Annotated in this window: 31 protein-coding genes and 1 pseudogene; 17 read left to right on the top strand and 15 right to left on the bottom strand. The window is 72.7% G+C overall.

The window, feature by feature from the left end; all coding sequences use genetic code 11:
- Positions 1-46 precede the first annotated feature (46 nt).
- Positions 47-2,419, bottom strand: a complete 2,373-nt coding sequence (locus E1292_RS26010) for a beta-xylosidase/alpha-l-arabinosidase (protein WP_132597828.1) — start codon at positions 2,417-2,419, stop codon at positions 47-49.
- Positions 2,420-2,666: 247 nt separating this feature from the next.
- Between E1292_RS26010 and E1292_RS26005 the strand changes: the two genes are divergently transcribed.
- On the top strand, positions 2,667-3,905 hold the full coding sequence (locus E1292_RS26005; protein ID WP_220447065.1) for an endo-1,4-beta-xylanase: 1,239 nt from the start codon (positions 2,667-2,669) through the stop codon (positions 3,903-3,905).
- 60 nt (positions 3,906-3,965) lie between these two features.
- Here the strand turns inward: E1292_RS26005 and E1292_RS26000 are convergent, their stop codons facing one another.
- The 3 genes from E1292_RS26000 to E1292_RS51355 form a co-directional block, all read right to left on the bottom strand.
- The gene (locus tag E1292_RS26000) at positions 3,966-4,736 is read right to left on the bottom strand and encodes a SigB/SigF/SigG family RNA polymerase sigma factor (protein ID WP_132597827.1); all 771 of its coding nucleotides are present in this window, start codon (positions 4,734-4,736) and stop codon (positions 3,966-3,968) included.
- Between the two features lie 180 nt (positions 4,737-4,916).
- On the bottom strand, positions 4,917-6,542 hold the full coding sequence (locus tag E1292_RS25995; RefSeq protein ID WP_132597826.1) for a heparinase II/III family protein: 1,626 nt from the start codon (positions 6,540-6,542) through the stop codon (positions 4,917-4,919).
- A gap of 100 nt (positions 6,543-6,642) precedes the next feature.
- A complete protein-coding gene (locus E1292_RS51355) occupies positions 6,643-6,789 on the bottom strand; it encodes a hypothetical protein (protein WP_165974741.1) in 147 nt (48 codons plus the stop codon).
- A gap of 357 nt (positions 6,790-7,146) precedes the next feature.
- On the opposite strand from E1292_RS51355, the gene E1292_RS25990 reads away from it, so the two are divergent.
- The 10 genes from E1292_RS25990 to E1292_RS25945 all read left to right on the top strand — a co-directional run bounded on the left by E1292_RS25990 (position 7,147) and on the right by E1292_RS25945 (position 19,918).
- Positions 7,147-8,430, top strand: a complete 1,284-nt coding sequence (locus E1292_RS25990) for an ABC transporter substrate-binding protein (RefSeq protein WP_132597825.1) — start codon at positions 7,147-7,149, stop codon at positions 8,428-8,430.
- Entirely contained in the window at positions 8,427-9,410 is a 984-nt protein-coding gene (locus E1292_RS25985) for a carbohydrate ABC transporter permease (RefSeq protein ID WP_132597824.1), read from the top strand. The genes E1292_RS25990 and E1292_RS25985 overlap by 4 nt, the downstream gene beginning before the upstream one ends.
- Positions 9,407-10,228: a carbohydrate ABC transporter permease gene (locus tag E1292_RS25980; protein ID WP_132597823.1), complete on the top strand. Its 822-nt coding sequence runs from the start codon at positions 9,407-9,409 to the stop codon at positions 10,226-10,228. Before E1292_RS25985 ends, E1292_RS25980 begins: the two co-directional genes overlap by 4 nt.
- A 29-nt stretch (positions 10,229-10,257) precedes the next feature.
- Positions 10,258-11,679: an RICIN domain-containing protein gene (locus E1292_RS25975; RefSeq protein ID WP_132597822.1), complete on the top strand. Its 1,422-nt coding sequence runs from the start codon at positions 10,258-10,260 to the stop codon at positions 11,677-11,679.
- A gap of 66 nt (positions 11,680-11,745) precedes the next feature.
- The gene (locus E1292_RS25970; protein WP_246090335.1) at positions 11,746-12,738 is read left to right on the top strand and encodes a hypothetical protein; all 993 of its coding nucleotides are present in this window, start codon (positions 11,746-11,748) and stop codon (positions 12,736-12,738) included.
- Between the two features lie 54 nt (positions 12,739-12,792).
- Positions 12,793-13,737 (top strand): cucumopine synthase-related protein, encoded by a 945-nt coding sequence (locus E1292_RS25965; RefSeq protein WP_132516095.1) that lies wholly within the window; start codon positions 12,793-12,795, stop codon positions 13,735-13,737.
- On the top strand, positions 13,734-14,828 hold the full coding sequence (locus tag E1292_RS25960) for an NAD(P)/FAD-dependent oxidoreductase (protein WP_165974740.1): 1,095 nt from the start codon (positions 13,734-13,736) through the stop codon (positions 14,826-14,828). The genes E1292_RS25965 and E1292_RS25960 overlap by 4 nt, the downstream gene beginning before the upstream one ends.
- Before the next feature lie 3 nt (positions 14,829-14,831).
- A complete protein-coding gene (locus E1292_RS25955; protein ID WP_132597819.1) occupies positions 14,832-16,052 on the top strand; it encodes a cytochrome P450 family protein in 1,221 nt (406 codons plus the stop codon).
- Positions 16,053-16,368: 316 nt separating this feature from the next.
- Positions 16,369-17,565, top strand: coding sequence for a mannose-6-phosphate isomerase, class I (gene manA / locus E1292_RS25950; protein WP_246090334.1), 1,197 nt, complete (start codon positions 16,369-16,371; stop codon positions 17,563-17,565).
- Positions 17,566-17,629: 64 nt separating this feature from the next.
- Positions 17,630-19,918 (top strand): ATP-binding protein, encoded by a 2,289-nt coding sequence (locus E1292_RS25945; RefSeq protein WP_132597818.1) that lies wholly within the window; start codon positions 17,630-17,632, stop codon positions 19,916-19,918.
- Between the two features lie 31 nt (positions 19,919-19,949).
- Here the strand turns inward: E1292_RS25945 and E1292_RS25940 are convergent, their stop codons facing one another.
- Together E1292_RS25940 and E1292_RS55460 are read right to left on the bottom strand one after the other, a co-directional pair.
- Positions 19,950-21,245 (bottom strand): alpha/beta hydrolase, encoded by a 1,296-nt coding sequence (locus E1292_RS25940; protein ID WP_132597817.1) that lies wholly within the window; start codon positions 21,243-21,245, stop codon positions 19,950-19,952.
- 87 nt (positions 21,246-21,332) lie between these two features.
- Positions 21,333-22,910: an FAD-dependent oxidoreductase gene (locus E1292_RS55460; protein ID WP_132597816.1), complete on the bottom strand. Its 1,578-nt coding sequence runs from the start codon at positions 22,908-22,910 to the stop codon at positions 21,333-21,335.
- A gap of 90 nt (positions 22,911-23,000) precedes the next feature.
- On the opposite strand from E1292_RS55460, the gene E1292_RS25930 reads away from it, so the two are divergent.
- Positions 23,001-23,582, top strand: coding sequence for a helix-turn-helix domain-containing protein (locus tag E1292_RS25930; RefSeq protein WP_132597815.1), 582 nt, complete (start codon positions 23,001-23,003; stop codon positions 23,580-23,582).
- 46 nt (positions 23,583-23,628) lie between these two features.
- Here the strand turns inward: E1292_RS25930 and E1292_RS25925 are convergent, their stop codons facing one another.
- Complete coding sequence (locus tag E1292_RS25925; protein ID WP_132597814.1) at positions 23,629-25,116, bottom strand: DUF11 domain-containing protein; 1,488 nt, start codon at positions 25,114-25,116, stop codon at positions 23,629-23,631.
- A gap of 233 nt (positions 25,117-25,349) precedes the next feature.
- Positions 25,350-25,985, bottom strand: coding sequence for an Rv1733c family protein (locus tag E1292_RS25920; protein ID WP_132597813.1), 636 nt, complete (start codon positions 25,983-25,985; stop codon positions 25,350-25,352).
- Between the two features lie 417 nt (positions 25,986-26,402).
- Here E1292_RS25920 and E1292_RS25915 point away from each other — a divergent pair, with 417 nt between their 5' ends.
- Both E1292_RS25915 and E1292_RS25910 read left to right on the top strand, forming a co-directional pair.
- Positions 26,403-27,470, top strand: coding sequence for a TIGR04222 domain-containing membrane protein (locus tag E1292_RS25915; RefSeq protein ID WP_132597812.1), 1,068 nt, complete (start codon positions 26,403-26,405; stop codon positions 27,468-27,470).
- A gap of 81 nt (positions 27,471-27,551) precedes the next feature.
- Positions 27,552-28,469, top strand: coding sequence for a TIGR03620 family F420-dependent LLM class oxidoreductase (locus E1292_RS25910; RefSeq protein WP_132597811.1), 918 nt, complete (start codon positions 27,552-27,554; stop codon positions 28,467-28,469).
- 247 nt (positions 28,470-28,716) lie between these two features.
- On the opposite strand, the gene E1292_RS25905 is transcribed toward E1292_RS25910, so the two are convergent.
- From E1292_RS25905 to E1292_RS25880, 6 genes and pseudogenes are all read right to left on the bottom strand, one after another.
- Complete coding sequence (locus E1292_RS25905) at positions 28,717-29,586, bottom strand: LLM class F420-dependent oxidoreductase (RefSeq protein ID WP_132597810.1); 870 nt, start codon at positions 29,584-29,586, stop codon at positions 28,717-28,719.
- Between the two features lie 129 nt (positions 29,587-29,715).
- Positions 29,716-33,555, bottom strand: a complete 3,840-nt coding sequence (locus E1292_RS25900; RefSeq protein ID WP_132597809.1) for a S8 family serine peptidase — start codon at positions 33,553-33,555, stop codon at positions 29,716-29,718.
- Positions 33,556-33,685: 130 nt separating this feature from the next.
- On the bottom strand, positions 33,686-34,573 hold the full coding sequence (locus E1292_RS25895; RefSeq protein WP_132597808.1) for an ABC transporter permease: 888 nt from the start codon (positions 34,571-34,573) through the stop codon (positions 33,686-33,688).
- A gap of 85 nt (positions 34,574-34,658) precedes the next feature.
- Positions 34,659-35,246, bottom strand: a complete 588-nt coding sequence (locus tag E1292_RS25890) for a TetR family transcriptional regulator (RefSeq protein WP_132597807.1) — start codon at positions 35,244-35,246, stop codon at positions 34,659-34,661.
- Positions 35,247-35,280: 34 nt separating this feature from the next.
- Complete coding sequence (locus tag E1292_RS25885) at positions 35,281-36,189, bottom strand: LysR family transcriptional regulator (RefSeq protein ID WP_132597806.1); 909 nt, start codon at positions 36,187-36,189, stop codon at positions 35,281-35,283.
- 11 nt (positions 36,190-36,200) lie between these two features.
- Positions 36,201-37,070, bottom strand: a pseudogene (locus E1292_RS25880) (oxidoreductase).
- 110 nt (positions 37,071-37,180) lie between these two features.
- Between E1292_RS25880 and E1292_RS25875 the strand changes: the two are divergent.
- Positions 37,181-37,558: a MerR family transcriptional regulator gene (locus E1292_RS25875; RefSeq protein WP_165974739.1), complete on the top strand. Its 378-nt coding sequence runs from the start codon at positions 37,181-37,183 to the stop codon at positions 37,556-37,558.
- 45 nt (positions 37,559-37,603) lie between these two features.
- Here E1292_RS25875 and E1292_RS25870 read toward each other — a convergent pair whose 3' ends face one another.
- Positions 37,604-38,434, bottom strand: a complete 831-nt coding sequence (locus tag E1292_RS25870) for a hypothetical protein (RefSeq protein ID WP_220447064.1) — start codon at positions 38,432-38,434, stop codon at positions 37,604-37,606.
- Between the two features lie 145 nt (positions 38,435-38,579).
- Here E1292_RS25870 and E1292_RS25860 point away from each other — a divergent pair, with 145 nt between their 5' ends.
- Positions 38,580-39,332 (top strand): HAD-IA family hydrolase, encoded by a 753-nt coding sequence (locus tag E1292_RS25860; protein WP_132597804.1) that lies wholly within the window; start codon positions 38,580-38,582, stop codon positions 39,330-39,332.
- Positions 39,329-41,859, top strand: a 2,531-nt coding sequence (locus tag E1292_RS25855) for a helix-turn-helix domain-containing protein (RefSeq protein ID WP_132597803.1), incomplete at its 3' end; no start/stop codon positions are given. The genes E1292_RS25860 and E1292_RS25855, both read left to right, overlap by 4 nt.

Here is a 41,859-nt window from a genome sequence, read left to right as displayed (position 1 = left end):
GTCTCGCTGGTGTCCGGTGGCGGGTTCATGGTCGTGGGGGTGCTGCTCATCCTCTTTCCTCCGGTGCGATGCGCTCGATCCGCGCCCGTGGCCGCATCCGTCGCTCGTGGCCGGTCTCGCGCACGTCGCCGGTCAGGCGCAGCGGCACGGCCGCGACCACGTCGGCGCTCGACCGGGCGAAGCGCAGCTCGACCTCGCCCGGCTCGACGATGCGCCGGCCGCGCACGCCGGTGAACGAGGTGACGTCCGCCGGCACGTCGAACGTCACGCGGGCGGCCTCGCCCGGCTCCAGCGGCACGCGGGCGTGGCCGACCAGGCGGACCACCGGCCGCGTGGTCTGCGCGACCGGATCGTGCAGGTAGAGCTGGACGACCTCGGTGCCGGCCCGCGGCCCGGCGTTGCGGACGGTGACCGCGACGCTCACCTCGCCGTCGACCGGCCAGGCGGCCGGCTCGCCGGGCCCGCCGGGCTCCGTCACGTCGCTCCACTCGAACGTGGTGTAGCCCAGCCCGTGGCCGAACGGGAAGGCGGGGGTGGGGTCGACGGACGACACCTGCGAGCGCCGGCCCAGCCACGGCGACAGGTAGGTGGCCGGCAGGCCGCCCGCGTCGCGCGGCACGCTGACGGGCAGCCGCCCCGACGGGTTCACCGCGCCGGTGAGGACCTCGGCCAGCGCCTGGCCGCCGCGCTGGCCGGGGAAGAAGGCGTACACGATGGCGGCGGCGCCGTCCACCTCCTCCCCCAGCGCGTACGGCCGCCCGGCCAGCAGCACGAGGACCACGGGGGTGCCGGTGGCGAGCACGGCCCTGACGAGCTCGGACTGGACACCCGGCAGGCGCAGGTCGGTGGCGTCGCAGCCCTCGCCGGAGGTGCCGCGGCCGAACAGCCCGGCCCGGTCGCCGACGGCCAGCACGCACACGTCGCTCGCGGCGGCCGCGGCGGCCGCGGCCTCGATGCCGGAGGTGTCGTCGCCGGTGATGTCGCAGCCGGGCGCGTAGGCGAGACCGGGGATCAGCGCGCCGAGCGCCTCGCGCAGCGAGGGGATCTCCAGCCCGAGCCCGTGCTCGGGGTGGGCGCCCACGTGCGCGGGGAAGGCGTAGCAGCCGAGCATCGCCATCGGGTCGTCGGCGACCGGCCCCACGAGGGCCACCCGCCGGCCGGGCGCCAGCGGCAGGATTCCCCCGGCGTTGCGCAGCAGCACGGCCGACTCGCGGGCCAGCCGCAGGGCGATGTCCTGGCTCTCGGGGTCGTCGAGGCGGAGCCGGTCGGCGCCGTCGGGCAGGCACTGCCAGCCCTCGTCGAGCAGGCCGAGCTCGGCCTTCTGGGTCAGCACCCTGCGCAGCGCGCGGTCGACGAGCTTCTCGTCGACCGCGCCCGCCCTCACCGCCTCGATCAGCGGCTCGCCGAACGTGTCGACGGTGGGCAGTTCGACGTCGATGCCGGCGCGCAGGGCGAGCCCGGCCGCCTCGGCGGCGTCGGCGGCCACGCCGTGCAGTTTCTGCAGGAACCGGATCGCGAAGTAGTCGGCGACGACCGTGCCGGTGAAGCCCCACTCGTCGCGCAGCAGCCCGGTCAGCAGGCCGTCGTCGGCCGCCACGGGAACGCCGTCGATCTCGGCGTACGAGTTCATCACCGACCGGGCGCCGCCCAGGCGCAGCGCCATCTCGAACGGCGGCAGGACGACGTCGGCCAGTTCCCTGCGGCCCATCGGCACGGGGGCGAGGTTGCGCCCGCCGCGCGAGGCGGAGTAGCCGGCGAAGTGCTTGAGCGTGGCGACGACACCGGCGCCCTCCACTCCGCGCACGTAGGCCGCGCCGATCGTGCCGACCAGGTAGGGGTCCTCGCTGATCGTCTCCTCGGTGCGGCCCCAGCGGTAGTCGCGGGTCACGTCGAGCACCGGGGCCAGGCCCTGGTGCACGCCGGCGGCCCGCAGGGAGCGGCCGATCCGCCCGGCCATCTCCTCGATCAGCCCGGGGTCGAACGTGGCGCCCCAGCTGAGCGGCGCCGGGTAGACGGTCGCCTGCCAGGCGGCGAACCCGGTCAGGCACTCCTCGTGCACCTGGGCCGGGATGCCGAACCGGCTCGTCGCCACGATCTCGGCCTGGGAGGCGGCCAGCGACCGGGCGCCGGCGGCGGGGTCGACGGGCGCGGTGCCGTACGGCCTGGTCAGCTGGCCGAGCCCGTGGCGGATGACGGTGCTCCACTCGGCGCCGCCCGCCATCTCGGTCTGGTGCGGGGCGACGCCCTCCCCCGAGGCGTCGGCGCCGACCCACACCCCGACCAGCTGGGCGACCTTCTCCTCCAGCGTCATGAGCGGGATGAGGGCCTCGGCTCGCTCACCGGGGGACAGCCCTGGGTCCCGCCATCGGGTGCTGTCGTCCGGCGTGGGGCTCGTGTCGATCGGTCCGTGGCCCGTCATGCCATCCCTTCGGGCTTCTAACGGCAACATCCCACGCGCATTGCGGTATGTGAAGCCGAAACTTTCAAGGAAAACTGCTTAATATTGCGGCAACATAAGGGGCCTCGCGGAAAACTGTCAAGAGCGTCTCCAACTGCTATGTTGCAGATCTGGTCGGCGTACGACGCTCGAGCTCACCGGCTTTGCGGGTCGTTGTGCGGCAATAACTTTCCCGAAACTTTCGGAGCGATGTGAGGGTGTCGTGGCATTGACGAATCTTGACGCCTCGATCAGGAAGAACCGTACTGCGGACGCCGCGATCACCGTCACCCTCGACGGCGATCCGCTGCCGGATCGGGATGTGGTCGTCGCCCAGCGCGAGCACCGGTTCCTGTTCGGGTGCACCGGGTTCGACCTCGTCCCCCTCGCGAACGGCGAGCTCACCGGCGAGCTCACCGCCAGGGCCGAGCGCCTGGCCGAGCACTGGCTCGGGCTGTTCAACTTCGTCACGCTGCCCTTCTACTGGGGGCAGTTCGAGGAGGAGCGCGGGCAGCCACGGAAGGAGCGGCTGCGGAACGCGGCGGCGTGGTTCCGCGAGCGGGGACGCCCGGTCAAGGGCCATCCGCTGGTGTGGCACACGGTGACGGCCGACTGGCTGACGGATCTGCCGAACGAGGAGATCGCCCGCGCGCAGGTGGACCGGATCCGGCGCGAGGTGGGCGATTTTTCAGGACTTATCGATATGTGGGATGTCATCAACGAGGTCGTCATCATGCCGATCTTCGACAAGTACGACAACGGCATCACGCGCCTGTGCCGGGAGATGGGACGCATCCCGATGGTCAGGATGGTCTTCGACGCCGCCCGCGAGGCCAACCCGCACGCCACGCTGCTGCTCAACGACTTCGACATGTCGGCGGCGTACGAATGCCTGATCGAGGGCCTGCTCGAGGCCGGCATCCGCATCGACGGCCTGGGCCTGCAGAGCCACATGCACCAGGGGTACTGGGGCGAGGAGAGGACACTCGCCGTCCTCGACCGTTTCTCGCGCTACGGTCTGCCCCTCCACTTCACCGAGACCACCATCCTGTCCGGCGAGCTCATGCCCGAGCACATCGTCGACCTGAACGACTACCAGGTGGCGGCCTGGCCGAGCACCCCCGAGGGCGAGGAGCGCCAGGCCGACGAGATCGTCCGCCACTACCGCACGCTGCTGTCCCATCCGGCGGTGGAGGCGATGACGTACTGGGGGATGACCGACGGCGGCTGGCTCGGCGCACCCGGCGGGTTCGTCCGCGCCGACGGGTGTCCGAAGCCGTCGTACGACGCGGCACGCTCGCTCATCAAGGGCGACTGGTGGTTCCCGCCCACCACCTTGCGCACCGACGCTGAGGGGCGGGTGCGCTTCACCGGGTTCCTCGGCGCGTACGAGGTGTCGGCGGCCGGCCGCACGGCCGCCTTCCACCTGGACGCTCCCGGCGAGACCCGCGCCACCGCCGCCATGTGACCTCACCCCCGGCGCGGACGGCGCGGTCCGGGCGGAACGGCGGCGGGGGTGGCCGGCCGATCAGTCCTGCAGGGCGGTGCGCAGCTTGGTGAGCACGGCGCGCAGGATGCGGGAGACGTGCATCTGCGAGATGCCGAACTCCGTGGCGATCTCGGACTGGGTCATGTTGCCGTAGAACCGCATCAGCAGGATGTTGCGCTCCCGGTCAGGGAGGGCGTCGATGAGCGGCTTGATCGCGTGCTTGCCGAGCAGGTTGTCGAGCGAGTCGTCCTGCGCGGGCAGGAAGTCTCCCAGATCGGCCGCGTCGTCCTCGCCGCCGACCGGAGCGTCCAGCGACAGGGTGCTGTACGCGGCGGACGCGTCGAGGGCGAGCAGCACGTCCTCCTCCGAGATGCCCATCTTGCCGGCCAGCTCGGCGACCGTGGGGGCGCGGCCGAGGGTCTGGGTGAGCTCGCTGGTCACCTTGTTGAGCTCCAGGCGGCGCTCCTGGTAGACCCGTGGCACCCGGATGGCCCAGGTGCGGTCGCGGAAGTGCCGCTTCACCTCGCCGACCATCGTGATCATCGCGTAGCCGCGGAAGTCGTGCCCCAGGGTGGGGTCGAATCCGTTGATGGCCTTCATCAGGCCCACGTACGCGGCCTGGCGCAGGTCCTCCATCGGCTCGCCGCGGTAGCGGTAGCGGCGGGTGACCTCGCCCACCAGAGCGTCGTACATGGCCACGACCCGCTCACGGATCCGTACCTTGCGCAGCTCAGGCGTCTCGGGCCGGTTCATCTCGGTGAGCAGCTGCTCGGCGGTCATCTCTTCGAGTGCGATCTCCAGGACGGCCATCTGATGCTCCAAAGGTCGTTCATGGCAGCCCCCGCAACGCAAAAAAGCCCAGGCAGAGGCACGCCACACATAATGCGTGAGTCGAAGCCCTCTGCTGGACTTCTGGATCAGAGTATTCCCCATTCGCGGGCATTAATCAACATAGAGAGTTACAGATTCGCTCCTCTGCTTCAGCGACCGTCAACGCACGGTGAAGACGAAGGTATGCGGGCCGGACGGGACGGCGGCGGTCAGGCGTACGCGGTGCACGGTCTCCGGCACGCCGTCGTGGCCGCGTACCTCCAGCTCCTCCGCCCGGGCCCGCCACGGGGACGGGATCTCCAGCACGACCGGCCCCCAGCCGACGGAGTCGCGGCCCAGCTCGGGGCGCAGGCGGGAGACGAACAGCTCCGCCACCGGGCAGTCGCCTCCCGCGAAGGCGAAGGTGTCGGTGAGCTCCAGCCGCGCGGGCCGCCAGGCGAAGGCGCGGGTGAAGCGGGTGAGCCGGGGCGCGTCGTAGGCGGCCGTCAGGTCCAGCGTCCATTCCACGGTGTCGTGGCCGGCCGCGTACCGGACGGTCTCGGCGCGGCGGTCACGGCCGGGGCGTTGCGCGGCGCCGTCGATCAGCGGGATCGAGTGCCACTCCGCCGAGGCCTGCGGCACCGCGTAGCGGCCCGCGCCGAAGTAGTCGCGGGTGTACTCCGGGGCGCCCAGGTCGTCCAGCACCGTCCTGCCGTGGGCGTGGAGGATGAAGTGGCCCAGATCGAGATGGTTGTGCGGCTCGTCGTTGTGGCCGCCCTTGGCGGCGAACGCCGTGCCGTTCGCCCTGGCGACCACGATCGCGGCGTCCGGCAGGCGGTCGTGCGGCGCCGGCGGGGTGCGCGGCGTCCGCGCCGTCCACCACAGGGTGCGGCTCAGATGGGCCCAGCGGTAGCAGTGGTCGTCGTGGAACGACGGCTCCCGCCCCTGCGGCACGGGCACGCCCAGGCGTTCCGCCAGGCGGTCCAGCAGGCCGGCCGGGTAGGCGCCCATGCCGGAGGAGTCGGCGAAGGCCGGGCGCGCGCCGCCGCCGAGGTCGACCCTGGCGGGGTAGGCCGCCATCTCGCGTACGTGGGGATCGTCCAGCAGGTCCTTGCCCGTGCGCTCGCGCAGCGCCTCGGCGAAGTAGACGAAATAGCCGAAACCATAGGACCAGTAGTCGGGGCCCTCCAGGCAGGCGCCGTCCGGGCCCACGCCCGCCAGGAACGACTCCAGGGCCCGCTCCAGACGGGGCAGGAGGGCCGGCAGGCGCTCGGAGTCCAGCGCCAGCGCCGCCATCCCGGCCGCGCCCGCGCAGACGGCCGCCCAGTTGTGCCCGGCCGACTCCCACCACAGGGCAGGCGCGCCTTCCTGGAGAGGGCGCAGGACCCGGCGCTCCACCTCCTCGCGCACCCGGGCCAGCACCCGGGGGTCGAGGTGCTCGCCGAGCAGGCCCGCCGCCTCCGCCAGGGCATGGCCGGTCTCGGCGGCGAACAGGTCGACGAACGCGTTGACCGGGCGGTCTCTCGGCTCGTGGGCCGGCAGCACCCAGGTGTACTCGTCGCACACCGACCACAGCAGGTCGTCGAGCGCCGGGTCGGGGCGGTCGTCCAGGTGCGCGGCCAGCATGAGGGCGGCCAGGCGGCGACGGCGCTCGAAGTAGACGCCCTCGTAGGCCTGGCGGTCGCCGGTGTCCGCGTAGCGGCGCCACAGGGCGAAGGTCAGCGCGGGCAGGGGTTCCGTACGCGCCCTGGCGGCCTCCTCCCGCGCCTGCCGTACCAGCAGGTCCCGGCCTCCGTCCCGGCTCATCGGCCCCTCCCCTGCCGCCCGCCGTTCGCCGTGGGGAATCCCGCACGGCCCGCCCCCGCACCATACGCGTCCGCGGGAGACCGGCGACAGCGGGCGGGCCTCAGGCGATGCGGTGCAGGGCGGCGGGGCGGCGGCGCCCCGGCCAGGGCGGCTGCGCACGCGGGAGCCGCAGGATCGACAGCTCGCGCCGGGGTCGCCGCCGGTGGTGCAGATCAGCGACAGTGGTGACCCGGCCGGAGGTGCTCACGTGGCCTCCCGGTGACGGCGGCGCGGACGGGCGCGCGCCGCCAGCACCACCAGCGCCCAGCCTGTACGGGCGGCCGCGCCACCCGCTCCCGGGCCGGTGCACGCGGAGGCGGCCCGATCGGCGGCCGGCGATCCCATGGCGGACCTCCGGTGGGTAACCGGTTACTTGGCTGACGCCCAGGACGCTAAGAGATCTGTCACGGTCCGTCAAGGCCGACTCCAGCAGCTTTGTAACGAACAGTTAACAGCGCATTGACGCCACCCATCGGACGCGTCTAACGTCCGCCTCACGACGTCAGCAGTAACCGGTTACCCCACATCGGCACCGATCTCACTCCCCCCACGAGAGGTGGCCCCGATGGACAGACCACTCACCCGCCGCGGACTGCTCAAAGGGTCCGTGCTCTTCGTCGCCGGCGCCGCCGTCTCCGCGTGCGGCGGCGACCCGCTGGCCAAGACCAAGACCCCGCCCGCCACCGGCAACGCCAAGATCACCCTCAACCACTGGTACCACGAGTACGGCGAGGAAGGCACGCAGCAGGCGGCCCTGCGCTACGCCGCCGACTTCACCAAGGCCAACCCGGACATCGCGGTCAAGGTGTCCTGGATCCCCGGCGACTACGCCACCAAGTGGACGGCCGCCGTCCTGACCCCGGACGGCCCCGACGTCTACGAGGTCAACGACGTCAGCCCCAACATGGTCAAGGCCGAGCAGGTCACGCCGCTCGACGACGTGCTCGGCGCGGAGAAGTCCGACTTCGACCCCAAGGTGCTGGAGCCGTACACGTGGGGCGGCAAGGTCTACGCCGTGCCCATGGTCGTGGACCCGATGCTGGTGTTCTACCGCAAGTCGCTGTTCCAGAAGGCCGGCGTGGCCGTGCCGACGAGCTTCGCCGAGTTCGCCGCGGCGGCCAGGAAGCTCACCACGGGCAGGCAGAAGGGCCTGTTCGTCGGCAACGACGGCATCGGCGACCTGGGGATGCTGGTGCCCTGGTCGAACGGCAACCTGCTGGTCGACGACCGCGAGATCACCTATGACGACCCGAAGGTGGTCGAGGCGCTCACCGCGCTCAAGGGCCTGCACGACAGCAAGGTCACCCTGCAGGGCTACTCGACCGACTGGTGGGACCCCAGCGCGCTGATCACCGGGGCGGCGGCCATGCAGTGGGTCGGCATGTGGGCCGTCCCCGGCATGACCGCCGAGCTGGGCGACGACTTCGCCGCCTTCCCGCTGCCGGCCTTCGGCCCCGGCGGCCGTCAGGTGGTCAACATGGGCGGCTGGGTGCAGGTCGTCAACGGCAAGAGCGCCAACCTGGAGGCGGCCACGAAGTACGTGCGCTGGTTGTGGGTGGAGAACACCGCCGCGCAGACCGACTGGAACCTCGGCTACGGCTTCCACATCCCGCCCCGCACCAGCGCCGCGAACGCGGCGGACAAGCTCCGGACCGGGCCGGCCCAGGCGGTGATGGAGGCCGCGAACACGCACGGCGTCAAACAGCCGGCCCTGTGGACCCCCGAGGTGGAACAGCCCTACACCGACGCCGTCACCGCCATCGTCAAGAAGGACGCCGACCCGGCCAGGACCCTGGCGGAGGCGGCCAAGCGGTCCCAGGACATCCTGGACAAGGTGCCCACGCTATGACGACCACGGCCGCGCCCGCCCGCCCCCGCGCCGGCGGGCCGCACCGCGCCCCCGCGCGGTGGGCCTCCCGGTGGCCGGCCTGGCGCGCGTTCGTGCTGCTCACGCTGCCGATGGTGGCCGGGCTTCTGCTGTTCAAGTACGTGGCCATCGGCTGGGGCCTGCTGCTCAGCTTCAACGACGCGCGCGGCACGATCAGCCTCGGCTCGTGGAACGGGCTGGAGAACTACCGGCGGCTGCTCGGCGACCCCGCCTTCACCAGGTCGCTGGTCACCATCCTCGTGTTCACGGTGTTCATCGTCCCGGTGACGTTCGCGCTGGCGCTGGGCCTGGCGGTGCTGGTGAACCGGCTGCGCGGGGGCCGGGCGTTCTTCAGGACCACGTTCTTCATCCCGGCGGCCGTCTCGTACGTGGTCGGCGCGCTCGTGTGGAAGATGAGCCTGTTCAGCGGCACGCCGTCGGGTGTGGCCAACAGCCTGGCGTACCTGCTCGGCTACGAGGACTCGATCGGCTGGGTGGCGACCGTGGACCCGCCGCTGTACTGGATCGTGCTGGTCACGGTGCGGTTGTGGCTGCAGACGGGCTTCTACATGATCCTGTTCCTGGCCGGGATCCAGCAGATCCCCGCCCAGCTGTACGAGGCGGCGCGGGTGGACGGCGCGCACACCGAATGGCAGCTGTTCCGGCACATCACCTGGCCGATGTTGCGCAACACGTCGGTCGCGGTGACGCTCCTGCTGATCATCAACGCGTTCCAGGCGTTCGACGAGTTCTACAACATCCTGGCCTCCAACCTGTCGGGGCTGGGCGGCGCGGACGGCAGGACACCGCTGATCTACCTGTTCCAGACGGCGCTCGGCGAGCAGAACTACGGCGCCGGATCCGCGGGGGCGTTCGTCGTCACCGCGCTGATCGTGGTGTTCACGCTGCTGCAGGGCCGTTTCGCCGGGTTCGGCAGGACCGCCGAGGAGGAGGGGCGATGAGGAAACGGCATCCGGGCTCCTACGCGGCGGCGATCGTCTTCGCGGTGCCGTTCCTGCTGCCGTTCTACCTGCTGATCCGCAACGCGCTCATGACCAGGCGGGAGCTGGGCTCGCTCGACTGGCACTGGTGGCCTGAGGAGATCAGCTTCCAGGGCTTCGCCGACGCCTTCGGCAACGAGGCGGTGCCGCTGGCACACGCCCTGTGGAACTCGGCGCTCATCGCGACGATCTCCGCGCCGCTGTCGACGCTGCTGGCGTCGATGGCCGGGTACGCGCTGGCCCGCATCCCCGTGGCGGCGTCCAGGCCGGTGTTCTTCTTCATCATCGCCACGATGATGGTGCCGGGCGCGGCCACGTTCATCCCGACGTTCGTCGTGGTCGGCTCGATGGGCGGGGTCAACACCATGTGGGGGCTGATCGTCCCCGGCCTGTTCAGCGCGTTCGCCGTGCTGCTGTTCCGCGGCTTCTACCTGCGGTTCCCGCGCGAGCTGGAGGACGCGGGCCGGGTGGACGGCCTGGGCTTCCTCGGCCTGTACGCGCGGCTGGCGCTGCCGAACTCCGGCGCCCTGTTCGCCTCGCTCGGCATCCTGTCCTTCATCGAACACTGGAACGCCTTCCTGTGGCCGCTGGTCATCGGCCAGGACCCGGATTACTGGACCGTGCAGGTGGCGCTGTCCACCAACCTCAACCAGCAGGCGGTCAACCTGCCCGCGCTGTTCGCCGGCGCGCTCGTGGCCATCCTGCCCCTGGTCGCCCTCTTCCTCATCGCCCAGCGGTGGATCGTCAGGGGCGTCCTGCTCACCGGCATCAAGGGCTGAACGCCCCCTCCGAGAGGAGTCCGTACGTCATGTCCCGCGTCCTCACCCTCCTGGCCGGGCTCTGCCTGGTCCTGGCGCTGTTACCCACCGGCCCCGCAGCGGCGGCGCCCATCACCGTGCCGGTCGGCGCCCAGTTCACCGACGCCTCCGGCAACCCGCTGCACGCCCACGGCGGCGGGGTGGTCAAGGTCGGCTCGTACTACTACTGGTTCGGCGAGAACCGCAACGCCGACGGCACCTTCCGCTACGTCTCCGCCTACCGCTCGGCCGACCTGCGCACCTGGGAGTTCCGCAACCACGTGCTCACCCAGTCCAGCGCCGCCGAGTTGCAGGTCGCCAACATCGAACGGCCGAAGGTCGTCTACAACGCCGCCACCGGCAGGTTCGTCATGTGGATGCACAAGGAGAACGGCCGCGACTACGGCGAGGCGCGGGCGGCCGTGGCCGTGTCGGACACCGTCGACGGGGACTACACCTACCTGCGCAGCTTCCGGCCCCTCGGTCACATGTCGCGCGACATCACCGCGTTCGTGGACACCGACGGCGCCGGCTACATGATCTCGGCCGCCGACGAGAACTACGACCTGCACGTCTACCGGTTGAGCGCCGACTACACCGACGTCGCCTCGCTGGTGCGCATGTGGGACGGCGACCACCGGGAGGCGCCGGCCATGTTCAAGCGCGACGGCGTGTACTTCCTGCTCACCTCGGGCGCGACCGGCTGGCAGCCCAACCAGGCCAAGTACGCCACCGCCACCAGCATCGGCGGCTCGTGGAGCGGCTGGCAGAACGCCGGCGACGCGCTCACGTTCGGCTCCCAGCCGGCGTTCGTGCTGCCGGTGCAGGGCGGCTCGGGCACCTCCTACCTGTATCTCGGCGACCGGTGGGCGGGCGCCTGGGGCGGCCCGGTCAACGACTCGCGCTACGTGTGGCTGCCGATCCAGTTCCCCACCAGCACCTCGATGAGCCTGTCCTACGCCAGGCAGCTCACCGTCGACGCCGCCGCCGGCACGATCACCGCGTCCGGCTCCGGCTACGACCGGCTGGCGGTGCGGCATTCGGGCAAGTGCGCCGACGTGCGCAACGGCTCCGGCGCCAACCTGGCCCCCGTCATCCAGTACACCTGCGGCACCGGCCACAACCAGCAGTGGCGCATCCAGTCGATCAGCGGCGGCTACGTCCAGGTGATCGCCCGCCACTCCGGCAAGTGCCTCGACGTCGACGGCGTCAGCACCGCCGACGGAGCCGCCCTCCAGCAGTACGGTTGCGGCTCGGGCGCCAACCAGCAGTGGTCGGTGCAGGACGCGGGCGGCGGCTACGTGCGGCTGGTGGCCAGGCATTCGGGCAAGTGCGCCGACCTGCCCAGCTCGTCGCAGGACAACGACGTGCAGTTCAAGCAGTATCCCTGCAACGGCGGGCAGAACCAGCAGTTCACCAGGACGCCCCTCTAGAGTGCGCCGCGGTCCCGCCCGAAATCGCCTCGCGGGCGGGACGCGGCCTTGGTTACATTTGCGTACGTGTCGGAGCCTCTCGAAGTGACGTGCGACGAGTCCGGCGCGGAGGGCGAGAAGCTCGTCGGCGGCAACACCGACATCTTCACCCACGCCGCCATCCTGATGAGCCGGCGGGCGGCGGAAGAGTGCATCGGCGAGCTGCGCGAGCGGGCGCCCACCCCGGCCAGCCAGTACGCGGCCTGCCACGTCCTGCGCGACAAGCACCGGGGCACGCTCAGGTGGCTGCTCGGCCCGTCGGGGCCGCTGCTCGGCCGCGCCCACGTGTTCCTGACCGAGAAACCCTTCCTCGCCGTGCGCAAGATCGTCGCCCTGCTGGACGCCGGCCACTCGCCGGGCGTCGGCCTGGCCCTGGACCCGCGCTCCTCCGCCAGGGCGGTCACCCTCTACCGCGAGGGCCCGCGCGCGTTCGGGCCCGCACGGTGGACGGCCTTCCTCGACTCCTTCAACTACCTGCTGCGCGCCAAGAACGGCCAGGGCGTCACCATGTCCGTCGACGACGCCTTCCTCCTGGTCGACGAGCTGCGCGGCCCCGGGCCCGCGGGCGAGATCGTGGAGCTGCTGTGGCAGGCCAGGCCGCGGGTGGCCGCCTTCAGGGAGCGGCTGCTGGAGGCCCCGCACGTCTTCCCCACCCTCGACCCGCTCATCCCGGCCATCGTGCGGGCCGTGGAGTTCTGGGGCCGGGGCGGCGAGCCCGTCTCGATCGTGCACGACCGGCAGACCACGCTCACCGACGAGCGCATCGCCCGCCTGCGGGCGCTCCTCGACGGCCGGCTGGCCGGGCTGCGGCTGGCCGAGTCGTTCCTCGACGCCCGGATCCAGGTCGCCGACGTCATCGCGGGCGTGGCCCGCAGGATCGCCGTCGACGAGCTGGCGGGGCGGGGCGATCCGGGGTTCATCGCGCTGCTGCGGCCGTACGTGGACGAGCGCTCGGTCTGGGGTGACGCCCGGACCGGGGCGCTGCTGGGGCAGCACCCAGATGCGGTCATGTCCGGGTAAATACCCTGACCACGCCCTGTATCGCCACAAAATGCGACGATACAGTGACGTACTGTGAACGAGACTAAGCGTGTGGAAATAACCTGGCCCAGCCTCGGCATCACCGTGGCGGCCCAACTCGACGAGCGCAACCCCGCCCTGGCCCAATGCCTGTGGGACGCGCTCCCCTACCGCAGCCTGCAAGGACACGCCCTGGTCGCGGGATACCACCTCTACCACGTGGCCCCGGTCCACTCGCTGCTGCACGCCCCCGCGGAATACCGCGTGGACCGCCGCACCGTGCCCGACGGCACCCTGTTCTGCTCGCGCCTGCAGCACCTGGGCATCAAGTACGGCGAACTCACCGAGCCCATGACCGCCACCCCCGTCGGCCAGGTCGCGGAAGAGGACCTCGACGCCCTCATCCAGGCCGGCCGCGACGTCTGGAACGCCGTCTACACCACCAAGGAACCCGTCATCGCCGAAGTGCGCCGCGCCGGCGAGGACGGCGGCCACGTCCTGCCCCGGCTGCCCATCGGCGACCCGCAGCTCAACGAACTCGTCAAGGACGTCCACGCCGAGACCCAGCGCATCTGGCTCGACCCGCCCCGCGAGCTCGTCGACCTGCACGAGGGGCGCATCCCCTCCGGCGCCGGCAGCTACGAGACGGTCCTGACCACCCTCCTGTTCGTCAACGGCGAAACTCGCCCGCTCGGCTACAGCTGCTACGGCGGCCTCGTCCGCGCCGCCCTCGACGGCATGCCCATGCCGTGGCTGCGCCAGATGACCCGCCAGCTCGCCGCCACACCCGCCGAGTTCCTCGGCTACTGCGGCCTCGACACCCTGTGGGACTTCACCCAGCGCCTCCTGTCGGGCCTGGAACGCCTCGACAGCCACGAGGACTTCATCTCCGTCATGGCCCACATGGCGCTCTACTGCAACTGCCTGGGCGGGTGGAACCTGCACCTGTTCCCCTGGCAGGCCGGCGAGAGCCTGCGCGCCGTGCGGGAGCCGGTGTGAACGGCGGCTCCCGGGTGGTGGTGGTCGGCGGCGGCGTCATCGGCCTGTCGATCGCCTACCACCTGGCCGAAGCCGGCGTCGACGTCACCCTGCTCGAACGCGGCACGCTGGGCTCCGGCGCCTCCCGCGCCACCGCCGACGTCGTCCGCTCCTACTTCGCCGGCAACCCGGTCAGCTCCGCGCTGGCCGTACGGAGCCTGCAGGCCTACCAGGCCTTCCCGGACCGGCCCGGCACCGACCTGCCCCTGCGCCAGGTCGGCTACCTCATCCTGTTCACCGAGCCCGAGCAGTTGTCCGCCTTCCAGGCCGACCTGCCCGCCCAGCACGCCGCCGGCGTCGACGTCCGCCTCATCACCGTCGAGGAGGCGCGCGAGCTCAACCCGCTCGTCGGCGACGACACGCCGCTGCTGGCCGCCGCCTACTCGCCGCAGGCCTACATCTCCGACACCACGGCCATCGTCACCGCCTACGCGCAGGCGGCCGAGAAGGCCGGCGCCGTACTGCGTACCGGCTGCCCGGTCACCGGCATCGACGCGCAGGCCGGCCGCATACGCACGGCCAGCGGCGAGATCGGCGCCGACGCGATCATCTGCGCCGCCGGCGCCTGGTCGGCCTCGCTCGTCCGCTGCGCGGGCGTCGACCTGCCGCTCACCGAGCCGATCGAGCAGGAGCTGCTCACCACCGACCCGCTGCCGCCCGGCACGCCCGACGTCCCGGTCACCCTGCACGCCGCCACCGGCCTGCTCATCAGGGTCCGCGACGGCCGCATGCTGATCGGCATGGGCTACCCGGGGGCGGACCGGGAGGCCTGGCGGCGCGACGTGGCCGGCCGGGTCGCCGAGGTCTACCCGAGCCTCGCGGAGCTCGCGCTGCACACCGCCGTCACCGGCCTGCGCGACGCCAGCCCCGACCGCACCGCCTTCATCGGCCACCAGCCGGGCCCTCCGGCGTTCCTGTACGCCACCGGCTTCTCCGGCCACGGCCTGTGCAACGCGCCCGCCGCCGGCGAGCTGGTCCGCGACCTCTACCTCGACCAGGACCCCGGCTTCGACGTGACCGCGCTGGCGGTCAGCCCACGACGAACGGGATGACCCATGACAGACGACAACCGCTTCATCCTCGACCCGGCCACCGGCGACCTGCACGGTGACGACGACCGGCTGCGCGAGGCCGGACCGCTCGTCCCGGTGACCGCCGAAGGCGTGCACACCTGGGCCGCCACCCGCTACTCCACGCTGCTGGCCGTGCTGACCCACCCGGACCTGTCCAGGGAACTGCGCTACTGGAAGGACCGCGACAGCGCCCCGCCGGGCACGGCCATCACCCGCATCGTCACCGACACCTCGATGCTCAACGCGGAAGGCGACGAACACCGCAGGCTGCGCGCCCCGCTGACCGCCGCGTTCACGCCCCGCCGGCTGAAGGGGCTGCGCCCGAGGATCGAGCAGCTCACCGCCGGGCTCATCGACCGGCTCGCCGCGATGCCGCCCGGCCGGCCGGTCGACATGCGCAAGGAGTTCGCCTACCCGCTGCCCCGCGACGTCATCTCCGACATGATCGGCATCCCGGCCGCGCACCAGGAGAGACTGCACGAGCTCACCGACGCCGTCGCGCAGGTCGGCGGCAGCCTCGACGACACACCCGACCTGCGCCAGGCCCTGCACGTGCTGCTCGGCCAGATCATCGACGAGCGCCGCGACAGCCCCGGCGAGGACCTCATCACCGACCTGATCACGCTGCGCGAGCAGGACGGCGGCCGGCTCTCCAACGACGAGCTGTTCGCGACGATCGAGCTGCTGTTCATCGCCGGCCACGTCACCACGGTCAACCTCATCACCAACGCCATCGGCGCCCTGCTCCACGTGCCCGACCAGGTCGAGCTGCTGCGCGCGGGCAAATGCCCCTACAGCGCGGCCGTCGAGGAGACCCTGCGCTGGGACTCGCCGATCGCCTACTTCCCCATGCGCTACGCCCTGCGCGACGTCGAGATCGACGGCGTACGCGTGCGCGCAGGGGAGCCCGTGCTGGCCTGCTTCGCCTCCGCCGGGCGCGACCCCGACCAGTACGGCGAGGACGCGCACCTGTTCGACCTCACCGACCCGCCGGCCACCCACCTGTCCTTCGGACACGGCCCGCACTTCTGCCTCGGCGCGCCACTGGCCCGCCTCGAGGCCGAGGTGGCGCTGTCCGCGCTCTTCGACGCGTTCCCGGAGATCACGCCCGCCGTACCGGCCGAGGAGCTGCGCCCGCTGGACACCCTGCTCGGCAACAGCACCCGCACCATGCCCGTCCTGCTGGGCCCGCGCGCGCAGTGACCTGCCCGCGCACCCGGCGCTCCGCGCGCACTGACCCGCCCCCGGAGCCGGCGCTCCGCGCGCACGGTGACCGCCGCGGAGCCGGCGCTCCGCGGCGCACGTCGGCCCGGCGTGCCGCCGTCGATCAGGTCGTGCGCCCTGCGGGCCCGCCGGCCCGTCAGGCGGCCCCGCCGCCTCGGCCTCGATCGACGCGCGGGTCGGCCGCCCCCGACGAGGAGGGAGCGTGCCCGCGCCGGTCTCCCGCAACACGGCACCTGAGTACTGACGCCCACCGATCGCGTTCTACGCTCCATGAACGACGATTGGAGCCGACGCCGTGCCACAGACCGACCTGCCACCGACCGACGCGCCCATGCGCCTGGCCACCACCATCCGCCCCTACGACTGGGGCTCGGTCACCGCCCTGCCCGAGTTGTTCGAGACGGAGCCCACCGGCCGGCCGCAGGCCGAACTCTGGATGGGCGCCCACCCCGGCGCCCCCTCGACCGTCGACGGCGTCCCCCTCAACGACCTCATCGCCCGCGACCCCGCCGCCACCCTCGGCGAGCGCTCCACCGCCCGGTTCGGGCCCGCGCTCCCCTACCTGCTGAAAGTCCTCGCCATCGAGCGGCCGCTCTCCCTCCAGGTCCACCCCACCACCGCGCAGGCCGAAGCCGGCTTCGCCGACGAGAACGCCCGCGGCATCCCCCTCGACGACGCCACCCGCACCTACAAGGACGCCTCGCACAAACCCGAGATGGTCTGCGCCATCACCCCCTTCCACGGCCTGTGCGGGTTCCGCGACCCCGCCGCCACCGCCGACCTGCTCGACCGCCTGCGCCTGCCGGACCTGCGGCCCTGGATCGGCACGCTCCGCTCCGGCGAGCCGGAGACCGCCCTGCGCACGGTGTTCGCCCAGATGCTCGACGACGCGTCCCGGCCGCTGCGCGCCCAGGTCGAGCGCGCCCTGCTGGACCTCGGGCCCGGCGACGACGACCTCGCCCCCTACGCCGGCATCGCCCGCGCATGCCCCGGCGACCCAGGCATCGTGGCCGCCCTCCTCCTCCACCACGTCGACCTGCTCCCCGGCCAGGCGCTCTACCTCGGCGCCGGGGTGCCCCACGCCTACCTCGGCGGCATCGGCGTGGAGATCATGGCCAACTCCGACAACGTGCTGCGCTGCGGCCTCACCACCAAGCACGTCGACGTCCCCGAACTCATGCGCGTCGTCGGCTTCACGCCGGCCGGCCCGCACGTCGTCCACCCCGGGCACGACGCCGCCGGCGAGCACCACTACCGGCCGCCCGCCCCCGAGTTCGCGCTCACCCGCTACGAGCTGACCGGCCAGGCCGCCCACACCCTGCCCTGCGGCGTACCGCGGATCGTGCTCTGCCTCGACGGCGAGACCCACCTCGGCGACGGCCTCACGTTGCGGCCCGGACAGTCGGCCTTCGTGCCGGCCGCCGCTCCGCCGGTGCGGCTTTCCGGCAAGGGCACTGTGTACGGCGCCGAACCCGGCGCCTTTACAGTGTAGATTCCTCGCGCGGAGCTCGGCACGGGCGACCGAACCGGCTTGACCTGGCACGTTACTGTAAGACATGGTCACGAAACGGCCCGAGGGCAACCTGCCGCTCGAACTGACCAGCTTTGTCGGCCGCCGCCACGAGCTCGCCCGGGCTCGGCGGCTCATGACCCAGACCCGCATGCTGACGCTGACCGGCCCCGGCGGTGTGGGCAAGACGAGGCTCGCGCTGCGCATAGCGGCCGACGCGCACCGGGCCTTCCGTGACGGCGTGTGGCTGGTCGACGTCGCTCCCCTGAACGACGGCGAGTCACTCGCGCCCGCCGTCCTCGACGCCCTGGGATTCCGCGACGAATCGCCGCGGCGGCCCGACTCCGGTCTGGTGGAACTGCTGGAGTCCAGGCAACTGCTCCTGCTGCTGGACAACTGCGAGCACATGCCCCTGGCGGTGGCCGTACTGGCCGGCAAGCTGCTGGGCGCGGCCCCTGAGCTACGGATACTCGCGACCAGCCGCGAGACCCTCGGCGTGGAGGGCGAGTGCGTGTTCACGGTGCCGCCGCTCGCCCTGCCCGAGCGCGGCGAGTCCCCGGCCCTCAACGAGGCGGTGACCCTGTTCGCCGAGCGGGCGGCGGCCGTCCAGCCGGACTTCACCCTCGGGGACGACAGCGAGCCGGTGGCCGAGCTGTGCCGGCGGCTGGACGGCGTTCCGCTGGCCATCGAGCTCGCCGCGGCGCGGCTGCGCGTGCTGCCCGTGACCCAGATTCTCACCCGGATGGACGACCGGTTCCGGCTCCTGGCGGACCGGCGGCAGACCACCGTCCCCCGGCACCGTACGCTGCGCGCGGCGATCGACTGGAGCTACGACCTGTGCGACCCCGCCGAGCGCACCCTGTGGGCCCGGCTGTCGGTGTTCCCCGGCGAGTTCGGCCTGGAAGCCGCCGAGCAGATCTGCTCCGGCGACGGGATCGCCGCGGACGAGGTGTTCGACCTGCTCGTCGGGCTGCTCGACAAGTCGATCCTGGCGCGCGCCGAGCGCACCGGGCGCGCCCGGTACCGCTTCCTCGACAACATCCGGGAGTACGGCCATGCCATCCTGGCGAACTCCGGCGAGGAGCCGGCGCTGCGCCGGCGGCACCGCGACCACTATCTGGGCCTGGCGCGGCGGGCACGGCACGAGTGGTTCGGCCCTGACCAGGCGGAGTGGGTCACCAGGCTCCAGCACGAGAAGGACGGCATCAGGACGGCGCTGGAGTTCAGCCTCGACGAGCCCGGCGAAGCGCACGCGGCGCTGGAGATCGTCAGCTCGCTGTGGCACTTCTGGCTCTTCGCCGCGGGCTCGTTCGGCGAGGGCCGCCGCCTTCTGTCCCGGGCCCTGGAATCGGCCCCCGAGGCCACCCCGGTCCGCGCCGACGCCCTGTGGGTGGCCGCCTGGTTCGCGCTCAGGCAGGGCGACGTGGACACGGCCATGCCCCTGCTCGGCGAGTGCCGCGACCTCGCGCGGCGGCTGGACCATCCGGCCGCTCTGACGAGCGTCGCCCATTTCTCGGGGCTGGCCGCCCACCTGAGGGGCGACCACCGGGAGGCGCTCGCGCTCCTGCTGGAGGCGCGCGAGCGCTACCTGGCCTGCGGTGACCAGGCGGGGGTGTGGATGACCCTGTTTCACCTGGTCATCGTCCACTCGGCGCTGGGCGACGGTGACCAGGCCGCGGCCGCGGCGGCCGAGTGCCTGGCGATGTGCGAGGGCCGCAGCGCCTACCTGTCCCGGTCCAACGCGCTGTGGGTGGCCGGCCTGGCGCAGTGGTTCCAGGGAGCGCAGGACCGGGCGGCGGCGCTGGTCAAGAAGGGGCTCGACGTCATGCGCCGCCACGACGACCGGTGGGGCGTCGCCGAGAGCCTGGAGGTGCTGGCCTGGATCGAGGCGGCACACGGCCAGGAGGAGCGGGCGGCCACCCTGTTCGGCGCCGCCGGCGTGGCGTGGCGGTCGGTCGGCACGGCGACGCCCGGGCTGCGGCCCTTCACCGACTTCCACAACATCTGCCAGACGCGGGTGCGCGGCGTCCTGGGCGGGGGCGCGTACACGAGCGCCTTCCAGCGGGGCGCCGGCCTGTCCCTCGACCAGGCCGTCGACTACGCGCTCGACGTCGACCGGAGCTCCTCGGCCGAACGCCCGCAGCCCTCCGTCCTCACTCCCCGCGAGCAGGAGGTCGCCGAGCTGGTCGCCCAGGGGCTGAGCAACAAGGAGATCGCCGCCAGGCTGGTCATCGCGCAGCGCACCGCCGAAGGGCACGTCGAGCACATCATGACCAAGCTGTCCCTCTCCTCCCGGGTGCAGGTCGCGACGTGGTTCACCCATCACTGCCGCTAGGACGACGGCTCTCCGGGACACCCGGCCGTGCTCAGGCGTTGGGGCAGCGGGCCGGGGCGGTGCCGTAGGCGTACTGGAGGAAGTCGACCAGGATGCCGGGCCACGAGCCCCAGTCGTGGCCGCCGGTGCCGTAGCAGTAGCGGTGGCGCACTCCCAGGCCGGTCAGGCTGGTGTGGAAGGCGCTGGCGTGCGAGCCGAGAATGGCCTCGTTGACGGCCCTGGCCTCGGTGTTCTCCGGCGAGGTGGTGCTGTAGCCGCATTCGGGCGGCGCGGGGTCGTCGCCGTCGCCGAGCACGTACCGGCCGGAGGAGTCGCGGGGCAGGGTCTTGCAGCCGCCCGCGTAGAGGCCGAGCCTGCCGCTGTACGGGGCGTATCCGCCCTGCGTGGCGAGCACGGCCGGGTTGGCCGACGGCCAGTCGTGGACCGTCTGCCCGTCCGGCCCGGCGGCGGTGGTGTGCGGCCCGAACAGGGTGTCCAGCCGGTAGAGCAGCTGCTCCTGCTGGTCGAGGACGATGACGCCGTCCCTGTACTTGTTCACCCGGTATTTGCCCAGGTCGAGAGGCGTGATCGCGGCTCCCGACTGCCACATCGAGTCGGACACCGTGCGCTGGGCCGGCTTGGCCCGCAGGTCGATGCCGGGAGAGAAGGCGCCGATGACCGAGAAGACGCCGGGGTGCGCGGCGGCGTACCGCAGCGTGCCGTAGCCGCCCATCGACAGGCCCGCCAGCCCGCGGCCCGAGCGGTCGGCGATCGTGGGGAAGTTGGCGTCGATCCACGGAATGAGCTGGGAAATATGGTACGTCTCCCACTTCGGCGCGAAATATCCGTCGGTGCGGCCGGCCCAGTCCGCGTACCAGCCCGTCATGCCGCCCGTGGGCATCACCACGATGCCGTCGAACGGGCGGTCCGGCACCGAGGCGATCAGCGACACCAGATCGGCCTTCGTGGTCCACTCGTCGTAGTTGTCGCCGCCGCCGTTGAGCAGGTAGAGCGAGCGGTAGCGGGTGCCGCCGCCGGGGTCGTAGTCCGGGGGCAGGTAGATCCGCACGGTGATCTCGCGGGCGAGCGGGGAGATCTCGGGCGTCCCGCCGGCCGGCTGGAAGATCGCCGTCGAGGTCATGGCGACGTCGCGCAGCTCGGACCCGTCGGGCTGCGGGCTCCGGTCCACGCGTACGCAGGTGATGCCGTGGCCGTCGGGGTGGGGCAGGCTCGCCGCGCACGCGCCGGCGTGAGCCGGGACCGCGCCGGCGTGAGCCGGGACCGCCGGCGCCACGAGCGCCGCGACCGTCAGGACCAGCGCGGCCATGACCCGGGACGACCGTCGCATGGGACACCACCTCCGCACGAAACGGCCGCGGGGAAGGGGGCCGCGTGATCAGAAGATCAGGGATCAGCGGCCCCGTCAACGACGGCCCTAGGGAAGGCGGCGGATCTTCAGCACGTTGTCGGTGCGGGTGCCCGGCCGGCCTTCGGGGTCGTGCTGGCTGCGCTCGTACTCCTCGCTGCGCAGCACCTCCCACTCACCCTCCGGCAGGTCGAGCGCGTCGAGCACGTCCTGCGTCGTCGGGAAGTGCACGTGGGGCATCGGGTTGCGCTCCCAGCTCGGCCACCCGCCGTGCCCGAGGACGAGCAGCACCCCGCCGGGCGCGACGGCCGCCGCCGCGGAGCGCAGGATCTTCTCGCGCGGCAGCTCGCCTTTCGAGTGCAGGAACGAGGCCGAGACCAGGTCGTAGTGCCCGTCGGGGAACGTGCTGCCCAGGTCGTGCCGCTGCCAGTCGATGCGCTCGGCCACCTCCGCGGCCTTGGCGTGCTCGGCGGCCCGGTCGAGCGCGACGCGGGAGATGTCGGTGGCGGTCACCCGCCAGCCGCGCTCCGCGAGCCAGATCGCGTCGGCGCCCTCGCCGCACCCCAGGTCGAGCGCGCGGCCCGGCTCCAGGTCCGTGGCCTCGCGCACGAGCATGACGTTGGGCCTCCCGCTCCAGATCTGCGGGCGCTCGGTGTAGAAGGCGTCCCAGTACTCCTCCGGGGAGACCTGGCCGCCCGCGTGCGCCCGGCGGACGGCGACGGCCTGGCGGGTCTCCTCGGCGATCAGGTCGGCGTTGATGGCCGCGCCCGCGCGCACGCCCGCCGCCGCCGAGCCGATGACCTGTTCGACCAGGTTCGTCACGTTCCCCGCCACCCACACGCCGGGCACGCTGGTCGCGCCCGCCGGGTCGGCGGGGACGTAGGTGCCGATCACGTGCCCGGCCATCTCCTGCTCGGCCGTCTCCAGCCCCAGCCCGGCGAGCAGGCCGGAGCGCGCGGTCAACCGGGTGGCGACGGCGAGGGCGCGGCGCGGCACGACCGTGCCGTTCACCCGCACGCCGCTGAGCCGGCCGCCGGTCAGCTGCAGCCCGGTGACATGTCCTTCCACCACCTTGACGTCCCTGGCGACGAGCTGCTCGACCTCCTCCTCGCCGAACTCGGGCGCGGTGTGGCGGAAGAGGGTCACGTCGTCGCTCCACTGCCGCCACAGCAGGGCCTGGTGCACGGCGAGCGGGCCGGTGGCCACCACGCCGATCGCCTGGTCGCGTACCTCCCAGCCGTGGCAGTACGGGCAGTGCAGCACGTCGCGGCCCCACAGCTCGGCCAGCCCCGGCACGTCGGGCAACTCGTCGACCAGGCCGGTGGTCACCAGCAGCCGGGCGGCCTCGACCTGCGACCCGTCCGCGAGCACGAGCCGGAACCCCTCGCCGGTAGGCTCGGCGGTCTCGACGGTGCCCGTGACGATCTCGCCTCCGTACCGCGCCACCTCCTCGCGGCCCGCCGCCAGCAGCTCGTGCGGCGGCGTGCCCTCGCGCCCCAGGTAGACGTGCACACCGTCGGCGGGCGCGTTGCGCGGCTGCCCCGCGTCGATCACCAGCACCCCGCGCCGCGCCCTGGCCAGCGTGAGGGCGCCGCTCAGGCCGGCGGCGCCGCCTCCGACGACGACCACGTCATATCTCGTGTCCATTGCCGCTCCTCTTGTCCATGTGGTGCGGCCACTGTCCGCAAAAGGGCGTGGATTTGACAAATATCATTGCCGAAATGGCAAGGTGGATCCATGGAACTCGACGAAGTGCTCCAGGCGGTGGGGCCGCGGCTGCGGGCCTTGCGGCAGGAGCGCGGCGTGACGCTGGCGCAGTTGTCCGCGAGCACGGGCATCTCCGTCAGCACGCTGTCGCGCCTGGAGGCCGGGCAGCGCAAGCCGACGCTGGAGCTGCTGCTCCTGCTGGCCACGGCTCACCAGGTGCAACTCGACGAGCTGATCGACGCGCCCGTCACCGGCGACCCGCGGGTGCACATGCGGCCGGTCAAGCTCAGAGGTGGCAGGACCTACATCCCGCTGACCCGCCGGCCGGGCGGGTTGCAGGCGTTCAAGCAGATCTACCCGCCGCACTGGCCGAACGCCGACCTGGAGCAGCAGGTCCATGAGGGTTATGAATGGCTGTACGTCCTGTCGGGGCGGCTGCGCCTGCTGCTCGGACGGCACGACGTGATCCTCACCCCGGGCGAGGCGGCCGAGTTCGACACGCGGACGCCGCACGCCTTCGCCAACCCGGACTCCGAGCCCGCCGAGGTGCTGGCCCTGTTCGGCCCGCAGGGCGAGCGCATGCACGTCAGAGCCAAGCCCGCCCCCAAGTGAGGGCGGGCCGGTTCCGGAGCCGCCGGGCGGCGGCGCTCGCGTGCGGTCAGCGGAGGACGCGGATCCTGAAATGCGCGACGGTGCCGCGCGGGTCCGGGTTGAGGTGGGTGCGCTCGACGGCCGCACGGAACCGGTACCTGCCGGGGGCGACGTCGTCGGCCGCGATCCGCAGGCCGAGCTCCATCGTCTGCCCCGGGTAGATGGTGTCGAGCGTGCAGGTCACCTCGCCGCTCGTCCCCTCGCACCCGGTCTCGGTGTCGGGCACCAGGCGGAACCCGCGCGGCAGCCAGACGCTGACGGGCACGCCCGCCGCTCCGCTCAGCCCGTGCATGGCGACCGTCAGGGTGGCCGTGGTGCTCTCGCCCTGCTCGATCGTCCCGTCCGCCACGTCCGCGCTGATCGACAGCTGGTCGTAGACGCCGTCCGGGTCGGCCGCCTTGACGATGGCGCCGTAGGAGTCGATGCCCAGCGCCGTGGCGGTGGTGCTGCCGTTGTCGCCGTGGTGCGACCGGCCGGTGGAGGTCACGCCGACGAGGCCGCTGCCAGGGGCGCGCAACATCCACGGGCCGCCGTTGTCGCCGTCGACCAGCTGGCAGTTGTGGGTGGTCAGCCCGCCGAACCGCACGTCGTGGCGGCGCGGCTCGTACGGGCGGGCCGGGCGGGTGCGGCCCTGGCACCACATCTGGTCCTTGCCCTGGTAGGCGCGGTCCTTATGCACGGCGGGGTAGCCGATCGTGTTGACCTTGAAGCCGCCTCCCTGGTTGCGCAGCACGGTGTAGCCGCCCACCCGGTCCTGCAACGTCTGGTCGGTGTAGACGTTCTCCACCTCCACCAGCGCGACGTCGTACGGGGAGTTGGCGTCCCCGCCCTCCTGGCCGGTGTAGGCGCTCGGCTTCCACGCGCGCACCGCCCCCCACCGGCTGTACGGCTCCCGCTCTCCCCGCCCGTCGTAGGCCGGCACGAACAGCAGGTGGCGATGCCAGCCGTGGTGCCCCGGATCCTGGCGGTACTCCCCTCCGTCGTGGTCGCCCGGCTCGCCGTACACGCACTGCGCGGCGGTGACGATCAGCGACTCGTCGCGCGAGCGCACCACGGCAGCGGTGCAGGACCTGAGCTTGTCGTGGGCGTCGACGAAGAACAGCCGGCCGGCGGCGCGGGTGTGCGGGAGCTTGCTGTAGGGACGCCGGACCCGGCCGTAGCCGTTGGCGTCACCGCCGGGCGTCAGCCGCTGGGACGACGGGATGCCGGTGACCCGCGCCGCGCCCTCGCCGTGGTGCGGAGTCAGCTCGGTCTCCGGCAGAGGCGCGCCGAGCGCGGCCGCCATGCGGGCGGACGTCCAGAAGTCGCTCGACTCGTGGGCGTCCATCTCCGGCGACCTGTCCGCGCCGTGCGGCCACCGCGGGCGCGTGTCCGCCGGCTTCCCCGCCGCGGGCGCAGCGGCCCGAGCGGCCCCCGACGCGGCGGCCACCGGCGCCATGAGGCCGGCCATGGCCAAGGCGGCGGCCGTCGTGATCGGGATGGTCCGTGATCTCATCTGTCCCCCTGAACAGGCGATGACTGAAAATGACGGGGAAACTGTAAGTCATCGACTGCTACCCTCCGTGCATGTTGCCGGGTGCGAACCACACCCGCGCCGGTTACGGGGGTTGCGCGCTACCGGGCGTGTCGGAACCTGACTGCCATAGCCGGAAATATCACCACGCGCACCGACCACGCGGGATCAGCCGCGACGGACCCTCGATGCCACTCCGGACGGCGGGGATGCGCCTATGACCGGCGGCGCCGCCGTTCGTCGACCAGCGACCAGGCGTCCTCCCACGCGCGATACCGGCCGCGGTCCACCAGCCACCGGAAGCCCGCCAGCGCCGTCAGCACCGCCGCCACCGCGGCCAGCATGACGAGCATCCCCGTCACCACGCCGGTGACGTGGATCTCCACCGCGGTCGGGGGCGGGAGCGTCGGCCGGCCGGTCTCGTCGACCCAGAGCCGCACCTTGGTGCCCGCCTTGGCCAGGGCGGGCGCGCGTACCTGGCCGGTGTGCTCCTGCCCAGAGGGCATCGTCCACCGCGCCTCGGCCGGGCCGCCCCGGGGCACCGACCCGAACGACGTCGGGCTGACGGGCACGTCCGCCAGCAGCGTCGCGTCCACCTGCAACCGCCCGCCGGCGCCCGCGCCGGCCGCGTTCTGGTACGTCTGCCGCCCGGCCGCCACCGCGGGCCACACGCTGAGCAGCAACAGCAGCACGGCGATCAGCAGCGCGAGACTTTCCAGGCGGTCGGACCGGCGGCGCAGCGGATTGCGGTCGAACCGGTATCTCCGCACTTGTCGCATCACCGAGTCGCGCATCACGAACACCCCCTGACGGCCCTCTCCGGGTGGCGCCATCATGTCCGGCAGAGGCATGGGTCCCTCATAGGTCCCTGCCCGCCCGGGCTCCGCCGTATCAGGATATTTCCTGGTGAAACCCCCTATGGACGCGCGCCGCCCATAGCCCGTCCATAGCCCGTCCATAGCCCGTCCATAGGCCGTCCATAGGCCGTCCGTGGACCGTCCCTGGGCCCCCGGCGCGCCGCCCGCGCGCCGTCCGTAGGCCGCCCGCGGGCCAAGCGTTGCACGCGTTGCACGCGTTGCACGCCGAGACGGTCGCGGCCGGGCCGCACGGTGATCAACCGGTCGCGGGCCCCGCTCGCCGCACCTCCGCTCATTCTGCCTTCTGCTCATTCTGCCAACCCGCCGGGGAACCGCCGGCCCGGCGGGGAACGTCTTTCAAGCACAGGGGGCCGCCTGCGTTTCATCATTTCTCTGCTCAAAGGGAGACACATGGACGGGGTTTCCTACGCGATCGCCATCTCGCTGGTCGCACTCATCGCCCTGGCCGCGACGCGCACGCAACTGGCGCTGTCCGCCGCCCGATCCCGGGCGTCGGCCGCCACAGGTTCTCCACTCGACCTCTACCAGGCGGCCTATCTCGCGGGCGGGCCGCGCCGGGTGATCAATACGGCGCTGGTGTCGCTGGTCGCCCAGGGTGGGGTGCGGGTGTCCAGCGAGGGGGTCGTCACGCCGGTGCAGGGGTTCCGGCCGAACAAGCGGGTCCGCATCGAGCGAGCGGTCTACGGGCAGGTCAAGGCCGGCGTGGGCGGATCCACCGCGGCCGAGGTACGCCACGGCGTCGGCGACGCGGAAGCGATGCGATGGTTGTCCACGCCCCTGTCGCGTCGGGGCTACCTGATGCCGCCGGCCGACAGGGTGCGGGCGCGGCGCCGTACCGGCCTGCTGGTCGTCCTCGCCGCGCTGGCGGTGCTCGCGGCCGCCGTGGGAGCGGCCCTGCACGGTCCCGGGGGCGCGGTCGTGATCGCTGCCGTGGCCGCCGTGGCCGGGCTCGTCTGCTCCTACCTGCTCCGCCGCCGGCTCGCCGACCCGCTCACCAAGGCCGGACGGGCGGCGCTGGAGCGGGCGGACGTCCGGGGCCTCGCGGACGGCAAGTGGCAGAGCTCCGACGACATCAGCGGGGTGGCGTTGCACGGGTTGACGAAGCTGCCCGACCGGCGGCTCGCCGACACGCTGCGCCGCGACACCCGGGCCAGGACCCGCTCGCGCGCCGCGTGCTGCGCTCCAGGGCACTGCGGATCGTACGGCAGGACGGCCATCCCGCTGCACGACACCGCCGTCGGCTCCGGCGGAGGGTCGTGCGGTGGCGGCTTCTTCGACTTCGGCAACCTCTTCGGCTCCGACCGCGCCGGCTCGCACTCGGGCGGCGGCCACGGCGGAGGCGACTTCAGCGGCGGAGACAGCAGCAGCGGCGGTGGAGACAGCGGAGGCGACGCGGGCCCAGGACGACGCGGGCCCGAAGCGGTGGGGGCGTGTGACAAAGACGACGGCAAGTCATGAAGCGGGCCTTGCGCTACGCCGACGTTGCGCCACATATCGTGGTGGCCTGAGTGGCAGGTGACGACCGAGGTGGTGACTGCGATGCCGGAGGCGAGCATCGACGTGGCGGCGCTGAAGCGGCGCATGGGGCGGGTGGGCGTCTGGAACGCCACGCTGACCGGGGAGTACGCCGCGGTCGAGCGGGACGCGGCGGGCGAGATCGAGAGCCTGGGATTCGGGACGTTGTGGTTCGGTGAGACCCCGGCGGGCAAGGAGTCGCTGGTCCACGCGGCGCTGCTGCTCGACGCGACCCAGAGCATGATGATCGCCACCGGGATCGCCAGCATCTGGGCCCGCGACGCCACCGCCGCCGCGAACGGCGCGAACGCGCTCGCCGAGGCGTACGGCGGGCGGTTCGTGCTCGGCCTGGGCGTGAGCCACGCGCCCGCCGTGGAGATGCGCGGCCATGACTACAGCAGGCCGGTGTCGGCGATGCGCGACTACCTCGACGCCATGGACGCGACGAAATATGGCGGCCCGCTGCCCGCGCCGGCGCCGCGACTGCTGGCGGCGCTCCGGCCCCGGATGCTGGAGCTGTCCGCCCAGCGTACGCAGGGGGCGCACCCCTATTTCGTCCCCGTGGAGCACACCAGCCGCGCCCGCGCCGTCCTCGGTCCCGATCCCGTGCTGGCGCCGGAGCAGACGGTCGTGCTCGACACCGATCCGGCACGGGCGCGGCAGACCGCCCGCCGTTTCATGTCGCTCTACCTCAGCCTGCCGAACTACGTGAACAACCTGCTCGACCTGGGCTGGAGTGAGGACGACGTCGCCGGTGGCGGCAGCGACGCGCTGGTCGACGCCATCGTGGCCTGGGGCGACCCGGAGAAGATCATCGAGAGGGTGCGCGACCACCTCGACGCCGGCGCCGACCACGTCTGCGTCCAGCCGCTCGCCGCCACGCCCGACGACCTGCTGGAGCACCTGCGCGTCCTGGTCGGCGCCGGCCTCGCCTCGATCTGACCCGGTCCGGCGCCGTCCGCCCACCCTGTTCCCGGACCCGCCACTCGCGCGGCCCGGGAGCGGCTCGCCCCTACCGGACCCGCCCCACGCTCGGCCCGGGAGCGGCTCGCCCCTACCGGACCCGCCCCACGCTCGGCCCGGGGGCGGCTCGCCCCTACCGGACCCGCCCCACGCTCGGCCCGGGGGCGGCTTGTCCCGACCGGGCCCGCCCGGCACGCGGCCCCGGGCACCGCGTGCCCGGCCCGGCTCAACTCTCGCGCAGTCCGAGCGTGACGGACGCGGTCGCCAGGGCGCCGATGTGCTCGTCGACGGACCTCAGTCCCGCTTTCATGGTGTTGACGGCCAGATGCGTGGCGCCGGCCTCCCGCCACCGGGCGGCCAGCGCGCCCAGTTCGTCGGCGTCGCCCTTCCAGCTGACCCGCCCCTCCATGCCGATGCCGGAGGGGTCACGTCCGGCCTGCGAGGCGGCCTCCTCGACGACGGCCCTCGCCTCGTCCAGCTCAGGGCCGGGAGACATCTGCGGGAACCACCCGTCGGCCAGCCGGCCGGCGCGGCGGTAGGCCGGCGGCGACTGCGCGCCGAACCAGACGGGGATCGGCCTGGTCACCGGCAGCGGCGCGAGGCCCGCTCCGGTCACCCGGTCGAAGTCACCCTCGAACGTGACCGACTCCTCGGTCCACAACCGGCGCATCAGCACGACCTGCTCCTCCATGCGCCTGCCCCGGGTGGTGAAGTCCTGGCCGAGGGCTTCGTACTCGACCTGGTTCCAGCCCAGCCCCACGCCCAGCCGGAAGCGGCCGCCGGTGAGCAGGTCGACCTCCGCCGCCTGCTTGGCCGCCAGGACCGTCTGGCGCTGCGGCAGGATGACGATGCCGGTGACCAGTTCCAGCGTGGTCAGCGCGGCCAGGTAACCGAACAGGACCATGGGCTCGTGGAACGTGCTCCGCACGTCGTAGGGTCCTTCCCAGCCCTGGTGGACCGCCGGGTCGGCGCCGACCACGTGATCGAAGGCCATCACGTGCCGGAATCCGAGCTCCTCGGCCGCCTGCCCGTAGGCGCGCACCGCGCCCACGTCCGCGCCGATCTCGTTCTGCGGAAAGACGACACCGATTCGCATATATGGCTCCCGTTCGACATCCGACGTCTGCGAACCATCATCGCGTGCCCGGCGCCGCTCCCGCGTCCGACGCTCCGCCCACCGGCCGGCGCCGCCCACGGTAATCCCGGGAGGCGCCGGCCGCGCGGCTCACTTCAGCGCGTACGCCCGCTCGATGGTCTGCGTGACCGTGGCTCCCGTCTTGTTCGACGCGGTGACCCGCAGGGAGACGTACCCGCTGGTGGCGCGGAGCGGCGGATGCACCACCAGCGCCTGGTAGCGGTCCTGGCCCCGTTTCCCGGTGAGCGCCGGCAGCCAGGTGGCGCCGTCGTCGACCGAGTACTCGGCCTTGAGCCGCTTGACCGCGTGCTGCTCCGGGAGCGATCCGTGCGGGCCGGCCCCGATCTCGAACGTGAACGGCAGGCCGGCCCGCGCCCGGTTCAGCAGGTCGAGCGGGAGGTCGTAGCTGAGCAGGATCGCCGGCTGGACGGCGCACGACGGCCCGTACGAGCAGGTCGGCCCGTCAGGCGTGCCGGACGGCGGCGAGGAGGCGAACGACCACTCGGTGGTCACCTCCGGCGACAGTGTTCGCTTGGTGGTGTCGACGCTCTGCAGCCGGTACTCCGCGCTCCCCTCGGGGACGGTGAAGGAGCGGGGCGCGCGCCCCTGCACCGGGATCTCCCGGTCGCCCGCGAACAACCGTGGCGCGGACTTGACCTCGGCCGTGCTCAGGTTGGTGAGGTGGCGCGGGTCGGAGTCCGACCACCGGTCGAGCGGCACGAACCGGTCGCCGTCGCGGCACATCACGCACGGCACGCCGGCCGGGTAGCCCTTGGGCTGCTCGGCGGCGCCCGGCGCCAGGGGCGCCTTGAACCAGTGCTCGCTCTGCCGGCGGTCGTGCCGGGTGAAGCGGTCGCTGGAGTGCAGGCGCAGGCTCTGGTTGGTGATCTCGCGGCTCCAGGTGACCTTGTCGTCGACCGGGCCGAAGTACTCGGTGCGGGCCAGCGGCATGGTGAGAGGCTGCCCGTACGTGATCTCGCCAGGTTCCTCGCCCGTGGTGGACGACCCGAACTCCCGGCCGGAGGTGCCCGGCTGGTCGGCGTGATACTGGGCGTCGATCCGCACGAGGTCCCGCGTGTCCACCTTGGGGGCCCTGCCGGGGATCCGGCCGCGCTCGTCGTAGCGCAGGCGGTACACCGGTCCCCCGTCGTCCGGCTCCAGGCGCATGGAGACGGGCCGCGCGTCCAAGGCGGCGCGCAGCGCGCGGCCCTGTTCGGCGCTCAGCCCCAGCCCCAGGAACTGCCCGGTGGAGTAGGGCGCCCTGGCCCTGCCTCCGTCGACGTCGAGGTAGCCGGCGAAGCCGGCGGCGCCGCGCGCGGCGGCGAGCCTGGCGGCCTGGTCCATCGCGCCGACCGCGCCGCGGTACGACGCGTCGCCGTCCCCGACCGGCACCCCGGCCAGGACCAGCTTGCCCGCCACGTCGACGCCCTGGAAGTCCGCCTCCCTGCCCTGTCCCACGGACACGACGGGGAGGGTGCGGTCCTCGGTCAGGGCGGCGTGCATGTCGGCGACGTCGTAGACGGGGTCGAGCCGGAGCCGGCCCGCGGTCGCGGAGGTCAGCGCGGCGGGGTCGAGCCGCCAACCGTGGGAGAGCCGCAGCTCGCCGGCCTGGACCTTGCCGACGGGCGTGACGTAGAGGTCCTGGCCGGGGCCGGTGCCCGCGTACACGGCAACGGGGTTGTTGCGGTCGGTGAACGTGCGGACGTACCAGACCCTTCCGTCGCCTTCCGTCCTCTCCCCGGTGACCGGCTTGATCGGCGTGGTGTCGCGGGCGTCCAGAGTGACCGTCCTGTCGCCGTCGAGCGTGACGGTCCCGATGACCATGCTGGTACGGTTGGCGGTCGTCGCGTCGTGGATCACGGTGACCACCTCGTAGTCACCCGCGGGCAGCGGCACCTGCCTGTTGCCCCGGGCGTCGGTGCGGGCGGTGTAGTAACCGGCCGGGTAGAACGGGTCCTCGGGGCTGACCTCGCGTTTCATCGGGATGTAGTAGACGAGCGGCTCGGTGCCCTCGCGGCCGCTGCCGAACTCCTTGATGCCGTAGGAGTTGATCAGCGAGACGGTCAGCTGGTGGGTGGGCGGGCCGGTGTAGTAGCTGAACGGCGTGACCAGTTCGGCGCCGCCGCCGCTCGCGGTGATCCAGCCGCCGTACGCGCCGATCTCCCCCTTGGCGGGATCGACGGTGACGTCGACGGTGGCGGAGCCGTTCGCGGGCACGGTGACGCTCCCGGCGCTGAGGCTCACCGCCCCTTCGGGCGCGGGCCTGCCGCTCCAGCCGCGGGTCGCGGGCGCGACGGCCAGGGTGACGTCCTCGCTCCCGGTGTTGCGGTACGTGACCTGCCGCGTCGCGGGCTCGCCGTCGAGCACGCGGAAGTCGACGGCCCACGTCGCGAACACCTGCTGGGTGACCGCGCGGGCCACGTCGACCCGGCCGCTGCCCTGCTCGAACCAGTTGTGGCCGCCGTCGCGCGCGGCGGTGGAGGTCAGCGCGTCGCGCAGCTCGTCGGCGTCCCAGCCGGGGTGCTGCTGGGCCAGGATCGCCGCGGCGCCGGCCACGTGCGGGGTGGCCATGGAGGTGCCGGAGCCGGCGGTGTAACGCTCGTTGCCCGGGTACGGTTCGCCGGACGAGGCGGAGGAGAGGGCGGCCACGATGCCGTCGCCGGGGGCGACGATGTTCGGCTTGACGGCCGCGTCGTACAACCGGGGTCCCTTGCTGGAGAAGCCGCTCAGCGACGTGCCGGTGTCCTTGTCCACCGAGCCGACGGCGACGGCCTCGTCCGCGGCGGCGGGGATGTCCACCGTGAGCGTCTGCCCGGCGTTGCCGGCGGCGGCGACGAACAGCGTGCCGTGCGCCTTGGTGAGCTCGTTGACGGCCTGGCTCATCGGGTCGGTGCCGTCGCCGCAGCAGCTGCCCAGGCTCATGTTGACCACGTCGGCGCCCTGCTCGGCGGCCCATTCCATGCCGGCGATGGCCCACGACCAGTCGCCCCTGCCGTCGTCGCCGAGCACCTTGCCGATCAGCAGGGAGGCGCCGGGCGCGACGCCCTTGTACGTCCCTCCCGAGGCGCTGCCGGAGCCCGCGATGGTGGAGGCGACGTGGGTGCCGTGGCCCTTCTTGTCGGTGATGTTCGGGGACGTGGAGAAGTTCTCGCTGGCGGCGATCTTCCCGGCGACGTCGGGGTGCTCGGCGTCGATGCCCGTGTCGAGCACGGCGACCTTGGTCCCGGTGCCGTCGTAGCCCTTCTCCCAGCCGGCGGGCGCGCCGATGAGCGGCACGCTCTTGTCGAGCGACGCCGTGACCTGCCGGTCCAGCCAGATCTTGGCGATGCCGCCCGCCGTCCTCTCGAGCGCGGGCCGCTCGCCGAGGAAACCGTTCCAGAACCGGCCCGCGTCGGCCGGCTGCACGGTGAGCGCGGCGCCGTCGATGCTGGGCAGCGGGCGCACGTCCGCGGCGCCGGCCAGGGTGCCCGCGGTCGCGGACAGCGCGGACGCGGCGGGCTCGCCCCGGTAGGTGACCAGCAGCGGGATGCGGTCGGTACGGCCTTCGCGGGCCAGCGTGACGACGTCGAACAGCGTCTCGTCCAGGGTTCCCGCCGAGACCAGCGGCGCGGCGTCGGACGGCAGGACCAGCCGGCCGCCGTTCCTGCCCGGGAGGGTCGCGAAGGTGACCGGTGTGCCGTCGGGGCGCGGGGCCTCCTGGATGGAGATCTTGGGGATGCCGTCCTTGACCGGCGTGTACGTGACGACGTCGCCGGTGATCAGCGTGATGGTCACGGGCGCGCCGGCTTCGGCGGCGACCTGGACGGCCGTGGCGGGGCCCGCGGTGGTGGTCTGGCCGGGAGGGGTGGCGTGGCCGGGGCTCGCGCCGAGGGCGAGGACGAGTGCGGCGCCGGCTAAGAGCGCCGGGAGCCTGAGGTGCCGGTGGTGCAAGGGATTTCTCTCCTCAGCTACCGGTGGGAACGCTCCCACGCTGGAAGATCGGGTTCGCCTCCCTTGTACCAGCCCCACCAGGGCCCTCAGCCGGCCCGGGCCAATTTTGGGTATACCGAATCGGCCCGGGTCAGCCCCGCCCGTACCTGTCCTCGGCCCGCCAGAAGTACCGGCCTCCGATCACCAGCGCCGCCACCGCCCAGGACACGCACGCGGCCCACACCATCACCGGCGGCGTGTGACCGGCCATGAGGATGTCCCGCATCCACTCGATGTAGGAGGCCGCCGGGTTCAGGTACATCGCGGTGGCCACCCACTCCGGCAGCCCCGCGCTGCCGACCACCTTGTCGTGGATGGCGAAGAACACCCCGGACGCGTACAACCACGTGCGCATGACGAACGGCAGCAGCTGGTTGAGGTCGCGCAGCGAGGCGCCCAGCCGGGCCAGGATCAGCCCGGCCCCGACGTTGAACAGGGTCTGCAGGCCCAGCACGACCGGGATCATCAGCCAGTGCCAGGTGGGGGGCTCGCCGGTGGCGACCACGATGGGCAGCAACACGCCCATGGAGACGGCCAGCTGCCGCAGCTCCTGGATCGTGTACGCCAGCGGCAGCGCGGCGCGGGGGAAGTGCAGGGCGCGGATCAGCGACAGGTTGCCGGAGATCGACTTGGCGCCCGCGGTGGCGGCCCGCTGCGTGTACGTGAAGACGAACATGCCGGTCAGCAGGAAGGCCGGGTAGTTGTCGACGTTCCTGCTGCCGCCCAGGATGAGCCCGAACATCACGTAGTAGATCGCGGCGTTCAGCAGCGGGGTGATGACCTGCCAGAGCTGCCCCAGAGCCGAGCCGGAATATCTCGAGACGTTCCTGGAGGCGGCGTAGGTGAGGACGAAGTGGCGCCGCTCCCACAGCAGGCGCAGGTAGACGGGGAACGGCGGCCGCGCGACGGCGGGACGCAGGCCATGTCTCCTGGCGAGCGCCTCCAGCGACTCCTTCGGACCGTTCTCCACGTGGCTCATGACTACCTCGATGACCGGTGGCCGTTCACCCCGATCATCCCCTGACGCACGGGGCGTCGGTCCAGCCTGTTCGCGGAGGGTCGGTTCATCCGTTCCTGTACGGGCGCAGCGTCTCGTCGAGCGCGTCGCGCATCGCGTCGGCGAGGGCGCCCTCGCCGGTCAGCGCCCACAGGATGAGCACGCCGTTGTAGGTCACCTGCACCGCGTGGGCCAGCCGCGCGACGTCCGTCTCGCCCTCAAGCTCCCCCGCCGCCACCGCCTCGGCCAGCAGCGCGGCCATCTCGTCGCGCGTACGGCGGGCGTGCTCGGCGGCGTGGGCGCGGAAGCCGGGGTCGGTCAGGTCGAGTTGCAGGAAGCCGAGGCTGTTGGCCAGCTCTTCCGGGGTGGCCACGCTTTCCGACAGGCCGACCACGGCGGCCCGCAGCGCCTCCAGCCGCGAGCCGTGCTCCTCCCTGGCGCGCAGGAACGGCTGCGCCACGCTCTCCTTGGCCTGCTCGGCCAGCGCGAGGAGCAGGCCGCGCTTCGAGCCGAACCGCTGCACCAGGGTGGCCGGGGACAGCCCGGCCTCCTGGGCGACCACGGCCAGGGTGAGGCTCTGCGGCCCGTGCCTGCCGATCGCGCGGGCGGCGGCTCGGAGGATCGCCTCGTCGCTGGTCGTACGGGGCCTGCCCATGATGCCTCCGCTGGTCAGTGAACGGTCATTCAGGTTATCCGCCGAGGTCGGGCAGGTGGTGGCGGGCGTGCTCGACGAACGCCCGGCCCGCCGGGCTCCTCGGCCCGCTCGCCCGCCAGACCAGCCCCATCCTGGCGCGCATGGGAGGCCCGGTCAGGGCCAGCACGCGCAGCTCGGACTCGACGCCCGCGACCGCCGACTCGGGCAGGATCGCCATGCCGAGCCCGCGCGCGGCCAGCCGGCCGAGCACGAGCGGCTCGCCGGCCTCGAACGCCACGTGCGGCGCGAACCCCGCCCGCGCGCAGGCGTCCTCCAGCGTCGCCCGCAGCCCGGTGCCCGGGGGCAGGCTGATCAGCGGCCGTCCTTCCAGCCCCGCCACCGCGATCGAGGTCCCGCTGGGAGCCTCGTTGTCGCGGCGTACGGCGGCCACGAGCGGCTGGTCCACCACGACCTGCACCTCCACGTCCGGCGGCAGCCCGGCGCCCAGGCCGAGCAGCCCGAGGTCGAGCAGCCCGAGGTCGAGCCGGCCGCCGAGGACGCCGTCGAGCAGCGTCACCGGGTCGTTGAACACGAGCGAGATCTCCACCGACGGGTATCGCTCGTGGAAGTCGGCGAGCATCCCGGGCAGCCCGAGCACCGAGGGGGCGGACACGCTGCCCATCACGACGTGGCCGCTCAGCAATCCGGTGAGCTCGTCCACGGCCTGGCGCATCCCGCCGGCCGCCGCCAGCGCGGCCCGCGCGTACGGCAGCACCGCCTCGCCCACCGCCGTCAGCCGCACGGTGCGGCCGGACCGGTCGAACAGCGGCTCGCCGAGCTCGCGTTCGAGCTGGCGGATCTGCGCGCTCACGCCCGGCTGGGCGACGTGCAGCCGGGCCGCCGCCCTGGTGAAGCCGGCCTCCTCGGCGACCGCCACGAAGTATTCGAGCTGCCGCAGTTCCATAACGACGCATGCTAGCAGCAGCCCGATCCATCATCACGGCTTCTGGATCTGCACGCCGGTCCGGGCCGGCCTCGGGCGGTGTACCGGTACGCCGGGTAGGTCAGGTAGCCCGCGTCACCGCCCTGGTAGTACGTCGCCTCGTCGACGGGAGCGATCGGCAGGCCGGTGCGCAGCCGCTCGACCAGGTCGGGGGTTGGCGAGGAAGCCGCGGCCGAAGCTGATGAGCTCGGCGCCCAGCCCCAGCCAGTGGTCGGCCTCGGCCCGTCCGGTCTGCTTCGGGCCCATCGGCGGCACCGGGTTCATGATGAGGGTGCCCGGCCACGCGCGGCGCAGCCCGATCAGCACGTCTTCGCCGGCGGTGGCCTCGAGGCGGACGTAGGCCAGGTCGAGGCGGGCCAGCTCGGCCAGCAGCGCGCTGTACAGCTCCGGGACATCGGTCTCCGCCACGCCCCAGAACGTCGCGCCCGGGGAGAGGCGGATCCCGGTCCTGGCCCCGCCGACGGCTTCGGCGGTCGCGGACGCCGCTTCGACGGCGAACCGGATCCGGTTGGTCACCGAGCCTCCGAGACCCGTCCGCCGTGCATGAGCTGGGCGAAGATCCGCCCGCCGCCGGCGTGCACGGCCGCGGTCGCCGGGCGCCACGCGGCAACCTGCTCATCGGTGTGCAGTCCCGGCGTGCCCGGGTTGGACTGTCCGATCAGGCTCGGCTGCACGCCCTCGGAGATGATCAGCCCGGCCGTCGCACGCTGAGCGTAGTACGCCGCCATCGACGGCGTCGCGAGACCGCCGGCGCCGGCCCGGCTTCGCGTCATCGGGGCCATCACCAGGCGGTTGGGCAGTGTCAGGTCACCGAGCCGATAGCTGTCGAAAAGGGTCGTCACGTCGTCCTCCATAGTCGTCGATCACGGATCGCGGGTACGACGAGTAGGCTAAAAGCTCACATGGATGTCAGAGGCAAGCGTTGTGCCGGAGATCACACGGGGAGGACGATGTGCGCATCGGCGAACTCGCGTCACGGACGGGGGTCAGCGTCCGGTCGCTGCGTTACTACGAGGAGCAGGGGCTGCTCGCCAGCACCCGCAGCGCGAGCGGGCAACGGCACTACACGGACGACGAGGTCGAGCGGGTCACGTTCATCCAGCGCCTGTACGCCGCGGGTCTGTCCAGCCGCACCATCGCCGAAGTGCTCCCGTGCGTCGACGCGCCCGGCGAGGACAACTCCGACGCCGCCCTGGAGCGGATGGCGCGGGAGCGCGACCGGCTCTCCGCGCACATCGCCGACCTCGTCCGCACCCGCGACGCACTCGACGAGCTGATGGCGGCGAACCGCGCGTATCGCGCGGAGCTGCGGGCATCACTGGCCGGCTGAGCCGGGCTCCCCCGTAGGGCTGGTTCCGGTGTGCCTTGGAGGCTTTCAGGACGTGACGCTGACGCCCGTCACCGCGAAGCGTTCGACCGTCGCCACGTGACCGCCCGTGGAGACCACGACGGTGAGGGTCTTCCCCGGCCGGGCCGTGAAGTCGACCGTGGCCGACCAGGGTGCTTTCCGGCCCCCGGCGGGCACGCAGCACCGCTCGCCCAGCGGGGCGTCCGAGCCCGGCCGGCGCACGTGGACGGTGATGCTCTCGTCCACGCCCGAGATGCGCCCACCCACGGTGAGCGGCGAGCTCACTTCGGCGCCGTACGCCGGCTTCGTCAGCGTGAACGAGGTGTCGTCGGTGCCGACGACCTCCCACGGGGCGTCCTCGCCCGGCCCGTACCGCATGAGGTGCACGACGGCGGCGACCGCCGGCCGGTCGCCCTCCTGGCTGCGGTAGCCGACGTGCACGCGCGCGTGCGCGCCTTCCTGCTCGGTCTTGACGGCCCGGTCGATCTCGGTGAAGCCGAGATAGTCGCGGGTGAAGGCGAGCGCGGTGCGGGCGGCGTCGAGGTGCCATGCCTGGTCGCCGTCCTCTCCCTGGGTGTCCCGCCAGCGCGCCGCCTCCTCCTGGGTGGAGAACGGCCACAGCGGCTGGTAGCGGCCGGCGATGAGGGACTCGCCCGGTGCGGGCGTGCCGGCGTCCGGAGTGGCCGAGGCGGACGGGCTGGGCGGGCCGGTGGGCCCGGCCGAGGTCGAGGACGCGGTCGAAGGCGCGGTCGAGGGCGGCGCGGTGGCCGTCACCTCGGGGTCCGTCCCGCCGCCGCAGCCGGCGACGGCGACCCCGAGCGCCGCCAGCAGGGGCGGCAGCACGCGGATCACCTTCATGCGGACCTCCTGCGACAACGCTCACGGTGGCGAACCCAACGTATCGCCGATGGTTCGGGCCCGCATGAAGCCCGCGCGGCCGCCACCCCGGAAGCCGGGTCGTACGGTCAGGGCTGACAGGCCCGTACGCGGGTAGCGTCCTGACATGTCCACCTTCGACCTCAGCAAACTCCGCGCGGTGGTCTTCGACACCGACGGCGTGGTCACCGACACGGCCCGGGTGCACGCGGCCGCGTGGAAGCACGTGTTCGACGCCTTCCTGCGGGGTCGGGGGGCGGAGCCGTTCGACATCCGCGCCGACTACCTGGCGTACGTGGACGGCCGACCGCGGCTCGACGGGGTGCGCACGTTCCTGGCCTCGCGCGGCGTCTCGCTGCCGGAAGGCGGCCCTCGCGACGAGACGGGGGCGCCGACCGTCCACGGGCTCGGGCTGGCCAAGGACGCGTTGTTCCAGGAGCAGATCGACAAGCACGGTGTGGCCGCGTTCCCTTCGACCGTCGCGCTGCTGCACGAGTTGCGGCGCCGCGGGGCCCGTACGGCGGTGGTCTCGGCCAGCAGGCACTGCCGCGCGGTGGTGGCGTCCGCGGGCCTGCTGCACCTGTTCGACGCGGTGGTCGACGGCATCGACGCGGCCGAGCTGGGATTGCCGGGCAAGCCGGATCCCGCGCTGTTCCTGGAGGCGGCCCACCGCCTGCACGTGCCCGGGGCCGAGGTGGCGATCGTGGAGGACGCGTTGCCGGGGGTCGAGGCCGGCCGCAGGGGCGGGTTCGGGCTGATCGTCGCGGTGGACAGGAGCGGCACCCAGGAGGCGGCGATGCGCGCGGCCGGAGCCGACGCGGTGATGGCCGACCTGGCCGACGCGAGCGTGACCGGGCGGGTGCCCGTGGGACGGCGATGAACGCCTGGACGCTCGTCTACGAGGGTTTCGACCCCGCCGGCGAGGGGTTGCGCGAGGCGCTGTGCACGCTCGGCAACGGCCGGTTCGCGACGCGGGGGGCCACTCCCGACGGGCGGCCGCGCACCCCGGGCACGTACCTGGCGGGCTGCTACGACCGGCTCGACTCGGTGGTGGCCGGCCGTACGGTGACGAACGAGGACATCGTCAACCTGCCCGACTGGCTGCCGCTGACGTTCGCCACGCCGGGGTCCGGCTGGTTCCGGCCCGAGGACGCCGACCTGCTGCGCTACCGGCATGAGCTGAACCTGCGGCACGGCGTGCTGACGCGGGAGCTGCGCTGGCGCGACGGCGCGGGCCGGGTCACCCACGTACGCCAGCGCCGCCTGGTGTCCATGGCCGACTGCGCCCTGGCCGCGCTGGAGACCACGTTCACCGCGGAGAACTGGTCGGGGCCGATGCGGGTGTGCTGCACGCTGGAGGGCCGGGTGACGAACTGCGGCGTGGCCCGCTACCGCGACCTGCGCGGCGACCATCTCACCGGGCACGAGACGGGCGCGGACGACGGCCTGGCCTGGCTGACGGCGACCACGCGCAACGCTCACGTCATGGTGGCGCTGGCCACCAGGACCGACGGGGACGCGCCGGCCGCGCGGCCCACGCTGGGCGGCGACCACATCACCTCCGACCACGTGCTCGACCTGGCCGAGGGCGAGCCGGCCCGGCTCACGAAGATCGTGGCGCTGACGAGCTCGCGCGACCCCGCCGGCCACGACCCGCGCTCGTCGGCGCTGCGTCACGTGCGCCGCGCGCCGCGCTTCGACGAGCTGCTGGCCCGCCACGCGTCGGCGTGGGAGTGCCTGTGGCGGCGGGCCCGGCTCGACGTGGACGGCCCTGAGCTGTCGCAGCTCGTCCACCTTTACGTCTTCCACCTGCTCCAGACGCTCTCCCCGCACACCGCCGACCTCGACGCCGGGGTGCCCGCCCGGGGCCTGCACGGCGAGGCGTACCGGGGGCACGTGTTCTGGGACGAGCTGTTCGTGGAGCCGTGGCTGAACCTGCGCTTTCCCGAAATCTCGCTCGGCCTGCTGCGCTACCGCTGGCGGCGCCTGCCCGAGGCCAGGGACGCGGCCGCGGAGGCCGGGTACGAAGGCGCGATGTTCCCGTGGCAGAGCGGCAGCGACGGCCGTGAGGAGACGCAGACGCTGCACCTCAATCCCGCCTCCGGCCGCTGGCTGCCGGACAACTCCCACCGCCAGCGGCACGTCGGCCTGGCCATCGCCTACAACGTGTGGCACCACTATCTGGCCACCGGCTCGATGCCGCCGTGGTGCGCCGAGCTGATGCTCGACATCGCCAGGTTCTTCGCCTCGCTGGCCGAGCTCCGCGACGGCCGCTACGAGATCCGCGGCGTCATGGGCCCCGACGAGTATCACGACGGCTATCCGGGCTCCGACGAACCCGGCCTGGCGAACAACGCCTACACCAACATCATGACCGTGTGGCTGATGACGCGCGCCCGCGAGACCGCCGTGCTGGCGCCGCACCTGGCGCCGCCGGCCGCCGAACTGGCCCTCTGGGACGACGTCAGCCGCCGCATGCGGGTCGACTTCCACCAGGGCGTCATCAGCCAGTTCACGGGGTACGGCGACCTGCTGGAGCTCGACTGGGACCGCTATCGCGGCGTGCGCCGCCTGGACCGGGCGCTGGAGGCCGACGGCGACGACGTCAACCGCTACCAGGCCTCCAAGCAGGCCGACACCCTCATGCTCTGCTACCTGCTGGGCGACGAGGAGCTGACCGGCATCCTGGAACGGCTCGGCTACACGCCCGACCCCGGCCTGATCTCCAGGACGATCTCCTACTACCTGCGCCGCACCAGCCACGGCTCCACGCTCAGCGCCGTCGTGCACGCCTGGATCCTGGCCCGCCGCAGCCGGGAACGGTCCTGGGACTTCTTCATCGAGGCCCTCACCGGCGACGTCAGTGACGTGCAGGGCGGCACGACCGCGGAGGGCATCCACCTGGGAGCCATGGGCGGCACGCTCGACCTGCTGCAGAGCTGCTACCTGGGCCTGGAGCTCGAACGGGGCGGGCGGCTGCGGCTGGATCCGCTGGTGCCCGACCGGCTCGGCCTGGTGTGCATGCCGCTGCGTTACCACGGGCGCCAGATCTTCGTCGACGCCGACCATCGCGAGGCGCGCATCAACGGCACCGTGCGCCGCACCTATACGCGAGGAGAAGTGATCATGACAGGGACCGGCGATTTCGGACGCCGCATCATTCACCACCGCGAACGTCTCGGCTTGACCCGGGAACAGGTGGCCGACAAGGCAGATATGTCGCCTGGTTACGTGAAATATCTGGAAGAGAACGCCGACACGCCCGACACCGGCGCCCTCTACCGCCTGGCGGACGCCCTGCAGACCACGGTCGAGGACCTGCTCGGCGGCGGTCAGGACCGCCCGCCCGGGCGCGGCCCCGCCATGGCCCATCCCACCCTGGAGGCGCTGGACCGGGACGAGTGCCT

Origin of the sequence: Nonomuraea deserti, assembly GCF_004348685.1 — a bacterium.
GTDB classification, from domain to species: domain Bacteria; phylum Actinomycetota; class Actinomycetes; order Streptosporangiales; family Streptosporangiaceae; genus Nonomuraea; species Nonomuraea deserti.
The sequence above is the reverse complement of the archived record's forward strand: the minus strand, read 5'-3'. Positions and strand labels throughout refer to the sequence as shown.

Excerpts from the sequence above, each read along its gene's own strand:
- E1292_RS26010 (WP_132597828.1), bottom strand. The coding sequence starts at position 2,419 with ATGACGGGCCACGGACCGATCGACACGAGCCCCACGCCGGACGACAGC.
- E1292_RS26000 (WP_132597827.1), bottom strand. The coding sequence starts at position 4,736 with ATGGCCGTCCTGGAGATCGCACTCGAAGAGATGACCGCCGAGCAGCTG.
- E1292_RS25995 (WP_132597826.1), bottom strand. The coding sequence starts at position 6,542 with ATGAGCCGGGACGGAGGCCGGGACCTGCTGGTACGGCAGGCGCGGGAG.
- E1292_RS25990 (WP_132597825.1), top strand. The coding sequence starts at position 7,147 with ATGGACAGACCACTCACCCGCCGCGGACTGCTCAAAGGGTCCGTGCTC.
- E1292_RS25985 (WP_132597824.1), top strand. The coding sequence starts at position 8,427 with ATGACGACCACGGCCGCGCCCGCCCGCCCCCGCGCCGGCGGGCCGCAC.
- E1292_RS25980 (WP_132597823.1), top strand. The coding sequence starts at position 9,407 with ATGAGGAAACGGCATCCGGGCTCCTACGCGGCGGCGATCGTCTTCGCG.
- E1292_RS25975 (WP_132597822.1), top strand. The coding sequence starts at position 10,258 with ATGTCCCGCGTCCTCACCCTCCTGGCCGGGCTCTGCCTGGTCCTGGCG.
- E1292_RS25955 (WP_132597819.1), top strand. The coding sequence starts at position 14,832 with ATGACAGACGACAACCGCTTCATCCTCGACCCGGCCACCGGCGACCTG.
- E1292_RS25945 (WP_132597818.1), top strand. The coding sequence starts at position 17,630 with ATGGTCACGAAACGGCCCGAGGGCAACCTGCCGCTCGAACTGACCAGC.
- E1292_RS25940 (WP_132597817.1), bottom strand. The coding sequence starts at position 21,245 with ATGCGACGGTCGTCCCGGGTCATGGCCGCGCTGGTCCTGACGGTCGCG.
- E1292_RS55460 (WP_132597816.1), bottom strand. The coding sequence starts at position 22,910 with ATGGACACGAGATATGACGTGGTCGTCGTCGGAGGCGGCGCCGCCGGC.
- E1292_RS25930 (WP_132597815.1), top strand. The coding sequence starts at position 23,001 with ATGGAACTCGACGAAGTGCTCCAGGCGGTGGGGCCGCGGCTGCGGGCC.
- E1292_RS25925 (WP_132597814.1), bottom strand. The coding sequence starts at position 25,116 with ATGAGATCACGGACCATCCCGATCACGACGGCCGCCGCCTTGGCCATG.
- E1292_RS25920 (WP_132597813.1), bottom strand. The coding sequence starts at position 25,985 with ATGCCTCTGCCGGACATGATGGCGCCACCCGGAGAGGGCCGTCAGGGG.
- E1292_RS25915 (WP_132597812.1), top strand. The coding sequence starts at position 26,403 with ATGGACGGGGTTTCCTACGCGATCGCCATCTCGCTGGTCGCACTCATC.
- E1292_RS25910 (WP_132597811.1), top strand. The coding sequence starts at position 27,552 with ATGCCGGAGGCGAGCATCGACGTGGCGGCGCTGAAGCGGCGCATGGGG.
- E1292_RS25905 (WP_132597810.1), bottom strand. The coding sequence starts at position 29,586 with ATGCGAATCGGTGTCGTCTTTCCGCAGAACGAGATCGGCGCGGACGTG.
- E1292_RS25895 (WP_132597808.1), bottom strand. The coding sequence starts at position 34,573 with ATGAGCCACGTGGAGAACGGTCCGAAGGAGTCGCTGGAGGCGCTCGCC.
- E1292_RS25890 (WP_132597807.1), bottom strand. The coding sequence starts at position 35,246 with ATGGGCAGGCCCCGTACGACCAGCGACGAGGCGATCCTCCGAGCCGCC.
- E1292_RS25885 (WP_132597806.1), bottom strand. The coding sequence starts at position 36,189 with ATGGAACTGCGGCAGCTCGAATACTTCGTGGCGGTCGCCGAGGAGGCC.
- E1292_RS25870 (WP_220447064.1), bottom strand. The coding sequence starts at position 38,434 with ATGAAGGTGATCCGCGTGCTGCCGCCCCTGCTGGCGGCGCTCGGGGTC.
- E1292_RS25860 (WP_132597804.1), top strand. The coding sequence starts at position 38,580 with ATGTCCACCTTCGACCTCAGCAAACTCCGCGCGGTGGTCTTCGACACC.